Below are 56,931 nucleotides of genomic sequence, written 5' to 3' on the forward strand. Positions count from 1 at the left end.
TTAAATAAAAACTTATAAACTTTCTATAATCGTGCGTTCTTGGTAAATGGTCTAAGCTTACTTTTGTATTTTCATAATCAGATAATCTTAAAGCTAAATCCAGTAATTTTGAATACCAGTTTGAGTTTTGAAGATTGTACCTTTCTATGTCATTTGGTTCAATTTTTTTCAACTCTTCATCTGATTTGTTTTCTAATATTTTAATAAATACCAGCCATTCAAATGTTGTATATTTTTTTATATGATTTATGAGTGTTTTATTCATAAATTATTCTCGATCACACATAACACGATAAGGACAATGTTTACAGTTTTTTATATCTTCACACTCTGCCACCTCTATATCTTCAACCATCAGTAAGTCTTTTATGTGTGAATGTAGCTGTACCATTTTTTCTTCTAAAAATGTCTCGCTTACAATTTTTCCCTCTTTAAGATCATAAAAACTACACTCATTTACATTGCCTAGTTGCGTAGCTAAAAGTGTGTAAAATTCTAGTTGAAAATCAGTTGCATCGTGTAGGCTATTTTTTGTATAAAGTGGCAATTTTCCTGTTTTATAATCAACCACACTTAACTTTCCATCTTGAGTATCTATACGATCGAGTGTACCGCTAAGAATTAATCCCTCATACTCTAACTCTAGTTGTTTTTCAGTCGCTATTACCTCATACCCTTGTGCAAAACGTTTGATCTCATTTTCGCAAAACTGCTCCAGCACTTTTTTTTGTAAAGCGATTTGGTAACGGACAAACTCATTTTTATCACTCACTTGATCTAACTCTTTATCTAGGTCACGTTTGAGCTCTTGTATGTCGTTATAGTGAGTATTTTTTCTATATAAATTACAAAGTGCATTGTGTACTAAGTTTCCTATTTCGTACTCTTGTGGTATATCTTTTGGGATGATATGTTCTTGGAGTTTGAGTATATATGAGAGGTAAAACTTTTTTTTGCATGTGAGGTATGTTTTGAGTTTTGTATTTGAGAGTTTTTGTCCTATAAAACTATATGGCACTCGTATAGTTTCCCTCTCTTGGTTTAGCTGTGTATTTTTCTCAAAAAGAAGCTGTGCATAACTTTGTTCATCACAACATTGTTGCTCTTTGATATGGAGCTGTTTTAAAAATCTACTCGGATTTGTATCTACACTTTTTACATACGAGATTGCCACCTCTTTTGCATTTAACATCAGCATATTGTAGTAGTGTTTTTGAAGGTTTTCTCTGTCATTTGTTGTTGGTAGGTTTGCCATCTCTCTGATCTGAGTGTTTAAAAACATATCTTTATCGCTTCGTTTTGGCACTATACCTTCGTTAAAGTCAATTATGATAACCCCATCAAACTCAACACCACGACTCTCTAAAACTCCCATCACGGTTATTTGCCCACCACGGACATCATCCATATTCGCTTTTGCTAGTCTTTGCATAAACAGATTGAGTATAGATTTGGAAGAGTTGATATTTTTCATAAAAGGAAGCACTTTTAAAAAGCTAAAGAGTTCTTGATCGTAAAGTTTGAGCTCTTGTTTATCACTTATAAACTCCCTTATCTTATAAAAACACTCCTCAACTTTTACAAGATCATCCCGAACTCCATAAAGCTCAAAAATTACATCAGCAATCTCACTCCCTACTCTTTTTGCTCGATGGATATTTTCTTGACTCTCCTGCTCTAATGTTTTTATATTTGCATCCAAAAGTTTATAGATACTGCTTTGTTTAAAAGATATCCCCATTGCAAAGTTGAGATTTGATCGCTCATCAAAACTTTTTAAAAGCTCTACTTTTACTTCATTTGGTAAGATCACCGCTATCTTTTGTGCCTCATACCCTTTTTGTCTAAAATCATAAATCTTCTTTTTTATAAATGCGATTTGTAAAATATCCTCACTAAAACTCTCACAAGTTACATTGTTTATCTTTTGGATTTTATTTTCTTCTACAATCTCTTTGTTTGAGAAGTTTAAGCGATACTTGTAGCCACTTTGTAGTACAAATCCTAACTCTGCAAACTTCTCCTGCATTTTAAGGTTATAAGCAGTTGTGCTAAATACTATGTCTAACTCCACATCTTGTGCCACTTGTTTTAAAAGTTCTAATTCAAAGTTAGTTAAATATCCATCAAGCCAGAGAGTTATTTTTTCTTTATCATTTAGAAATGATCTATGAAAATTATACAACTTTGGTAAAAATATCTTATCCAATACTTTTTTTTCGTTACATAACTTTTCATAACGTTTATATAACTCTTCTAAGATTGTTATATGCTCATCAAATTCGGCATAAAGGTCAGCTTGATGTAACTTTGAAATATCATACAACTCAGCACTTAATTCTTCAAAAAATTTAAATATATACGAACTGTTTTTTGTAAAAGTGAAGAAGTTTCGCTCTATTTGTAATTGTGAAAACTCTTTAAAGTCAGCTGCTTCAAGTAAAAGAAGTATTCGACTATCTTCATCGATGTGTTTGTAACTTGAGACCACACACAGTTTGGAGATAAACTCACTCATACTCATGTAATCAGGTAAAAAAGTTGTTTGATTTTTGTTTTTTAGTTGCTCGTGCCGAATTGCACGAGATGAGGAGAGAACTATCGTTTCATTGTTCATAGCTTTGCCTTTTTATAACTAGCTAGAACTCAAAAGCCTCTTTTATACGAGTATCTGCTTTGATATTTAAAAATCTATAATCATCACCCACTTGCACACGAGCTATGATATTCCATACACCAACTTTTGGAAATTTTGCTCCACTAAATGTATATACACCATCTTCACAAGTAGCTTCGTTAAGCTCTTGATTAAACTCCGCAGTCTCAGGTCTACTGATATGCAAAATTATTTTTGCATCATTTACTGAACTATTATTTTTATCAGTAACTTTGTATTTTAAAAGTGGAATTTCCCCACCTATTCCCTCTGTGACATAAGTAAAATTATATTTCTTATCAAATGCTATTTGAGCATTTATAAACTCATTTGCTTTTGCATCCGCATCTTGATATTTACTCATATACGCATTACTTTCTTGGATATTTGCCTTACTGGTCACCATAATAGTAGCAACACAAAATCCAAAAACGAGGGTAATTGAACCACCTACTATATATGGCCAAATTTTACCACTACTCTGCTTGCTCATTTTTCAGCCTTCTTAATTCTATCTTTTTTCTAATGTATAGAACTATACCATATAAAACAAAACCATAGAAAAACAACTTCACCCAAAAAAGAGCTTCTTGATTTGCATCTCCTGGATCATTATCAAGTTTTACCCCTTTAGCAGTTGCAACTTGATGAGCAATATCGAGGTAACCATTGTACATTGAAGCAGCATATTTTCCAACAATTTGTTCATTTTTAGCTTTACCAGCTAGAAGTGGTAAAATTGTTCCACCATATTCAGTTCTGAGTTGATTAAAATGCTCCCAACTATCGGCATAAAAAATTGCCACAAAAAAAGCTTGTGCAGCCGATGTTGTCGGACTTAATACTTGCCCTCTATTAAAATATTTATATAAAACTGGATCATTTACTTGTATATCTACTTGTGTATCCATCTCTGAAAAAACTAAAAGTATAGTAGGTTTTTGAAAAGTTTTAAGTAACTCTTGCTCATATGTATACATATCTTGACTATCTGGCAACTCTTTTAACATTAAAAGTTTTAGTGATACACCAGTTTTTGTATAAAGCTCACTTCCTAAAAGCTCAATATCTTTTGTAAATGGCTCTCTATGAACAACTTCATCTTTATATAAATATTCTGCAAATAATTGTGATTGAAAAAAAATAATGAAGATGAGGGCAAAAAGCCCTCGTGTGTAAATTCTCAATGAATTACCCTACCCTAAATATAAATGATTAGGAGTTACTACCGCATAAAGTGTATACAGAGCCATAGCTAAAAGACCCCATGAAATAATTTTTTCCATTTTATGCTCCTTATTTTACGTCAACAACATAGTCAGATCTTGATGGAGCATTTTTCCCCATAATCCCTGAACCTATCTCTGTTTCATTTTGAATTTTGTAAAAGTTACTTGCATTTGCATTTTGTACACCTACTGCTAAGAAAACTAAAGTTCCTAAAATTCCAAGTAGTAGTACAGTTGCAATTAACATACCTGTTACACCATCAAGAGCGAAAACACCTCTATTTTCATTCATGTTATTCTCCTTCTAAGTCATCAGTATCAGGTAATCCTGCACTAATGTAAGCAGCAGCAGCTTCTCTTTGTTTGTCATTTAATCTAGCAAAAGATGGCATTTTACCAATTACACCTTTTTTACCATGACTAAGAACATTAACAACAAGTGCAGGAGTAAACTCAGCGATATCTGGAGCAACATACTCCATACCTTTACCATCAGCACCATGACAAGAAGAACATACAGCTGCAAATACATCTGCACCTTCACCTTGCATTCCATTTGCTACATATGAAGCAACTACATCAATCTCAGCATCTGTAATTGGTGCACCTGTATCCATGTTAAATAAGCCATTTCTATCTGGCATTGGCATTTCAGTACCAAGAAGTTGATTGTTTGAACCATTAGTTACAACATTTTTAACATTCTCTGCAGAGATTCTTGTGTGAAGGTTTGCAGCTTTGCCATCTAAACCTTTACCATCTGCACCGTGACAAACTTTACACTCTGCAATAAATACAGACTCACCCATTTTGATAAGTTCATTACCTTGAATATCTGCATATTTTTTAGCAAACTTAGCATCATGCGCTTTTACATCTTCATTATATTCACCAATTTGTGAGTATGCATTTACTGGATAACCCATTGTCCAGTACCATACACCCCAAATCATAGTTCCAAGGAACATAATAGCCCAACCCATTGGAACAGGGTTTTTATACTCACCAATATCATCCCACGACGCTTCTTCTAAATCACCTGTAGCAGTGTCGTTTTGCATTTGGCGAACGTACTTGATAACAACAAATACTGTAATGATTACAAGTGCAACCGCACCAGCAACCGCAAGCATGTTGACGATATCACCATTTAATCCACCCTTAGAACCACCTATCGACAACCATGTCAAAAGTACCATAAGAGCAGTAAAGATAATTCCCCCAAGCGTTAGCTTATTCATATATCTCTCCTATTTATGTTTTTTCTCAGATACAGCTTTCACCGGAGTGTCTACTATATCATCATTAAGTGCCATATTGCCATACTCTTCATAATCAACACCTGCTTCATCTTTTTTATTTTTATACAAATGGTATATATATGCATATAAACCTATCGTTAAAAACATTGTAAAGAAGAAGTAACCATACGCTTGAATAGTTGCAATATCCACACTAAACCCTTTTATTTTAAACTATTTAAATATGCAATTAATGCAACAATTTCTGGAATTTGACCAGCTTCAACTGCTGCTTTAACTTTAGGATCTTTCATATCTGCAGCGATTACTTTAGCTTCTTCTAAAGCCATTGCTTTTGCATCTGCTAATGAAGTACCAAGTTTAACTGTTACTGTTCCACCATCTCTAGTTGGGACAGCTTTGTTATAAGGAACAGCAAATACTTTATTTACAGTTACTTGTTCAGCATAAGCAGTATCAATATCTGCTTTGTTATCGAACATCCAAGCATATCCTGGCATAATTGAACCTGGAACAACCTCTTCAGGGTTTTTCATATGGTGTTCATGCCAATCAGTAGTTCTATAGTTACCAACACGCATTAAATCTGGACCAGTTCTTTTAGAACCCCAAAGGAATGGACGATCATATGCATATTCACCACTTAAAGAGTAGTGACCATAACGGTCAGTTTCAGCTTTAAAAGGACGAATTAACTGTGAATGACAAGCATTACAGCTATTTTTGATATAAACATGGCGACCTGCTAACTCTAAAGTTGAGTATGGAGCAGCACCAACAACAGGACGAGACGCTTGAACGAAGTTTGGTAAAATCTCAATCAAACCAGCAAAAGCGATTACAACAAATACACCTACCGAGAATAAGAACGGGTGTTTTTCTAACCAATGAAACATAATATAATCCTCCCTTCTTAAGCGCCCATAGGCGATGCAGATTTAAGCTCAGACTCTTCAACAGGACGAGCAGACATAGTTTTATAGATGTTATAAGCAAACATAACAAAACCAATTAGGTATAAAGCACCACCAACAGCACGAATTGTGTAGTATGGGTGAAGAATCGTTACAGTATCAATGAAAGAGTAAGCCAAGTTACCAAACTCATCGTGAGCACGCCACATCATACCTTGAGTGATACCTGCAATCCACATTGAAGTGAAGTATAAAACGATACCTAAAGTTTGAATCCAGAATTGTGCAGCCATTAAACTTTTTGAATATAACTCACGTTTAAATACACGTGGAGCCATATGGAAAAGCGCAGCCATAATCATAAATCCAACCCATCCAAGAACACCATCGTGAACGTGACCAACAATCCAGTCAGTAAAGTGTGCAATTGCATTAACTGATTTGATTGATTGGATAGGTCCTTCGATAGTTGAGAACATATAGAAAGTTGAACCTAAAATCATGAACTTAATTAATGGAGACGCTGCAACTTGTTGCCACTCACCCTTCATAGTAAGAAGCATATTGATTGCTGAACCCCAAGATGGCAAGATAAGGATAACTGAGAAAATAGATCCCATTGTTTGCATCCAATCTGGTACAGTAGAATAGATTAAGTGGTGACCACCAGCCCATAAATAAACGAACATTAATCCCCAGAAAGATAGTAAAGAAAGTTTATAAGAATAAACTGCTTGACCAGACTCTTTTGGTAAGAAATAGTAGATCATTGCAACAATAGGCACTGTAAAACCAAATGCAACCGCATTGTGACCGAACCACCATTGAACTAACGCATCATTTGTACCAGCATACATAGATACTGAGTGATACCATGCACCAACACCACCAGAAAGGAAATAAGTTGGAACTTCCATATTGTTAAATAGATAAAGCATAGCAATACCTAAGAACATTGCAATGTAATACCATACAGAAATGTATAAACTCTTCTCACGACGCATACCAATAAGACCGAAAATACTAATACCAGAAAGTACCCATACCACAACAACTGCGATATCGATTGGCCATTCAAATTCAGCATACTCTTTTGAAGTAGTTATACCTAAAAATAGTGATACAACAACTGCTACTACAACTAAAAGATATATCCAAAAGTGAAGTTTTCCAATAAACATTAAAAATTTTGATTCAGCCATTGATACTTTAAGTACACGTTGACCAACATAATACCAAGTAGCCCAAATACCACTTAATGTAAACCCGTAAATAACTGCATCTGTGTGCAGTGGACGAAGACGACTAAAGTTTGTAAATTCATTAAGACCTAAACTTCCAAGTATTGTGTTAACACCAGGGAAAGCAAGTTCAAATGCTAAAATTACACCGATGAGCATACCTACAAATCCTAAAAGAACTGTAGTAAGCATAAACATCTTTGCAACCGTATAGTCGTACTCTAATGGACGATTCTCCATATATAGCCTCCTTAAGATTCAAAGCAATTAAGTTTAACTTTACTTTAAAAAGCAAAATTAAGCTAATTAACACATGTATATTAACAATACAAATGTTTAATTAATCTTAAATTTAACACTTTTGTAACAATTTATTAACTTTTTGTTTACTTTGGAAATTTTATATATACTTAAGCTATAATTAATAGTAGAAGATGTGATAAGTTTTTATTATTTTAAAAACTTATCTTTTAATGAGAGAAAGGAACTCAGAGAAAATATATCTACTTTCCTTTGGACCAGGGCTTGACTCGGGGTGATGTTGCACAGAAAAAATTGGTTCATCTTTATATTTTAAACCCTCAATTGTTCCATCAAAAAGATTTGTATGTGTTATATCTGCAATCTCTACAATGTTATCTGGAACATTATAATTATGGTTTTGCGCAGTGATCTCTACAAAACCTGTTTTTTCATTTTTTACTGGGTGATTTCCACCATGGTGGCCAAATTTTAATTTAAATGTATCATACCCATGTGAGATAGAGAGTAATTGATGCCCTAAACAGATACCAAACATAGGAACTTTCGCAGCTATAAGCTTTTTAATCTGCTCTTGCTCTTTTTTTAGAACTAACGGATCACCAGGACCATTTGATAAAAATACACCATCAATAAGTTTGTTATTGTATTTTTCGATTAAATCCTCTGCAATAAAATCATTAGGGATCACTTCAACACCAATTCCTGCTGATACAATCTCATTTAAAATATTTCTTTTAACTCCAAAATCTATAACTGCAATTTTTGCTTGTTGTGTTGGAGCTTCATCGTACTTAAACTCTGTTGCAGCGTATGTACTTTGCGAATGCACATAAGCCTCTTTTGTACTTACTTGTTCTATATAGTTAACATCTTCAATACGAGGAGAGCTTTCAAGAACTTTTTTTAACTCATCTTTATCGCTAATCTCAGTTGATGCGATCATCATCATCGCACCCTCTTTTCGTAACATCTTTGTTAAAAATCTTGTATCAATGTCACAGATTCCCATCACATTATATTTTTCTAAAAATGCTGCTAGTGAATCCTCAGCACGGAAGTTTGAGTATCTATCTTGATATTTACGAACTAACATCCCTTTTGCATGTGCTTTTAGGCTCTCCATATCCTGATCGTTTACACCAACATTTCCAATCTCTGGCATTGTAAATGTCACGAATTGACCAGCATATGATGGATCAGACATAATCTCTTGGTATCCTGTGAGTGAAGTATTGAAAACTATCTCTCCAACTTCTGTTTTTGATGCACCAAAACTTTTTGCCTCAAGGTATGTCCCATTCTCAAGGTAAATATAAACGTTTTTTAATTCTGCCATTTTACTCCATACCTCTTTTTAATAGCTCTTCTTTGTATAGTTTTTCATAAAGGATTTCAAACTCATCAGTTCCAGGGATAAATTTACGTTTGTATGAGCGAATTTTATCCATTACCGCATCTTGAATTTCTGATGTATCTGCAATAAATGATGTAATTGAGTTATAGATAACATTTTTTACACGGTTTTCTGAAACATCAAAGTGGATAAGATCTTCTTCGTAGAGTTCATCTAAAATCTTGTGTGAAATATCTGAAAATCGCTCATCATAGTCAAGTATAACATCAAATTCAGGTGCTAGTTTCTTTTTAATCATGAAGAAAAGTTGACGCTCATCAGCTAACATAAACTCAATCTCTTCTTCATTAGCCTCAATCATCTCATTTACTTTTTCTTCAAGCGCCATCTCTTGTTTTACACTATGCTCAAATATTTTTTTAGCTTCTACTGCTACAGCTTCAAGCCCTTTAGTCATAGTTACAACACCACTTCTATTTAAATCAATCGCTATTTTATCTGATATATGGGGGATAGTTTTTAGTGATATTTTCATGATCTATGACCTACTTATTTAAGAAATTTAGCAATTTTACAATAAGTTAGGTAAAATTTTGATTATTTGGATAAAAGTTGTGTTAATTCAGACGCTTTTGTTGCATCCATTTTACTTAATATTTTTCCAATTATTTGCGGTTTTAATGTTTGTAGTATATTTGCAGCTTCTTCAAGTGGCATGTCTGCCAAAACAGAAGCTGCAGATGCAGGTTTCATTTTTGCAAATGTTTGAGAAACTTTATCTAATTTTGTAGATTTTAACTCTGCTAATGCTTTTTCATTTTTCTCTAACATCGCTTTTGTATTTTCTTCTCTTTGCTTAATCTCATCAAGTTTTTTATTAACCGCTTCTTCTTGTTGATTGAGACGTGTTTCTTTCTCTTTCAGTAATGCTTCTGTTGCAGTTTTTAGTGATTGAAGCGCTTGTTTTTGCTCATCTATACGCTCAAGTTCAACTAAAAGTTCACTCTTTCTTTGTTTGAAAATCTCTGTACACTCAAAAAGTTTATCACTTGTCTCCAAAGCAAATATAGAGGTAAAAAATAAAGATAGAATAACTAAAAATTTCACTATGCAGACCTTTGTTTGTTGTTATTGTGAGTTATTAGAGCTACTTCATCTAACTCTTTTGCCTCTTTTATTTTCTCTTTTCTTTTAATAGCTTCAACCTCTTGCACTTCCAAATATTGAAACTTTTCATATTCTATCATATCACGTTTAAGTTGCTCTTGTGCCTCTTGAACCTCTTTAGTTGCAAAAGCTAACCACTCTTCATTATGACGTATTAATGAGCGTTGTAGGTCAAGAAGTGCACGGCTTGAAAGAAAGTCAGAAACAAGTCCACTTTTTGGACTTTGGAGTTGTTCTAATTGGGAGAGTGACTCAGTGAGTGCTTCTTTTGCATTATTTCGTGCAAAGTTTTTTGTCTGTAAAACACGCTCACTCTTTTGCATAATGTTTTTTTTAACACTGACTAAAGAGCTATAGCGTGTCTTCATTATGGGTTTTCCTTATAGGATTATTGTGTCATCTCTCTCTGGCGATGTTGATATTATACCAACTTTTGTTTGAGCTACCTCTTGGATAACTTTTACATACTCTTGCGCTGATGCTGGAAGGTCTTCAAATCTTCTTACACCTACAGTTCCACTCCAGCCTTTGAATGTTTTATATATCGGTGTAACATTTTCAAGATCACTTGGAACATAATCGATCTCTTCACCGTTATATTCATACGCTACACACACTTTTACTTCATCAAACCCATCTAATACATCAAGCTTCATAAGTGCCAACTCATCACATCCATTTAAACGTGAAGCGTATCTCGTAGCTACTGCATCAAACCAACCACAACGACGAGCACGTCCTGTTGTTGTTCCAAACTCATGCCCTTGCTCACCTAGTCTTGCACCATCTTCGCCTAAATCTTCAGATGGGAATGGTCCATTTCCAACACGTGTACAATACGCTTTTACGATTCCTGTTACTTTACCAATATCTTTAGGATTGATACCAAGACCTGTACATGAACCTGCACTTACAGTTGAGCTTGAAGTTACATACGGATATGTACCATGATCAATATCAAGCATTGTCCCTTGAGCACCTTCTAAAAGTACTTTTTTATTCTCTTGGTCAAGTGCTTTCCATAACATCTGTGTAGTATCTGTAATGTGTGCTGAGAGTTTCTCTTTAAAGCCGTTTAACTCAGCTAAAAGTTCCTCTTTATTTGGAGCTTCTATATCTAAAACATCAAAAATAGCTTTGTTTTGTGCAAAGTAGTCTAAAATTTTGCTACATAACGCTTCTGGATTAAGTAATTCACCCACACGATGACCGATACGGTTAATCTTATCTGAATACGATGGTCCGATCCCTTTTCCAGTAGTTCCTATCGCTTTATCACCTTTAAGACGCTCTTTTGCTTGATCGATAAGTGCGTGATATGAAAGGTTTAAATGTGCTTTATCCGAGATAAAAAGACGACCCTCTAAAGCTTCAAACTGCTCCATCTCTTTGATAATTGACTCAGGTGATACAACTACACCATTTCCAACTACATTGATAGCTTTAGGGTTTAATACACCTGATGGGATAAGGTGGAGTGCATATTTTACACCATCAACCCAGATAGTATGCCCAGCATTGTGACCACCTTGACTTCTACATACCATATCATATTCAAGAGCAAGTTTATCTACAATCTTGCCTTTTCCTTCATCACCCCATTGTATTCCAACAATTACGTCCGCTTTCATTATTTCCCTTTACTTAATTCTTCACATAGAACATCTGTATAGATTGCAAAACCTACAGATGTTAGGTCATCACTTTTGTATTTTCCACCACGAGCATATACTTCATTATCTACTATCGCTCTAAAAAACAGCTCATCATAATAAAGCATTTTTGCGTAATACATTGGTGCTAAAACAACTTTATCGTAACTTATTTCATTACAAAGAGCTTTCATTTTTTCTAGCTCACTCTTAATCTCTTGCGGTACTACACTTAAAAGTTCATCTATTTGATGTGGGTATTGCAGATATACAAGTTTACTCAACCACTCAACTTTTAAAGATAAAAATTTGTCTATATTTATATGTCTAAAATCATCGATGATAAGCTCTTCAAACATCGAAGCGATAATTTTTGCAATCTTAATATTTGAGATTTGTACAAGTGGTTTCACTTCAAGTTTTTCAAAAATCTCTGTTGCGATATTAAGCACCGATGCTAGATTTGTCTCACCCATATACTCAACACCAACTTGGTTTTGCTCAGTTGTAGGGTACTTAAATACAGGCTGAATATAAAACCATTTTTTCTCATCTGTATTTGCACCTAATCTCTTTTCAATAATGCGCACAACGTCGATAGTTGAGTCAGCACGAAGAGAGAGTGCATTGTTTTTCTCATCATTTAAACGGATAAGCTCTTTCTCATCAGCAATAGATTGATGTTGATGGTATGAAAACACAGGTGTAACTATCTCTTCATATCCATTTGCATCTAAAATATCACTTGCAACTTTTTCAATATGACGTTTTACTTTAGCAGATTTACCAAAATAAAGTTTTGAACCGTTAGGTATTTCGTGCTCTAAAATCATTACTTCCCTAAATTAAATGTTACTTCGTTAAAAATTTTGTTTGCCGTTCCATCATACTTACGACGACCTAATTTGTCAAGTGCAAGTTCAACTGCATTTACAACCCAACTCATCTCATAATCATTGATCAGACCCATTTGATTGATTCTGAAAATTTTTCCTTTAAGATGATCTTGTCCACCTGCAACATTTACTTGCATCTCTTTTTTCAGAATACTTCTGATCTCATTAGCATTTTCATCATCAATTGTAGTCATAGACATTGCTGGAGTTTTCGGATATACGTGAAGTCCAAGAGCTTCCATTGCAGCCTGTACAGCTTTTGCACGTATAACAGTTTTAGCATATAGTGTTTCAACTCCACCCTCAGCCTCGATCGTCTCTAAGATTTCTAAAAGACCGATGATTAAAGTAGTCGCTGCAGTATAAGCAGTTGTATTTTCACGTTGTTTTTTGATCTCACTTGCAAGGTTTAGGTAATAACCTCTCCCTTTTCCAATTTTGTCAATTGCAGCATTTGAAAGCCCAACAATTGCAAGTCCAGGAGGAAGCATTAACGCTTTTTGACTCCCTGCTAAAATAGCATCGATATTTGTTACATCAATCGGTTCAACACCCACAGCCGTAATACCGTCAGCAATAATCATGATGTTCGGATTTACAGCTTTTACCGCTTTCGCCAACTCTTCAACAGGATGACGTAGACCACCTGCAGATTCACTAATTTGCACTGCAACAGCATCAATCTCAGGATTTGCCTTAATCGCTTCAACAACTGCATCAACACTTACAGGTGTATCCCACTCATTTGTGATCTCAACTTGTTTTAGACCATGAGCAACAGCTATCTTTCCAAAACGCTCACCGAATTTTCCAGAGTTCACGTTAAGTAAAGTGTTGTGACAAAGGTTGATAACTGCAGCTTCCATAACCCCTGTTCCACTTGAAGAAAGCATAACTACCTCATCAGTTTTAAAGAGTTTAAACAGATGGGAGCGAGTTTTTTCAAAAATAGCTTCAAATTCAGGTGTACGGTGGTGGATAGTCTCCTTACCCATCGCATCTCTAACATTTTGTGGTACTGGAGTTGGTCCAGGTGTAAAAAGTAACATTTCTTTTTCCTATGTAATATAGATGTTTAAAAACAAAACCTCGAATTATATCGAAATTAGTTTAAATTCTATGTTAAAATTCTTTTTATGGATATATTACAATCAATCATTATGGGAATTATTGAAGGCTTTACAGAGTTTCTTCCAATATCTTCAACGGGGCATTTAATCGTTGCAAGTGATTTACTTGGAATTGATCAAAATAGTGTCACAAAAGCATACGAAGTTATCATCCAGTTTGCAGCAATTTTAGCAGTTGTTTTTAACTACAAAGAGAAATTTACAATTAAAAAAATCAACTTATGGAGTAAAGTATTTCTTGCTTTTATCCCGATCGGAGCTGTAGGGTTTTTATTTTCCCATCAGATCAAAGAGCTTTTTAGCGTAAACGTGGTTGCCACTATGTTTATAGTTGGTGGCGTTATCTTTTTAATTGTAGAAAAATTCTACATCCCACAAGAGACACATTTAATTGATGATGTGGAAAAAGTACCTCTAAAAAAAGCAATGTGGATCGGTTTTGCACAAATTTTTGCCCTTATTCCAGGAACTAGCCGTGCGGGTTCAACTATTATAGGTGCATTACTTGTAGGACTTAGTCGCAAAGCTTCTGCGGAGTTTAGTTTTTTACTTGCATTTCCAGTTATGAGTGCAGTAACAGGGTATGATCTATTTAAACATTATCACGAGTTTTCTTCGGCAAATTTAGAGGTTTTAGCAGTTGGTTTTATTGTTGCTTTTATCGTAGCCTACTTAACAATCAAACTCTTTTTGAAGTTTTTAGAACGTTTTACATTTGTGGCTTTTGGAATCTATAGAATTTTATTTGGAGTAATCTTGCTTCTTTGGAACTAATTTTGCTTGTTATCTTGCAATGTTAACAGAGTAAATTTTTTTCTTTTACACTGTGAAGGAGCAATATCATGCAAAATATTCGCAGATATAACACTGACCTACATTTAATTCTTATTAAGTTCGAAAACTTTTTTTATAAAGTAAGTTGCAAACTTTTATAGAGTTTGCAGTACGCAACGAGCGAGTTTTAATGCTTTCGAGCGATGAGACAGCTCTTTTTTTATATCTTCATCCAATTCACCCAGAGTTTTATCAAATCCCTGTGGTATAAACATCGGATCATATCCAAAACCACCATCACCGATTGCCTCTGTAATTGCAGTTCCATACATCCAACCATGTACCGTTTTTTCTTTGTTTTTTGTCACGATCGCAATTGCAGCCGTATAGTGTGCAGGGGATGATTCCACCCCTTTTGCTTTTATGTCATCGATCAGTTTATACAAGTTATCTTTATCGTTTGCATTTTCACCAGCATAACGAGCACTATAAATTCCAGGAGCACCACCGAGTAGATCAACACTAATTCCACTATCATCAGCGATAACCACAACATCTTCATCATCCAATGCTTTATACACAGCTCTTGCTTTTATAAGAGCATTTTCTTTAAAAGTATCTGCATCTTCTATAATCTCAAAAGGCTCAATTAGATCAGTATATGGGATAACCTCGTAAGCTTTACATAACTCTTTGATCTCCCTAACTTTACCTTTGTTCGATGTTGCGAGTACTAATTTCAAATTTTTTCCTTACATTTATAATTAATAACTATAATTGCGGAATTATACTATAAAGAGGGTTCATAATGTTTAAAAAAGTTTTACCGCTTTCTTCTATTTTATTTCTTAGATTTTTAGGGTTATTTTTAGTTCTTCCAGTGTTATCTGTTTATGCACTTGACTTAGAGGGTGCTACACCTTTTTTAGTTGGTGTAATCGTTGGGGGTTATGCACTTACACAGGCAATTTTTCAAGTACCTTTTGGTTCTATGAGCGATAAGATTGGTAGAAAACCAACTATCCTTTTTGGTCTACTTATCTTTTTAATTGGTTCGCTTATCTGTGCATATTCAACAGATATCTACACACTTATGTTTGGTCGTTTTTTACAAGGTGCTGGAGCAATCGGTGCAGTTGTTACTGCAATGATAGCCGATCTTGTTGAGGAAAAAACGCGTGGACATGCTATGGCGATTATGGGTGGGTTTATCGCTATGAGTTTTGCAGCTGCTATGGCTCTTGGACCAGTTTTAGCTTCCAGTTTTGGAATTAGTGCGATCTTTTTTATCACTGCTGTACTTGCTATTATCTCTATAATCATTCTTTTTACAAAAGTACCAACACCTCCAAAAATTAAACATATATACAATGAAAATGCTTCAACATCAGATATTTTAAAAGACCCAAACCTTTTAGGGATGATCATCATTAACGCTATGCAAAAAGGGTTGATGACTGCTGCATTTGTTGTCATCCCTGTATTTTTAACAAAACCAGAGTATGGATTTGGTTGGGAGAAAAGTGAGCTTTGGATGGTGTATGTTCCAGCTATGATTGCAGGGATACTTGCTATGGGTCCTGCTGCTGTATTTGGCGAGAAAAGAAATATCCCTAAACAGATTTTTATGCTAAGCATCGTACTCTTTGCTGCATCATTTTTAATGATGGGTCTAACATCTTCAAGCGGTGTTTTTGTTACTGCCGTAATTTTATTTTTTATCGCATTTAATATGATGGAACCACTTGTTCAGTCTATGATCTCAAAATTTGCAAAAGTACACCAAAAAGGTGCAGCACTTGGTATCTCAAATTCAGCTGCATATTTTATGACATTTATTGGTGGTACATTTGCAGGACTTTATTTAGATATCAGCTCACGTGAAACTTTAGGGCTGACTATCGGTATTATCAGCATTTTTTGGTTACTTTTTACTGCAATTAAAATGAAAAACCCTATTAAATATTCTCACTTTATCCAAGCAGAACACGAGATAGATTTTGATAAATTAAAAACTTTGGAGAGTGAACATATCGCTGAATGGTTTATAAATGAAACAGAAAAAGTTGTAGTTGTGAAGTATCACCAAGAACAACTCAGTGAAGATGAACTTAAAGCGAAAATATCGCTTTAAATTCTTACTTTTGTTGCAGTGTATCTAAGAGTTCAAATAACTCTATAGATGCACTTTCAACCTCTTCGAATAATTTTGTCACTTTCTTTCTATCAATCTTAGCACTTCTTAAAATATCCATCGCCTCTTTCACATTAGCATGGATTTGATGGTGTGGTTTATCTATATGTGAGAATGTATCTGCACGAGAGAACTCTGTTTTACCTTCACCTACATACCATTTACCTAAATTACAAGAATGATGATCGCTTACAGACTCAAGAGCTTTATTTGCAAACATTGCATCATATGCACTATTTTTAAAGATAATATGATCTATTTTCATAGAACTTAATTGTAACTCTTGTTCGATTAAATGATTTTCCTCTTTTATCACTCGTGCATTTTCGATAAGTTTACTTAGAATTGATCTAAACTCATCAAGTTGTTCTTGAGAAGAGTTTGCATATTCTTGAATTTTTTCACTATTTTCTTCCATAGTCACAGAGTTTTGTTTAAGGATATTGATATTTACTTCAACCTCTTGTGTCGCTTTTTGAGTACGTTCAGCTAGTTTTCTAACCTCATCAGCAACAACAGCAAAACCACGTCCATGTTCACCTGCACGTGCAGCCTCGATAGCAGCATTAAGTGCAAGTAAGTTTGTTTGATCTGAGATATCTTTAATAAGTGAAGTTACAGTAGAAATTTCATTTACATTTGTACTTAATTGTTCTGAAGAATCTCTTGTTTGCATTATCATTTCTGAAATATTTGCAATCGTTTCCATAACCTCATTCGTCGTTATAGTCACCTCTGAAATAACTCCTGAAGTATCATCATTAAGTACATTTACTTCCTTAATAGTTGTAATATTATTTTCCATACTCACTTTGAGATTATTTGAACCTTTTACACTTCCATTAATCATCTCATGTGCTAAAGAGATATTTAACTGACTTTTATCCATTAACTCTGAAACTTCTTTTGCTTTATTATTTGCTTCTACAGCTCTTGTCTCCGCCTCATGTGCAAGTTTTTCAACTTTCTCTATAAAAGCATTAAAACTTTTACTTGCATGCCCTAATTCATCACAAGACGCTACAGGAAGACGTTTTGTTAAATCCGCATCACCTTGAGCTAATTCACTTGCAACATTATCAAGGTTTTTGATCGGATCAGTAACTGATTTTTTAATAATAAACATTAAAAATATTAGGATAAAGAGATCAAGAAAAGTCATAATATAAAACTGTCTAAGAAGTGCATCTTCTGAATGTGATATCACTTCATTGACATGTTCTATCTTATCTCCAATGAGTGTATATGCGATAACCTTTCCTGAAAAGTCTTTAATAGGCTCAGAGATAATAAAATAGTTATCTGTTATTTGAAACTGCCCTTTAGCGATATCTACACTATTTAGTTCAGCTAAAAAGTTAGGATCAATATTGTTTTCTTTTACAGCCAAGGTATAGTTTGAAATTTTCTTTGCATCTTTTAATGCTGTTGCAATAGGAAGATACTCATTTTTCATCACAATCGCTACATCATAATCGTAGTTTTGTTTTGCTACACGAACGATAGAATTAAGTCCTTGCATAAACTCAACTGAACCTATATATTTCCCATTGTCAAAAATAGGTGCTAAACCACGAAGTACTAAACCAGCACGCCCTAATTCAATCGCAATAATTGGTTCTTTTTTCGCTTTTACACTATTGATCGTTTCACGAAAACTACTTAAATCATCCCCATATTTTTCAGGTTTCCATGCACGTAAAAAACTGTGTACATTTGCATCGTGAATATGCACTTTTATATTTTTGTAGTCTGTATTTTTCTTAAAAAGGTCTGAGAATGTTTTTAACCCATTGATCGCTATAGTTCTGTTATTTTCTACTAAAGCTTTTACAACACTATAGTTTTGAGAGATGTTAATCGCATTTGTAATCCCTATGTTTTCCTTCGATTCTATTGAATCTGTAAAAAAACTTTTTAGACTTTTCACTTCTTTGTTATATACATTCTTTTCCAATTCTGCACTTGATGAGAAAAAGTTAATAATTATAATAACTGTTCCTATTAACATTGACATAATAAGAGGAATGTGAATTTTCTTGCTTATTGAGAGAGATTTTAAATCCATAGTGCCATCCTAGATTTTGTTTTATTCTATAAAATAATCTTATATGGATTTATATTTAAAAGTGCTTAAAATAAAAAGTTTTGTGGGATTGTGGGAAAAATTTCCCACAAATATATTGTGATGTTATTTTTTTGGAATTACATACATGTTATAGTATCGACCCTCAAAACGTGCTTCTTTTTCAAGAGTAGCAATATCTTCGATCATAGGCCAAACATGTTCTAGAACTTCTTTTGCAGCTTCAGGATGAGCCATTTCACGCCCTTTTAGAAATACTCTAAATTTCACGTGGTACCCTTTTTCTAAAAATTCACGTGCATGTTTTACTTTATATGCAACATCATTTTCAGCAATTTTAACAGAAAGCTTAATCTCTTTGACAACAATTTTTACTTGATTTTTACGTTGTTCTTTGAGTTTTTTCTCTTCTTGGTATTTATATTTACCATAGTCCATAATTTTTGCAACTGGTGGTTTTGCTTGTGGAGCGATTAGAACTAAGTCTAATCCCATTTCATTTGCTTTTTCCATAGCCTCATCTGTTGAGATAATCCCTAAAGATTCTCCACCATCTAAATTACATCTTACCTCGCTAACGCGAATATCGTCGTTCATTATGACACGATCTGTCTTTTTACTCAAAAATTTACCTCATTAATTTTAGTTTGAATCTGTCTCAGGAATTCCTCCTCACTTAAGCTATACTGCTCACGACTTCGTCTATCACGAATAGAAACAGTTTTGTTCTCGATCTCTTCATCACCGATAACTACGATCATTGGAACACGTGTTTTTTCTGCAGTTCTAATTCTTTTATTTAAAGAATCATTCTTAGCATATATCTCACTATCGGCATTTATATCGATAAGTTTATCCGATAAAACCTTAGCGTAATCTTTATGAGATTCTGCCACAGGAACGATAGCAACCTGTGTTGGAGCAATAAACATAGGAAATTCTCCAGCATAATGCTCTGTTAAAATCCCGATAAATCTCTCAAAAGATCCCAAAATTGCACGGTGAATCATAACAGGCTGGATTTTTTCATTTCCTTCACCGTTATACTCTAACTCAAAACGCGCTGGAAGGTTATTATCTAACTGTACAGTTCCACATTGCCACTCACGACCAATAGCATCTAAAATTTTAATGTCTATCTTTGGACCATAAAAAGCACCACCACCTTCATCTATTGTATATGGTAAGTTGTGCGCTTCCATTGCATTTTTAAGGGCTTGTTCAGATTTTTCCCAAACTTCTGCATCTCCAACAGCTTTTTCAGGTTTTGTCGAGATCATCATCTTGTACTCAAAACCAAATGTTGTCATGATCTTATCTACAAAATCAACAACTTCAATGATCTGCTCTTCAATCTGATCAACTGTACAGAAGATATGCGCATCATCTTGTGTGAACTCACGAACACGGAAAAGTCCATGTAGCGCACCTGTCATTTCGTGACGATGCACTACACCATACTCAAAAAATTTCAGTGGAAGATCACGATACGAGCGTAAATCCTCTTCATATACTTTAATATGACCAACACAGTTCATAGGTTTTACACCAAACTCGATCTCATCAATATTTGTAAAGTACATGTTCTCGCCGTAGTTTTGGTAATGCCCTGAAACTTTCCATAAGTCACTTCTTAGCATCTCTGGACCACGCACTGGCTCATACCCACGTTTACGGTGTGCTTTAAATAGAAGTTGCTCTAATCTTGCACGAAGACGCCCCCCTGCCGGAAGCCAGATCGGAAAACCAGCCCCAACTTCTTCACGGAACGTAAAAAGTTTCATCTCGTGCCCAACTTTACGGTGATCACGTTTTTCTGCTTCAGCCATCATATCAAGATATGCTTTGAGCTCTTCTTTCGTTGCAAAAGCTATACCATAGATACGAGTCAGCATCTCATTTTTAGAATCACCCCCAAGATATGCACCAGAGATTTTTGTAAGTTTGAAGTTTCTGATAAGCCCTATATTTGGTAAGTGAGGACCACGGCAAAGGTCTTCAAACTCCCCTTGTTTATAGATAGAAACTTCATCACTTGGGATCATATCAAGTACTGCTTGTTTAAGATGATCTGCTTCAAATTTTTTACGCGCTTCCTCTTTTGTAATTGAGTATTTTTCGATCTCATACTTTTTCTTTGCAAAAGAAAGCATCTGCTTTTCTATCTTTTTAAGATCAGCTTCTCCGATCTCAGCTTCTGTTTTAAAGTCATAGTAAAACCCTTCATTTACAGTTGGTCCTACATAAAATTCAGCATCTGGGTAAAGTGACTTGATTGCTTGTGCCATCAAGTGTGCTGTAGAGTGGCGAAGAACTTCTAGTGATTCTACAGAGTTGTCTAACTCTATCTCTTCTCCACTTACACCACGCTCCTGTGCAGTTACTAAATCTAATATTTCATCGTTGTGTTTTATTGCTATTGCACTCAAAATTTATTTCCTATAATTCTGTTTTTAATACTGCACCATTTGATGCGTTTGATACTAATATCTGGTATCTTTTTAACCATTTCGATTTTACTTCGTTTTTGTACGGCTTCCATGTAGCACGTCTTTTTTCAAGCTCTGCTTCATCTACATTAAGTTGTAGTAGGTGTGTATCTACATCAATCTCGATCTCATCGCCATCTTCGATAAGTGCAATAAGTCCACCCTCAGCAGCTTCTGGAGAAACGTGTCCTATGGAAGCCCCACGGGTCGCTCCTGAAAATCTTCCATCGGTTATAAGTGCTACACTCTCACCAAGTCCCATACCTTGGATAAGTGCAGTCGGTGCTAACATCTCTTGCATACCTGGACCACCTTTTGGACCCTCGTAACGGATAACTACAACATCCCCAGCTTTTACTTTTTTACTCATAATCCCAGTAATCGCCTCTGGTTGTGAATTAAAACAGATAGCTTTCCCTTTAAACTGTCTCATTGAAGGCATAATTCCAGCTGTTTTAACAACTGCACCCTCTAGTGCTAAGTTACCAAAAAGGATAGATAAACCACCAACTTGTGAGTAAGCATTTTCATTTGTATGGATAACTTCTGTATCTTTGATCGAAGCATCCGCGATACGCTCACCTATAGTCTCGCCAGTTACTGTTGGATTATCTAAGAAAAGTAATTCACCACGACGACTTACCTCTTTCATAACTGCATTTACACCACCAGCACGATTGATATCATCCATATGTACAGTTGAGAGTGATGGGGAAATCTTAGCAATATGTGCAACTTTATCCGCAATCGTGTTGATCTTTGCAATATCAAAATCAACTTCCGCTTCTCTTGCAATCGCTAACATATGCAGTACTGTATTTGAGCTACCACCCATCGCCATATCTACAACAAATGCGTTGTGAACAGCTTTTTCATTCAATACATTTCTGATGTTATACTTGCTGTCATTTGCTTTTGCCATCTCAACTACACGCTTAGCAGCTTGTTTTACAAGTTCAATTCTTTCAGGAGTCATCGCTAAAATAGTTCCATTACCCGGAAGTGCGATCCCCATAGCTTCACATAACGTGTTCATAGAGTTTGCAGTAAACATACCAGAACAGCTTCCACCCGATGGACACGCTTCACACTCGATCTCGTAAAGCTCCTCTTCACTCATTTTTCCATCGTTAAATTTTCCAACTGCTTCAAAAGCCGTAGCTAAGTCGATTGGCGTTCCATCTTTTTTATGTCCAGCTGGCATTGGTCCACCAGAAACAAATACAGTCGGAACATTAACACGAAGAGCACCCATGATCATACCTGGAACAATTTTGTCACAGTTAGGTATACAAATCATTGCATCTAACTTGTGAGCGTTCATAACAGTCTCAATCGAATCTGCAATCAACTCACGAGATGGTAGAGAATAAAGCATACCGTCATGCCCCATTGCTATACCATCATCAACACCAATGGTGTTAAACTCAAAAGGAACACCACCAGCCTCACGTATAGCCTCTTTTACAATACGACCATACTCTTGTAAGAAGAAGTGTCCTGGAATAATATCTATAAAACTGTTTGCTACACCGATGAATGGTTTGTCGAAATCTTCATCTTTTAAACCTGTTGCACGAAGCAAAGAGCGGTGAGGGGCTTTATCAAACCCTTTTTTGATAGTATCACTTCTCATAAAAATCCCATTTATATAGTTTATATAAACGGGATTATACCATCTTTTAATCTCATTTTTAAATTTTTTGAAAAAAACTCTTTACAAAGCGAAAAAAAAAAGATATAATTTCGCCTCACTAACAAAGAGTGAACCTAAAATGCGGGAATAGCTCAGTGGTAGAGCACAACCTTGCCAAGGTTGGGGTCGCGAGTTCGAACCTCGTTTCCCGCTCCATCATTTTAGAATGTTAAACTGTGATACACTCACGATGCCCGGGTGGCGAAATTGGTAGACGCAGGGGACTTAAAATCCCCCGGTAGCAATACTGTGCCGGTTCGAGTCCGGCCCCGGGCACCACTGATAATTGACTGAAACTGGTGCCATCGCCAAGTGGTAAGGCCGCAGCCTGCAAAGCTGCTATCCCCAGTTCAAATCTGGGTGGCACCTCCAGTTTATCATCAAACTTACAAACAACGTGGATCTTTGGCTGAGTTGGTCGAAAGCACCGGTCTTGAAAACCGGCGAGGGTCATACCTCCCTGGGTTCGAATCCCAGAGGGTCCACCATATACATTAAAAATACATACAAACATTCCGGATTAGCTCAGCGGTAGAGTAGGTGACTGTTAATCACTTGGCCACTGGTTCGAATCCAGTATCCGGAGCCACTTCAAATACACCTAATTCACGAGCTTTGTAGCTGTTTCAAATAAAACATTTAAGTTTACTAAAAAAATCATTAGTCCTTACTTAGTCCTTGTTCTACCATCTTTTAGGAACAACACATCCAAAAAGTAGAGTAAAAAATCCTAGTCCTAGTAGAGTATAGTTTAAAAAACTGCCTTGTTCTTGTTGCATACCTACGGCTGATAAAAGTGTAGATATTAGTATGAGCCAATAGCCACTTTTTTTTCTTAAAACTAGAGTGATTATAATGATAGAACCAATTATGGGTATCACGAAGGGATAGATTGAAGAGGCACCTGTTTCATGTGTAATTGCTCCAAAAAATAAAGGCATAAACAATATTAAACTTGTTGCTAAAAATAATCCTCTAATTAGTAGTTCAAACATTACTATTTTCCTTTTATTCTACAAATCTCTTCATAGGCTTTATTTATCTTTTGTGAAATTACGGTTGCTTCTTCGATATTATCAGGGTTCACATCAGGATGGTATTTTTTCATAAGCTTATTTTTTGCTTTTTTGATAGTTTTTAAGTCATCATCTCGTGAAACTCCTAGGATACTAAAAGGGTCGCTAGAGTCAAACTGAGAGTTTGAACTGCTTGAAGATTTTCTTTGCTGATTTGAGTTGTTTTGTGAAGAATGACTTTGTTTATTTGATTGAGAATACTCTTGTTTCTTTTGATATTTTTGCTGTTGTTCTTGCCTTTTTTGATGTTGTGTTTCATCATAAAACTTATTCTCTTCAAATGAAGAATATTCTCTTTGTTTTTGCTCGTATTTTTCGTAATTAAATTCATGTTTTTCTTTTTTAAATGACTGCTTAAATTCTTGAAAATTGAAGTTTTTAACTGCTATAAAAAGCCCTATAATCCACTTGAAAAAATTGATTGTTTTGTAATACACAGACAGATAAAGGTAATATCCATCCACTCCAATTTGTTTAAGTATGAAAAGTTGTACTTGAACATAGTTGTAAGTGAATTTAAGATGTGGTAGTATCATACCTACACCTATGAAATTCCATCCACTTGTTGGAGTAGATAGAGTCAAGAATAAACCAATTAGAAATGTTATTATTCTTGCAAAGCCACTTTTAGCATGGTTAGAAAAATATGAAGCTACAAAGATAACAAGTAAAATACCGACTATGAGTTGCGGATTGACTCCAAAGAGATTGTAAAAAAAACTATTAAATGCTTCCACTTGCTAAACCTCGTAATCTAAATCTATATATTCAACATGATTTTCATGAGTCTTAGTATGTACTTTAGCCTTTGGCATTTTAGAATAATTTTTAAGTAAAAAATCTTTGTAATAAGCTTTGAGTTTTATTTTTACAGGTAGCTTATTTGCCATAATAAAAAGAGCTTCATCATCTGCCATTGTTCTAATCTCTGTTGGGTTCATAACTTTTCCATCTTTAAAAAAGCTATTGCCATCTATTCCAGTTTTAATACTGGTTATATCGCCAAGTATTTGTGAGAGTGTTTCAGTTGTCGTATGATCTGCACCTGAGTAAAATAATTTAGAAGCTATACCACCATTTAAAATAGTGTTTGCATTAGCTTTACCATATCTGTTTTGTAATTGTTCTATAGATTGCAAGATTATTGAAATTGAGATGTTATATTTTCTGATAGTAGTGATTGTAGTATCAAAGTTTGGCAAGTTTAAATTCCCAAACTCATCAAGTAGACAATAAATTGGTAAATCACTTTTTGATGGTAGCTTTTCCATCATATAATTAAAAAATTGAGAGTAAAAAATGTTTTGTAAAAAGCTATATTGTTTTTGTTTATTGGCAGGAATTTTGATGTATAAAACAGATTTTTCTTTTCTAAAATTATCAAAATTGATAGTGTGAGATGAAGTTAATTTCTCCAAATTTTCATTTATACCAATAGGGGAAAGTGCTATATTTGCAGTTGATACCATACTTAAAATTGTAGATGGATTTCCTTTTACAAATGCTCTAAATTCATGGTAAGTTTTATCATCAGCTAGGGTATTAACTAAATCGTCTAAGTCTCTACCATCACTTCCATAGTTATTGACTAAATATCTTACATTTGCAAGGTTGATATATTGATGGTTTTTTGTTGCAAGTAGAAGTTTTATAATGATTGATATAAGAGATTTTGCTCCATTATCCCAAAATTCATTTTCACTGCTAGAACTATTATTACTTGTTTTACTTGATGCTATAAGTGTGTGTACTAACTCATCTATTTTTGAAGTATCACTTGCATAATAAAGTGGATTATATGAGATAGAGTCTTCCAAATTTTCAGGGTCTAAAACATAGATTTTGTAGCCTTGTTTTTCTAAATAACCGCTTGTGAGTTCATAAAGTTCGCCACTAATATCAGTAATAAGCATAGAACATTGTTCAGATGATAATTTTAGGATATTTGGTATAACATAGTTTGTTGTTTTTCCTCCACCAGTTCTACTGATAAGAGCTAGATGATTGAAGCTCTCTTTTTGAGATAATCTAAGCTTATTGCCATCTATATATAAACCTTTGTTAAAAGTGGAAAAGAGTTTATTTTTTTCTCTTTCGTTCATAAAACCAGTTTTTGAAAAACCTTTAAAAAGTATTTTAAAAATATGAGTGATAGGATTCAAAATATTGAGTGTAAATTTGGAAGTCTTATCCCGTGTCTCTAAAGCACTAAAGCCTAGTGTTTTAAAAGAGTTTTTCATAACTGAGTAGATTATAAAAATAAAAATGACTAATCCTAAAAGTTCCATTCACACCTAAAAGCAAATTTTTGCTTTTTACCTTTCTGTAAAAAATAATGATTTATTATAACGAGAAATGTGTGATTTATCTCTTGGCTTTAATTCTTCTTTTTCATCTTGAGTGGTTTCTATCTTGATATTTATGATTGTTTGTTTCTCTTAGATTGGCTCTTGATTTTTTTGTTTGTGTCCGTTTTTCTTCTCTTTTTTCTACTCTTTGGATATTCATAAGAGTTTGTCTGTAGCTTCTATCAAGTCCTAAAGTTTTGAGTCTATATTTTTTATTTTCAAAGATTACACCTATAGTTGAAGCTCTTGAATATATGCTAAATCCTTTGTTTCTTAGAGCATTTTCTAAGTATTTTTGAGAAGTGCTATTTAAAAAGATTTTCTCTAGCTTATCTCTTAGATACTCTTTTTTGGGAGTTTGATTTCTTTTGTGTTTCATCTCTTGTTCAGCTCTTGATGTTTTGAGAATATCTTGCTTATTTTCATAGATATAAGTTTTTGATAAGTGTAGATATTTTTGATTTTTGTACTCTTCAAGCTCTTTTTGTACTTCTTTAAAATGAGTTTTAGTAAGTCTTTTTCTTTTGTCCTTTTGTATTTCATTTGCACTAATAATTAGATGGATATGTGGGTGTCTTGTGTCATTATGCACAACTGCATAAACAAGATGGTTTTCAGCTCTTAGCTGAATATATTTTTTAGCTAAATCAAATAACATCTCTCTTGAATTTTCTAACTCTTTTTCAAGTGATATTATTTCATGATAAAGATAGACTTTGCCACGAGAATTTTTAAGATATTTTGCATTTTCTAAAAACTCACGAAGCAGTTCTTGTTTTGTTCTTCCATACATATTAAAGCTTCTTGCTTCAAAACTTTCTTCTCTATGTAGATAGGAAAAAAGTTGTGAGAAACTATTTGATTTTCTACTTGTTGATTTTATAATCATGATTTTTTTGTAACGAATTTTTTAAATTCATCCTCATAATGCTTTAGGGAAGATATTAAAATATCAATATCAACTACCTTGCCTATATGTGTTTTATGAGTAAGCTGATTGAGATTATTTGCTATCCCTCTGCTGATAAGAATATATTGTTCAATATACTCTTTTTCTTCTATAGTTAGGAGCGGTTTATCATTTTTGTTTAAAAAGTTAGTGATGATATGTTTTGCATAAGAGTTTACAGACAAATCATAACTAAGGCTTTTTTTTCTAAGCTCTTCATAGAAGATATTAGTTAGAGGGAAAGTGATGATTTTATTTTTTTCGTGATAGAGTTTTTTATACTCCTGTTGATATTTTGACATAGTTTTTGCCTTAAAAATTATAGAGTTTTTATAACCTGAGAACAATAATATTTTGCAAGTTCAATGAGCGGATAAAATATATCCCCATTACCTTGTTTGATATATGAACATCCAAGACCATTTTTTCTTAATCTATCAAGAGTTGAAATAGATTGACCTGTTTCACGAGACATCTCTTTTTTTGAAAGAGCTATTTTTTTGTATTTTGAGTAGAGAGTTTCAAATACTACTTTTTCATCTAAGTTCATAATATGACTCCTTATATTTTCTTATTCTAATTTTTACATATAAAAAGTTAATTAATACTTAGTAATAATATGAAAATATAACTAAAAAATGATTTGAAGAGATTTGATTAAATATTATTAAATAAATATTTATACTAAGTATAATATAATAGCTCTAAAGGATAATTATGTCAGAGAAAACAAAAAAAGCTGGAAGACCACCGCTTCGTGATGAAAGCGAGAGAAGAGATAAGAAAGTAATGCTTACTTTTACAGAGAGTGAATATGAGCATTTAAAGAATATGCAGACCTTACTCAATCGCCAAACTCTAACATCTACTATTCACTTTTTTTTAGATAGAGGGATGAAGAGTTTAGAAGATGAATTTAGTAGAGGAAGATAGATTTATAAAAATTTGCATTTTTATAAATTAAGATTATATTAACATAAAAATATTAGAATTACATATATTTTAACCCTTAAGGATTTTATATTTATGTTTATGTCTGTAGAAGAATTTCTTGAAAAAAATGGTGAACCTTTAAGTCAAGAAGGTAGACGATTAAGAGCTAAACATAATAGATATTATAAAAGACCACAACTAAAACCTCAACAAAAAAGTGATTTTTTAAAAATAAGAAAACTTGACTCATTACCTCATGAAAGTCTTATAGATAGAACAAAAGAAAGAGTTTGTCGTATTTTTGCAAGGATAGCATGACAAAAAACAAAAGAGTAGGCTATACCGAAAATATTAAGTCTTTACTAGATGAAAATAATAATATTCAAGAGTTGTATGCTCATTTAAAAAAAATAAAAAAAGAGTATCTTGAAAATCCTAGAGATTATGTTAAAGTAAAACATTATTTGAATATTTTTGAAAAAGAAAAAATCAAGTTACATAATTTATATCATAAATCTTCTTTTAAATTTTTTTTAGTTTTCAAAACTTATCATAGTTTAAAACAAATAAAACACGATTATAATAGTATTCGTAATCAGTTAAATAACGAAATTGAAAGTTTAAGAGCTGATTTTTTTTATATAGCAATTAAACAATTGTTGATATTAATAGATGTCTATAAAACAAATTTAGAATATAATAAAAACAAATTTTATTATGAGATTGTAGAATTATCAGAAAAAAAGAATATTGTTTCAACAGAAACTTTTTTACATAAGTTATCTCAAATAGAAAAAAACTTTGAAACTTTTTCTAAAAATCAAATAGAAAAATATTCTACATCTTTTTCAAATATTATAGATAATTTGAAAGAAAAAGAAAAAGTTGATGAACTAAAAGAAATTTATGAAATACTAGATGAAATATTTTATGAACTTCTTGCTCTACAACAGAGTTTTCAAGAGAATAAAACAAGTTATTATATTCCTTTTCGCAAAAAATCTAGGTGGTCAATTTTTAATATCACATATACACATGTTATAGCTTCATTAGCTTTGATTGTTGCAGCTGTTGTAGGGTACCTCTCTTTATCAAATAACACTACTACAATAACAAATAAAGATAATAGCAGTATTGAAACTAAAGAGTATTTTCTAGTTTTAAATAGTGATGTAAAGCCTTATGAAGAAAATAAAAAAGATATATTTAATAGTTCATGTTCTATAAAAATACATAAAAATTTCCCTAGAGCAGAACATAAATTTTCTAAAAATAGCTATATCTTAAATCCAAAAACTAATGAAAAAAGATATTGTTTTGGATATATATTTCATGATTTAAATATCTCTAATAAAGCTTTTAACTTTGCATATAATTTACACAAACATCGTTTTGTATTAATTGTAAATTCAAACAAGGATAATTATAAAATCCAATATAAACCAAATTGATTAAATTGTTTAATGATATAGTTTTCTAACAATTTGCCAAATTTCTGAAATAAAATTACTTTTTTAAATACAATGTTTCCTTAAACTTTAACATAAGGAAACTCAATGTCTGCTATTTTAAATTTCTTAGAATCTACTTTCAAAGAAAAATCGTTACCGCTTATATATTTAGTTGCTGTTCTATACCTATTTTCTATAGATATAGTAGTTTTAATCCTTTTAGGTTATCAAACAAAAGATATATTTTATCTTCTTGATATGCAAAAAATTATTTTACTTAATACTATTATCTTAACTTCCTTTACAATGCTTATGGTAATGATAAAAAAGCATTTCATTGCAACGAGTACCATTGTTATTTTATTAGCTGTATTTTATGCAATGTCATATGATTTAGATATTAATGATTTTTTGAATCCAATTATATTTCTTTATGCTTTTTTTGTTGCTCTAGCTCATAAAGCATATGATAACTGGGTTTTACCTTGGATTGATGATAATTTATTAAAACTTAGTTTTGTGAATGCAATGATAGGTTTAATAATTGCTACATTAACAGCTTTATATATTGATAAAAATTTAGACCAATGGAATAATGCAAAATTGGAAGATGGTAAAATTGTTTTGAATCGAACATCAACTCCGTGGTTCATTGTTCAACCAAAATCTTTTAATCCCATATATTTGCAGTCTTTAAATCAAGATTTAAAACTTTTTGTAAACTCAAATTTTGCAGAGTCTTTTTCACAACAAATATATAAACAAGATGAAATAATTGATAGTGATTTTATTTATATTCCCCATGATGGTAGTTATATAAATAATAATATCATTACAATATATTATTACAATATAGATGATATTAAAAATATCTTTTTTATTAGTGATAAAAATGGAAAAACTATTTTACATACTTTAATCACTAAGGCTATCAATAAAAATGATATGAGTAAAGGTTATCAATTAATTTCAGAATACTCACATGAAATTAAATTGCACAACACCATAACTCAACAAGCGGAAGCAAGTGAGGTTAAGGGTCTTTAGGGATAGGATTTATCCTAGTCTCCCTAAACAAGTTTCGCATTTGTGATTTGAATTCTATAGAATTCAAGAGCATATGCAAACTTGCTCTATTGCTTTGCAATAGACTATTTGCTCTCTGTGGAATTCTTGAGATTTACTTCATCTAAAGTTTTCTTGAGAACATTTTCCCATGATGGTTGGAAAAATCATACTATCTCACTTTGTCTATTTCTTTTTACTTGAAGTTTGATTTTATCAATAATAACGAAATGTTTTTTTTGACGATAGATACAAAATACTTTTGGCTTTTTAGTTAAAAGTATTTTTTTCATTATTGGATTTAAAACTCCCAGTTCTTGAAAAAAAGCATTGTTTATAATTGTCTCTATGATATTGATAGCACTTGTTCTTTTGTTATCACAGGTATTTGTTATATCATCTATATAAAAACTATGATGCACTAGATCATAGTAGTATGTAAAATATGTTCACTCTGAATTTTCAGGCAAAGCATTTTTAACATACACCGATTTTAAAACAATATCTTTATCTGCGATTTTGATTTTTAATAAATTGCGGAATAAGCTCATTTTGAAAAATGATTAATAATAAAGTGTGTCGCGACATAATAATCCTAACACACTTTTAAAAATTCTGTCAAATAATTAACTATGTTTTTTGGCTTAAATTAGCGAAATATACAAGAGTGTAGATGTCAATTTTTTGGAACAAAAAATTGTAAAGACTAAGTCAAGCTTTACAATTTTTTATTATATTGATGGGACATTAACTAAACCTTAAATTTTAGGGATGATTTTTATATTACTACTTTTGAAGTTTATTTATTTATCATCTTCATCGTACTCTGCTTCTATAATGTTAAATGTTTCTATAGGTTCTATATTTGTAGGGATTTTTGTCAATTCTGTACTTGATGTAGTTCCATGTACCGATATGTAATAGGTTGTTTCATATTCAATTATCCCTTCATCTGTTTCTAATGTATATGTTTGAATAAATACTTCATTATCTTCTCTAGAAGCAGGTTCGGATATTTTTATTATTTCTCCACTTGTTATATCAGTAGAATCATATGTTTTGATTTCATTATTGATTTCATAAGAAAATTCACCTGTAAATTTCATATTACACCTTTATATTGAATTTCTCAATTATACATTCTCTAATATTTATTTTCTATCAAATTTTTTTTAATATCACTTCAATAACTCACAAACATCAACTTCTAAAACCTCTGCTATTTTGTATAAATGTTCTATGTTAAAGTGCTTGTTGTTTAAGCAAATTTCAGCCATTGAAATAGTTCCAACTGCTTTATGTCCTATTGCAATCGCTAGAGCTAATTGAGATACACCTTTTTCAGTTCTCACATCTTTCACATTTCGCCCAATTTTCTTGTAAATTTTGAGCATTTTTTTATCTGTAATAGTAGTTTCTTTCATTCTTTACCTACCTATAGTTAAGCTAACCATAAGTATATGAGCTATAGAATATCTCAGCAACTAACTATAGTTAGTTGCTGAGGGGGGTAAAATTGAATGATGAGTTATGAATGTTGGGCTTACATAAATGGAAAGCCTGAAAAAATGGTAAAGGTAACGGCAAGTAGTAAAGATGAAGCAGAGTCATTAGCATGGCAAAATTTAGTAGTTTAGGTATTAAACCAGACTATGTAAATTGTAAATAAAAAGGTTGATAGATGTCTATAGATGATATGTTTGATGATGTTCAAGAGAAAATAAAAAGTTTGAATGTTGGAATTTTAAACCCCTCAAATGTACCATCCCACTTTACAGCTAGTCAATGTAATGATATGGGATTTTTGAGTATGGAATTAAGTTCTGTGATAGATGATTTTAATAAATCAAATAAATATGAGTCTGACTTAAGAAAACTTTCCGATGAAGTTGATGATATTGAATACAGAGCAAAGAGAATATAGGAGTACAAAATGGCAGAAAAAAAACATCAAAAAGGCGATAAGCCAAAAACAAAAAGCGGTGAGCATAAAAAACAAAAACAAGGTGGCAATGGCTCAAAAAAATGGTAATTAGGAGTAAATCATGAAAACAATATTTTTATTTTTTACAACACTTTTTTTAGTTTCCCAAGTATATGCTAAAGAGTACACTAAAGCGGAAGAAGAAGCAATGCTTCAAAATCTTTTGAAAATGTGTGAAGAAACTGAAAGTGCTAAAAAGGTAAATAAAAAATTAGATGAAATAGTAAATGTTCTAGAAAAAGACAAAAACAATACAAAGGCTATAAGAGAATAGTTTTTTAGTATTTTAAAAATAAGATACAATATATTTATGTAAATATATTTAAAAGGACTCTCAATGAAAAACTTACTACTCTCAGTACTATTACTCTTTTCAACGATAGCCTTTGCTAAAGAGTACACTAAAGCGGAAGAAGAAGCAATGCTTCAAAATCTTTTGAAAATGTGTAAAAAAACTGATGAAATGAAAAAAGAAACTGAAAGCATTAAAAAAGTAGGTAAAAAATTAGATGAAATAGTAAATGTCATAGAAAAAGACAAAAAATAAAAAAGGCTATAAAATACTAGCCTTTTTTTTGCACCACATCAAAAAATATGATAACATCTATATAACTCCTAAAATCTTACAAATTTAACAATCCTTTTATGTGAATAGAATGAATGTCATCCCATATAAATGAATGACCTAGTTTAAAAGACACACCCGAATATCAAAAGAAGCTCGATGAAAGAGTTAAAAAAATAGAGCAAAATGAAAAAAACTATAATCATTTAGTGAAAGTAAATGATGTTTTAAATGTGCTTGATGTATCGAATGAGCAAGAAGATATATTAAGACCAAGACTTGAAACCTTAGATAATGAAGTTCTTAAAAGTTTGACTACAAAAACAAGATGAGAGATTTTTGCTATTTTAAAAAATCAAGAATCAGAAGCCCAAAACAAAGAGTATCAAAAAACTAGCGAAAAATATCAAAAGATCAAAAACATACTTCCAAAGTGAATTTATGATTGAGACCCAAAATTTGATAATCTAGTAAAATGATTCTATAGTTTTGAAAAATTACAAACTCTCGAAAACTCAAATGAAAACAATCAGAAAAAAGTTGAAGTTTTAGAAGTTGTGCTAAACGAGTTGAAAAATTGAGATGTTTTAAAATCTATCATCAACGAATTAGGTTGAGCTAATCCAAACAATCCACAATACCAAGAATTCAAAAATACCTTAATAGATTTAGACCCAAGTTTTAAAGATATTTTAGAACCTTTAGAAAGAATAGACAACAAAACAGCATTTGATACAGATGAAATTATAAAAGATGTTGAAAAATCTAGTGGATGAGTAATAGATATAGACCTAAAATCATCTACTTCAAAAATGAGACTTATAGGAAGTGATTATGCTTTTGAAGAAAAACTAGATAAACAAGCATTAAATGAAATAAATAGTGAGTGTGCAAGAGAGATGGATGATTTTAAGAACGGCTTCGCCGTTCTTCAGGGAGCATATGCTCCCTTTGGTGGCTTATTAAAAAATCTAGCACAAAATTGGGATGAAACAAAAATCGCTGAGAGTATCTCCAAATCTTTTTCAAATCTTGATATGAGTGTTTTTAGTAAACTTGAATGAGTTTATGAAGATTTACCAATTGACTCAAATATACAAATATCTCAAGCAGATATTTACTCACTAAAAGATGTCAAAAGTGAAGCAGAGCTTAGATTGAAAATTGAAAACATACAAGACAAGTTTAAAAAAATAGAACTTGAAATGACAAAGATAGAAAAAACTATAGTTCAAAAATACAATGCTGAATTTAAAGAACTACTACAACAAAAAAACGAAGAGAAAAAGAGACAACTAAAACTTTTAAAATTCTTCAAAGCTATAGGGTTTGACATAATCTCTAAATGAAAAACAGATACGATAATTTCCTTTATAAACAGAGGAGCTTGAAAGTTTGGACTTGATTCTCCAATTGATTTAAAAACTGGGAATATAGGTTTTAATAAGGACTTCTGAGATAAAGATATTAGCTCACTAGAAAAAAAGCATTTTATCAAGTTGTTTAACAAAATGCTTGGAAGTGATGTTGTAAATGAAAGTATAGCAAATGGTACAACTGCTTTGAGTAGTGAAGCTATTAGTAAAATTCAAAAATTGAGTAATAAAAATGTTGGGTTTTTTGAGGGAAATTTGGAAGGGGGATAAAATTGATTAAGCATTTATTTTATGATAAAAATATGATATATTTTTGTTAATATTAGTGTCATAGTATTTTATAAGTAGAAGAGGAAAAAATGATGTTTAATGATATGACTTTAGAAAAGCAACTATTTAAACAGCTTGAGTTGATAAAAGATGAAATATCATTAATGCGTAGCATATCATTTGTTCCTTGCAAAACTGATTTTGATGATTATAATGGTGTATATAACTTAACAGGGGTAGTATTATTCGCAGATTTTGGAGGTACCACTAATCTGATTGATTATCATGATACAAAATTTTCATCATGGTTATTAAAGTCATATTTAACAATAGTTGCTAATATAATTAAGCATTCTGGTGGAGTTATTACAGCATTTGAGGGAGATGGAATTATGTCTATTTTTACTGGAGATACTAAAGAAAATAATGCTGTAAAATGTGCATTTCAAATCCATTGGGTAGTATCTAATATTATTCAGCCTCAAATTGATACTTTATTTCCTGAACTTAAATACAAGATGGGGCATGTTATTGGAATTGATTCCTCAGGCCTTTCAGCTGTTAAAACAGATATATGGGAACATTATGATCTTCTTTGGATAGGGAGAGCTGCAAATTATGCCGCGAACTTTACACGAATTAATGAAAAAGAATTTTCAACATATATTACTTCATCTGTGTATCTAAATTTATCTGATGAATTTTGTCAAGATTTCGTTTACAGAGATAATAATGAAATAGATAGTTTTGAGTCAAGTTTGATTGAGATATATAGTTCAGGAAAAACAATCCCTCTTATTAATTAAATTAGAAAAAAGGAATTTTATGAAAATTGCAATAATTTCGGATATACATGCTAATAACTCTGCTTTATCTGCTGTATTAAAAGATATAAACATAAATAAAGTGGATTTAATAATTTGCTTAGGTGATGTTGCAACTTTAGGTCCTTCTCCAAGAGAAGTTATAGCAACATTAAAAAAATTAAATTGTCCTTGTATTATTGGAAATCATGAGGAAGCATTATTTTATCCTGATAATGCAGAAGAATATGATATCAAAGGAAAACTACTAAATGACACTATATATTGGTGTTTGGATAATATTGACTCTAGTGATTTAAATTTTTTAAAAAAATTTGAATCGACAAAAATAATTGATTTAGATAATAACAAAACTATGTATTGTTATCATGGTACACCAAGTTCAACTACAGGTTCTATTTATTCAGAATCTGAAGAAGAACAATTAGATAAAATTTTTCAAGAAGTTGGGGAGACTATTCGTATTGCTGTAGGAGGACATACTCATGTTCAAATGGTTAGGCAATATCGTAATATGTTTGTAGTTAATCCAGGCAGTGTCGGTTGTGCATTTAAATTTCCCTTTAATACACCACCTTCTGTTCCATCTTTATCACCTTTTGCAGAATATGCGATTGTAGAGAGTAGGGATGATAACTTATCAGTACAATTAAAAAAAGTTTCATACGATATAAAAGAATATATTACAACACTTAAAAATTCTACTCTTCCATTAAAGGATTGGTGGTTAGATGAATATTATCAGCTAGGGCATAAAATAGGTTAACTGAAATTATGGTTAAAAAGAATAATCAAGATAAGATATCAGTAGAGCAAAAATATACATATTTAGAACAAATAAGAGATTACACATATAAAGATGTTGTACTAGCAGATACAAAAGCAAGTTTTGCCCTTACGATAGTTGCTTTTTCTTTAGCGGCTTTAGGTGTTTTATTTGATGAAATTATGAATGTAGATGAAACATGGAAAAACTGTGTTGATTTTTTTTGGATTTCAGGCTTATTTTTTTCAGGAATTTCTGTATTTTCTGCAATGCTAACAATACTACCTCGTTCCTATATTTCTCATGAAATTGCTAATGATTCTAATAATTGGGTACATTTACACCCTAATCGTTGGAAAAGTATTAAAAGAAGATTTTTGGATGCATATTATGTGATTACAGAAAATTTTTGGCAAAAACAAACAAAAGGTACATCACAATCATTAAACATGTTAATAAATAGTAAAAGTAATGATGTAATGGTGAAAAGTCTTTACGAGTCTATGTTGAGAGCTTTACTAGTTCAAAACTTAAAGTTTTTATGGGTTGGGAAAGCACTATTATTTGCTTTTATATCTTTTTCTTTTATTGTCTCTTCTCTTTTTATTACATTAATAGTTTCTTCGAATAATAAGAAGATTATAGACCATAATACTACTAATTCACAAATTATATCAAACATTGATACTACTAAGACGAATATTAAAAAAAATGAAATTAAATTAGATAGAATGGTTCAAATAGTTGATACATCTTTTATTAATAAGAAAGATAAAGTATATTTTTTACAAATTGCTTCAAGCAAAAGCTTGTTTACTCAACAAGAAAAAAATAGCATATTTAAAAAATACGAACATATATTTAAACACTACCCAATATATAAAATAATAGAAAAAAGAATAAAAATTAAATCTAATTATTATTTTTGTATTGGTGTAGAATTAAAAGAAAAAGATGGAAAAAGATTACAAAAAGACTTGCTTGTTTTTTATCATAAAAAAAGTATACTATATAATTAGTGTTGTGTTACATTATGAGATTACTCATAATTTTTTTAAAAATTTATAAGTAGCAATTACAATTTTTTACGAGTAAAAGTACTATAAAAAGAGGTAAAAAAGGCTTAAATACCCTCTTTCTCAAACTTACTTTGAACCTCTTCTGAACTAAACCAAATATGACTATCTAAATAATTTGTAAAAATTGTATACTCTTTATCATCCTCAGTTTTAAAAAGATTCTCATTAGTCTTAATAAACTTTTGTGCTAGTTGTTCAAGAGCTTCATAGATATAAACATTTATATCCGCTTTGGGATGTCAATATGTAGCTTCTACCATCTCACAAGTATCATTAAAATCAAGATTATGTTTTTCAACTACATTAATTAAGAATTCTAAATCTAGGGGCTTTGCATCTAGTAAGTTTCAAAGCATTGTAAAAAGTGTTGATGTTTTCATAATATAAAAATTATAAATTTAAAATACTAGGACGATTAATCCCACCGATTAACTACAATGCGATAATAAGTGTCAAATGTAATATTTTGCCACCTTTGAAGTTCTATATGCAAAATATGGTTTTTGAAAAAATTGGATATTTCTTGTTGTTGATGTACTGACTTTTGATGATTTTTCAGGAGTTAAATATTTTCAAAAAACATTTTATACTTATTAGTTTTAAGAGGTGCTTTTTGGATTGAGTCATTAAAAATTTAGACAAGAAAAAAACACCCTTAAAATCGCATATTGTATGATTTTAAAGGTGGTTGATTGACCCCTCGTTGATATTCCTATCGGGGAAGTTGGATGAAGTGCTTGAGGATGAAAATTATTCTACTAGCTCGTTTAATACCAATACATAAAAAGGTATTCTTGGTTTCATTTCTATATCTAAATTTATAAAAATTTCTCCAACTTTATCAACAGCTTCTATAACTTTCTTTTTCTCTGTCAAAATCCAATCTACCTCTTCAATCTCCAAAATTTCTTTCATTGCATTAACTACTGTTCTATCCTCTGAAGCTTGAGTCACATAAGCAACCCATTTTTTATCATCATCATTCACTCTTTTCTCAGGATTAGAAATCATATTATATAAAGGTTCAATTTTGTCATATTCAAAGAATCCTTTTATATTTTCTTCTATATACTGCTTTACTTCATCTAGTTTGTACATTTATACTCCTTGTTTATTTTTTATCTATTGTCTGCATCAATTAGATACGACCAGTTATTATTTACTGCTCCATGAAGCCATTGACCTTTTGATACAATTAACTTATCGCCTTTTTTCATAGTTAAATCTACATAGGGAACATATCCTGAAGAGGTATGATGTCTAATCGTTCTTACACTAGGATTACTAGTAAAAGAAAATTCTAAATCTGAACCTACATGTTTTACAATATATGTCCAGTTTGCTTTCGCTTTATCATTACTTTTTATTCCATCTTGTGTATACTTATCTCTATCAACACACTTTCCAACTGCATCACAATTTCCAGTACTAGATGATGAAGAACACTCACAAACTTGAGAACTAGGACACTCCGAATCATTCCAGCATCCAGCATTTAAATTCAATACTACAAGAGATAGAATTACCACAGATTTAAAATACTTCATTGTACATCCTTTAAATAAAATTCATTCCCATTATATCATACAAGGAAAAATTTTATATAACAGAAAGAAGTATAAAGACATTCACTACTTTTTAAACGAATAGTTTTATAGTTAATAAAAATATAACAATTTGACATATATTTTAATCACTATAAAATAATGATGTATAATGTATAAAATTTTTAAAAGGGAAAACATGGCTTTATCAAAACAAGAACATTTAGATTCATCATTACAAACACATAGAATGTCTCACATTGATGATTTAGTAGAGAAATATAAAGATAAAAGAAAAAATGTAAAAGAAGCTATAGAAAATAAATATGGAGTAAATATATATTCTCCTATGAATTCAGGCTCTTTTGCAAAATATACAGCAATAAACATAAAGTTTGACTTGGATTTATTAGTACCATTCAAAAAAGATTCTTTTGCTACTTTAGAAGAGATGTTTAATGATATTTATGATTTTTTGTATGAAGAATATAAAAATGAAGCAACTATTAGAAAACAAAAAGTTTCAATTGGTTTAGAATTTTATAGTGATTCGGATGGAGATATAATCAATTTAGATATTGTTCCAGGAAGAGAGTTAAATAAAGACCAATACTCTAATGACAATAAATTAAATTTATATGTAAACTCTATGTATGGGCTATTGGAAGAAAAGACCTATTTACAAACAAACATTAAAGCACAAATAGACCATATTACATCTAAAGAAAATGAAAGAAAAATTATACGACTATTAAAAATTTGGAAAAATCATAATAGTGAGCCATATAAATCTTTTTTACTTGAACTATTAGTAATAAAAGCTTTTGAAAAAGAAAGTATTAGTGGAAACCTGTGGGAAAAATTAAAAAAAGTGATGGAGTATATCCAAGATAATGTCACTAAAGATAATTTTACACTTAAAGACCCAGGGAATAGTGGTAATGATGTAATTAATACTTTGACTTCATATGATCGAAGTAATTTATCTAATAAAATGCAAAGAATCATTGACAATATCGAAAATAATGAAGATTATATTAAAAGTTATTTTCCTATTAACAAAGAATTTGAAGAAAAAGAAGATGATGGTTCTCAAAGAGGATATGGATTAAAAACAGCATCATTGTCTGCTTCAGTACCACCAAACAACACAAGATTTGGATAATTAATACTATATGTTAAATACTGAAAATATTGAACAACTAATATCAGCTATTCCTTTTGTTGATAAGGTTTATTCCATCGAAAAAAACGATTCAATTATCATGGGGAAAGTTGGAGTTTTTTTTAATGGTTTAGATAAAATATTGGACTTTAATTTTGAAATATATCCACAATATCCATTAAAACATCATGACTCAGAATCAATAAGATTCTCAAATCAAGAATTCATAGAAATAAATCATGTTATGGAAGATGGCTCAATTTGCATACACAATTCCCATAACCTTAATTTAAAAGAAAAACTTTTGATAGATTTTGACTCCTTAAAACAATGGATTGAAAAATATTACATTAATAAAGAAAGTGATATAAAATATGAGCATATCATCGTTAATGAAAGTTTAATTAACGATGAATATTATTCTTATATTTTTACAGATGTAGATTATAAATTTCAAAAAGGTAATTTTGGGATAGTACAGCTTTCCAGTATTTCTCATACAATTTATAAAAATAAAACTATTCATAACTTTTTAGTAAAACATTTTGAACTCAATAAAGCTCATATCAATTGCAAATGGAGTGACTTTTATCAAAGCATTCAATCAGAAGAAAGAGGTTTATTTTATTTCATTGATGAACATCCTGCAAAATACAATAAATTTATTTTTGAAGATTGGAAAGATTTTGATGGATTAATCTCAAAAGAGTTTTTAAATTTTTTACATAATTTTGAAAATAAAAGATTAAAAAAACATACAGGGACTAAATTACCATTATTTTTTGGCTATAAAACTATAAATGATGAAATTCATTGGCAAGTTGCTTTAATTACAATTGGAGACTTTCCAATTAAAGGAGAAGCTGAAGTTTTACTAGGGGTTAAAACTGGTAGATGGGATACTAAACTTATTAATCAAAATATTCAATGGACTTTAACAAGAGATTCTTCATATAAATATTTTTTTGGTCGAGGAGTTTTGGATAAGTCTATTACACATAAAAAAATACTTATCATAGGTGTTGGAGCTATTGGAAGTATGATAGCCAAAACATTAACTAAAAGTGGTTGTAAATATATAGATATTGTGGATTATGATATCAAAGAGCCTGAAAATGTTTGTCGTTCTGAATATACTTTTCAGTATGGTCTATCTGATAAAGTACTTGAATTACAACAAATTTTAGCTTCTATATCTCCTTTTTTAGAAATTGGTTTGTTAGCAGATGAGTTTTTTGAATCTATTACAAAAATTATTTATCAAAATAGAAATGATAAAACATTTTTAACATCAATTTTAAATGATTATGATATAGTTTTTGATTGCTCAACAGATAATGATTTAATGTCTATTTTAAGTAGTTTAGATTTAACATGTGACTTACTTAATATGTCAATAACAAATCATGCACAAGAATTAGTTTGTGCCTTTTTCCCAAATATTTATCATTTTGTAAGTACCCAATTTGAAAATATTCTTGATAATGATTTAGATGATTTGTATGAACCTACAGGTTGCTGGAATCCGACTTTTAAAGCTTCATATAATGATATTAATATGCTTCTACAATTCTCAATAAAACATATTAATAATCTTTATCGTGATAAGAAACAAAAAAATAATTTTGTTGTTCAAATGAGTAATGACAATTTAAAATTAGAAATAAAAGAGTATTAATGAAGTTTATAAATTCTCATAAAAATGTTAGTTTAATTCTTGAAGATACATTACTAAAAAAACTGACAACAATCGCTTTAAAAAACTATCCGAATGAATGTGGTGGTTTTTTGATTGGTTATTATTCAGAAGATTTTATGACAGCATATATTACTGATTTTGTATTACCAAAACAACAAAAGAGTTCATCTGTCTTATTTGAAAGGAGTATAATGGGAGTTCAAGAAATTTTTCAAAAATTTTTTTCTGAAAAAAAACATTTTTATCTTGGAGAATGGCATACTCATCCAAATGGCTCATCAATATATAGTCACACAGATTTGAAAGCGATGATAGAAATTGCTGATTGTGAAAGTGTGAATATTACAAACCCTATTTTACTGATTTTAGGAGTTGATACTAATAATATAAGTAGTTTGTCTTTTTATCTTTATAACAACAAAGGATTATATAAATATGAATAATATAGATTTGAAACAATTATTTGAGGGTTTACAAAATCAAATGACTTCTCAATTAAACACGAATAGAGAATTCATAACTCACCCTGGTTCAAAAGGAGACTCTTTAGAAAATGCTTGGATAGAATGGTTGCAAAAATATCTACCAAATAGATATAGTGTTGATAAAGCAATTATTATTGACCATGAAGGGAATACAAGTCATCAGATTGATATAGTTATATATGACAATTGGTTTACTCCTTTCATATTTTCTCAAAATGGTTTTCATTATATACCTGCGGAAGGTGTGTATGCAGTATTTGAAGTAAAACCTGATATTCAAGGTTTTGTAGGAGACAAAAGTTATATTGAATATGCAGCAGAAAAAATTGAAAGTGTAAGAGTATTAAAAAGAACTTCTACTCTTATGATAAACTCAGGTAGAACTACACCTGCAAGACCATTGACAAAAATAATAGGTGGTATATTAACAAGCACAAATTCATTTACTCATAAAAATAATGATACGATAATACAACATATAACTGAGCAAGAAGGGCTAAAAAGTATAGATATAGGATGTATTGCTGATTATAGTTTTTTTTATATTGATTATGATGGGAGTGAAGATAATGAAGAGAAAGATTTTGATAAAAGAATAAAAGACTATTATCAAAATAGAACTATCAGCAATATTACATTTAGTGACTCTAGCAATTCTTTAGTTTCTTTCTTTCTCCAATTAACAAATTATTTACAACAAGCTATAGGAACTATTCCTGCGATTGATCTAAATGCATACTCACAAGCAATTGGTTTTAAAATTGACAAGGAGCTATAAGAGAATTTGAATATAAATTATATTCACTCCAAAACTATGAAATATGGAAAAACAAAATCTTAGACCAAATAAAAAAGAAAAAATTGCCTTAACTCTATTTTATAATAGGTTTTATGATTTATACGATGAGCTATCACATCAAGATTTTTTTAAAAATGAACCATCATATAGATTTTATAAAATACGAGAAATTTTTTCAGTATATAAAGAACTCTTAGGGTATGAGCCTATTAAATATCATATTCAACTTATAAAAAATACTAGACCACCACTTGAAGGTGTAATTGTTTCAGAATTATTTGGTTTTGTAAGAAACTTACTTTTACATTTTCCAGTTTTTGATAATTGGGAGGATGTATATATTAGTAAAGATTTAGCTACATGGAATAAAGCTGGAACTATTCATAAATTTTTACTCAAAAGTAGTCAAATTAAAATTGATGACAAGGGAACAATACATTATAGGATTTGGGAAAAAAGTAAAAAACTTATGACAGACATATCTATTAACTTTCCTGAAAAATATGATGATAGTCAAATATTTTTAAAAGATATAATTTCTGAAAAAGAGGGTATTAAACTTTGTATATCTTTTATGAAACAAATTTTAGATACTCAAGTTGTTTCTGATGAAGATGAAGATATTCAAATAATGTCTCAAGTTTATATTCCAAAGATGTAGTAAAAACAAGGATAAATAACAGCTTTAAAGACTATTGACTAATTGAATTTTAATGTTCTTAAGATATTTAGCACTTCTCTTAAGCGGTAGGTCTCGGGTTCGAACCCCGATGAGTCCACCATATAACGGGATAAACTAGCGGAAAATACACTATAAAAAATTAGTGTATTTTCCGTTTTTTAATTTCAAAAAAATTAGCCTCAAGGCGATGGGTCTTAAATATGCGATATTAAGAGAACAAAGCGATATTATCTATCTGACTCTTTAGTTTTCCAATATCAACACTTAAATAAATTTTTGTTGTTTCTGTACTCGCATGACCTAGTATTTTTGAAATGTTGAAAATATCAAAATTGTTTCTTACTAGTTCAGTTGCAAAGGTATGTCTTAGTTGATGCCAAGTGAAATAAAAACTAATAGAAGCTCTTATTTTTCCCATCATTTTTTTCATATCTCTATATTGTAAATATTTTCAATATGCAGTAGGGAATAATGGGCTATCAGGATTATCATTAAACGACCTATTTCTAATCATAATAAATTTACTTATTCTTTTCAACAATTGATGACTCAAAGGTACAATCCTATCTTTGTTTCATTTTCATTTTATGACTTTCAAGTATCAGTTATGAACCTCTAAATCTCTAAGTTTCAAGTTTGTTAATTCGCTTAATCTTAATCCTGTATACAGATATGTATATACGATAGTTTCATTTCTTAGTCAAACATAGGTTTTTAAATTAAAAATAAGGGGTAATTTTTTTATCAATTCTTGAACTTCACTTTTTGTCAAAGTCTTGGGTAGTTGTACATCAACTTTTCTTTTTTGGATTTTATCAAAAGGGTTTTGCTCTAGGTGTCATTCAGTTTTTAGAAATTCACAATAACATCTAAGATATTTTCTATAATTATTATAGTTTGCAGAAGTCCAGTTTCTCTCTAGGAGATAGTGTCCTAAAAACTTTTTAAAGTTTTGTGGTGTATATGTTGATAAATCGTTAGGGTCTACATCTTTTGAAGTAGTTAAAAGCTTGAATGTTGTTATATATATTCTAAGCATATTATCTCAGATTCATTGATTGACTCTTTTTTCAAGTAAAAAGTCATCTATATAGAAGTTTCAAAATTTTTTCATTATTGTTCAATAAAGGGATAAATTAAAATATTTATCCTTGTTTGTAATATAAATGTTAATGAACAATTAAAAGTGTTAGCCACTTTAAAGCTGTCAATAACATTATCTAAAAAGGATTTTAAAAAGCAAATCTTTTTATCTTTTCATCTCAAATTCATCATAAATTTCTCTAGCTCTCTCTTCAAAAGAGAGCCAAGCCAAAAAGTTTTTTAAATCATTACTAGAAGCTAAATTAAGCTCTATACCTTGCTCCAGTAAATCTATTCTCATCTCTTCAATCTCTTCATAATGTTTATCAAAAAAATCATGAGTATCTTTGTACCGAACTAGACTTCAAATCATTCAAGATTGACAACCATATTGTAATAAATCTTCAAAAAATGATTTTGGATTATCATAAGCCAAAGCTTCTTCTATGACAGCTTGACTTATGTTTCATTGATTTTCATTTAGGAGCTTTTTTAGTTTTTGTTTCATAAAGTCATGATTTAAGTAAATAATTTGTAAAATTTAATAACAAGGAGTGTTAAATGCCAGTTTTAGATTTTAAAGAAATTCCTGAAGCCCATATAGCGAGTGGTAAACAAGATACTTTTGAATTATTTGCAAGAGATTTTTTAGAATATGTAGGTTATAAAATTATATCTGAACCTGATAGAGGTGCTGATGGTGGCAAAGATATAATTGTAGAAGAAATACGAATAGGAGTAGGTGGAGAAACGAAAATAAGATGGTTAGTGAGTTGCAAACATCAAGCTCATAGTGGGAAATCGGTTTCTCCTAATATAGAATTGAACATCAGGGATAGAATAGAAACTCATAGCTGTAAAGGCTTTATTGGATTTTATTCAACATTAGCAAGTACAGGTTTATCAACAATTTTAGAGTCAATAGAAGAAGTTCAAGTTTTCGATTGTGAAAAAATAGAAAAAAAACTTTTGAACTCACCAGAGGGGAAAGAATTAGCTAGAAGATATTTTCCAATGTCACTTAAAGAATTTGAACGAGAAAATCCAGAACCTGTAAAACTTTTTATAGACGAGGCTAGTTTAAAATGTATGGTTTGTGGTAAAGAATTATTAACAGCTGATGAGACTAGTAGCATTATAACAAGTTGGCAAAAAACTGATGAAGAAGGAAAATTAGTTGTAAAAGAATTCTTTTGGTCTTGCAAAGGTCATTGTGATGATGTAATTAGTTATAGTTTTAGACAAAAAGACCCTAATTTTGAATACATAGACCAATGGGAAGATATATCAGATGTAATGATACCAACCGTATATTTAAAATGGATTATGAGTACATTAAATCAACAAAAATCGGGTGCAATTTATTCTGATAAAGCCTTTGAAAATATAAAAGAATTTTTGTTGCAGACTTTTCACTATGTAGCGAGACACCTTACTACAAAAGAAGAAAAAAGATTAAATTCATTGTATATGATTCCAACTTATCTTGGAGGTATGGGAGATTAAACTCTCTCAAAAACCTCAATAGTTTTATCATGCCTATCATGGGGAATTAGGTGGCTATATCTCAGGGTCATATCAAGTTTTTTATGTCCTAGTTGCTCTTTTATCTCTAAAATATTCATCCCTGAGATAGCCAACCAAGAAGCATGAGTATGTCTGAGACTATGTATCGTGATTCTATGCTTACCAGCATTTTTATTGTTTGCTATTAGTTTATCCACAATATCTTGCCATTGAGATGGCATTTGTATAATCTGCTTATTGTTTCTTGATGGGATGATAAGCTCGGAAGTTTTGTTTTTTGCAAGTTCATTTAAAACCTCTATCACTTTAGGGGTCATTTTTATTGTTCTAGCATTACCATTTTTAGTGGCTTTAAAGTATATGAGTTTTTCATCAAAATTTATATCGTTCCAAGTTAAACTAGCAACTTCACTAAATCTAGCACCTGTAAATAAAAGAAGAATTGTTAGCCTATGCACTAGCGGTTCTTTTCTTTTTGAAAGTATTTCAAGTAATTGTTTTGCTTGTTGCTTTGAGAGATAGCCAACTTTTTCATTATCAATTTTTGGCATTTTTACTCTACCATTTGCAATAGGGTTCACATACTCTTTTACAAGTTCATTATTTATAGCATAATTGATGGTATGTCTAGCTATTCCCAGTATCAAAACAACCGTTCTTTCTTTGTAGCCCTCTCTTAGTTTTTTTTGTTTCAGCTCTTCAAAATCTTGAGGCTTTAAACTTTTCACACTTCGATGACCTAAAGCATCTTTGAGATGTTTATTATACATAGCTTCATCATTATTTTTCCAAGAGCTTTTATTATTTTTAGCCCACTTAATATATTGCTCGTAAATATCTTGTAGTGTAATCTCTTTTTTGCCTTTTTTATGTCTTATAGGTACTTCTTCTCCGAGTCTAATAGAGTTGAGGATTTCATATCTTTTTTGTTTACAAAAAGCTATTCTGATACCTGCACTATACTTGCCAATTGTAAGCAATTTATCTTTATTATCTTCTCTAAATCGGATGAGAAATATTTTATCTACAACTTTGCTATTTTCGTCTATAATTTCTTTATAGAAAACTCCATTTTCACTTGTGGGAATCTTTTTACTGAGGGTTTTAAGCTTCATTTTTAGTCCTTATTTAGTCCGTGCTATATTCATAAATTTAGTTTTATTTGCTCTTGTTTGATAAGAGTAGTATAGCTAGTAAAACACATAAACAAGGTGCTTGTGGGAGATTTGATGAGAACTTAAGAAATATGCTTAAATAAGCAAATTTAGCCTGTTAATCACTTGGCCACTGGTTCGAATCCAGTATCCGGAGCCACTTTTTTAGACACCCCACAAACTCCCATAAATACGACGTTAGAAAACATTTTGGATTCACGAAACCAAAACTATGATACTAATTCGAGAAACTGTGATACTCCCCTAAGACTTTACAAAGTCGGACATACTTTTTACTATCGTCGCAGAATTAAACAAAAACTATGTAGAATTTCACTTAGAACTAAAAATATCAAAACTGCATTAAAGCGTAGAAAGGTATTAGATTTAATTGGAGAAGAGATGTTTCAGTTAGAGACTAAAGACATTAAACTTGTTTTTGAATACGACACGGAAGAGGAATTACGAACCGCATTAGAACAAGTCAAACAGCTACAAATCGAAACTACTATAGCAAAATACAAAGCAACTAAAGAGCATATTGAAACTGCTGAAAACAGAGAGTTAAAAACTTTTGAAAATTTACGTGATTTATACATTTTAAAATTAGAGCGTGACGGCAACTGTGAACCAAGTGAATATCTACCGACTTTTAAAAAGCTAATAGCATTTTTTCAAGAGAAAGATATCTATACACTAACTGTTAAAGATATGGAAGATTTTAAACTTCATCTGAAAAATGGACTCACAAAAGCAACGGTCAATAAACACTTAATCTATTTAAAAAGAGCCTTGAATTATGTTGATATCAATGTAGTTGATAAAGTAGCCCTATTTAGTAAAAGACAAGTAGAAGCTGAACGTGAGAAATTTGATAACTATACGGATGCTGAAATAAGAACAATCCTTGATTATGACTATAAAGAAGAAAACGCCAAAAAAGCTATCAAAATAGCCCTTTATACTGGTATGCGACAAGGGGAGATACGAAAAATTGAGCCACAGGATATCAAACAAGACCCAACAACAAACATTTACTATATTGACATTCCAAAAGCAAAAAGTGAAGCGGGAGAGCGTCAAGTTCCTATACACCCTGATATACTAGATTTAGTGTTAAATACAGAGTTCCCACTTTCGGATGACATTGAGAATAAAAATCAGTTTAGCAAATTTATTAGAAGTAGACTTTATCAAGCTGTAAATGTTCGAGGAAAAACCTTTCACACGTTAAGAGCAAATACCATGAGTAAACTAATTGATTGTACACAGGATAGTGCTAACCCTTATGCTTTAAATATCATTCAAGAGATTGTAGGACATGCTCACGGAGATAAAGTAAAATTAACGGTTACAACCTATAAGGGTGGCTTTAGTATAGAGCAAAAATATAATATACTTTGCAATTTGAGGTTTGAGTAGTACAGTTTCTTAGCTTAGCTGGTAGGCACTTTTTTATTAGTATTAAAAAAGTGTTGCTTAGCGTCTTGGAGTGTTGTTGCTTCTAAAAGAAACTTATTTGTGTCGGATTTCATTTTGTAAAGAGGGATTTTTTTTCTTTCACATATCTGTACGAGTTTTTCTTGATTGGATTCGCTTATTCTTGTACCTAAAAATACTGCTTTAGGTTTTCCCATATAATAAGATTGTTCTTGTGCTAAAGTTCCACTAGAAAATATTAACCTCCACTCTTTTTCATAAGTCCAATCTTTTGCTTTGACTAAACCAGCTTTTATGAGATGTAAACTATTAAAATTCTCACTTTTAGCGTCTTGCATAAAATGTTCTGTAGCGTCAAACATAGAATCAGAATAAATAACAGGATATAAAAAACGTCTTCTGTAATCAGAATATGGGATATTTTCTATATCATATTCAATGCAAAATCCCTTATGATAATCTGCATAATGTGCCCACATTAATAAAGAATCATTTATCTCTGAAAATGAACAAAGTTTAAAACTACTTGAAAATGAGATAGAACTTGTCTTTATAAAATCTTCACTCATTTTCTTTTGAATTTCTAAAAAAACTAATTCTATCCCTTCTTTTTTTTCAGCCTCTTCATCTTTGAGTAAATAATCAAATAATGCTTTTAAGGGTTCATGACTTTGCAATATTTCATTTTGCTTGATTTTACTTAATGATAAGTTGTTGTGTTCACTATCTAAAAAGTTTTTTATATATTCATGGTCTCTTGATTTTGCTATAAATTCATAATCAAATGTATGTGCACAATCATATGGATCATTAAAACTTTTTGGGTCTGCTAACCATATTGTATCTTCTTCTAAATTTTGAAGAGAATATTGATTAACTGCACGATATTTAAATATAGACTTGGGCAGGTGTCCATGCTTGAGCATATAAGCACCCTCAATATTTAACTCCTTAACATTTACAGGAAACAGCATATTTGTAAATTCTTCAATCCAAGTCATTTTAAATCTTCTATTATTGCTTGATTTATTTCTCTACAATTTAGCTTTTGTTGTTCTTGTCTTGCGTAGTATTTTTTGTTATTTAGGTCAATGACAAGTCTGATTTTTTCTAAGACTTCGTGCAACCTATTCTCTTCTTTTAGCGTTTGTCCATTTTTTAAACTAGCTATATTATTTGTCAAATCTTTTTTAATACAATCCCTAAAAATTCCTAAAATGTAGTCGGGGATTGATAATAAAATTTCCTGCTTTGTTGCCGAAGAAAGTTTAAATTTTGGTATACTCTGAATATTTTCAAGGTTATTACGTAACTTTTCTTGTGAGATTTTTGAATTTTCTTCAAAAAAGATAATATTTTGATAGTTTCTATATCGTCTTAATACGTTATACATAAGAAGATTAAACACTTTATAATAAGCTTCTTGATATTCCTGTTTGTTAAGATTTACTTTCCCGATATCCATGTAGATGATAAACGCCTCAAAAGGTAATTCACGTAATTTTGCTATATATTTTTCTTTAGCATATATGTTATCTTCTGCATAATGAAAAAGCTTAGACTTTTGTAAATCACTTAGACCATTTCTGAAATCTTTTATCATTTCATCTTTTAACTGATTTAGTTCTTTAGTATTGTTACGTTTTAATTCGTCGTGTAAAATCGATACAACAGAAAGGGCTAGGTATCGTTTTTTATTTTCAACAATAATATCAGTCTCATCTATATAATGAGAAACATTAGCCGAAAATTTTAAAGGTGCTTCCTTAAAGAGATTGCTAAGCTTATAATTGTTTTGTTCTAATATTGTCAAAAACTGATTCTTATATTTTTGCCCTAATTCTTTTTCAATTCCCAGAATATAAACAATATTTCCATAGAGTTTTCGTAGTTTTTTATCAACATCTATACCTATAAAATGGTCTTTTGGAAATTTATTCAAATAATATAATTTTTGTCTAACTCTCTTTTTTAAATGTCGAGGTACTCTAGGAGCTTGACTATTAGAAATACTAAGTCCAGTAACATATTGAGACTGCCCAAACTTAGTTAATAATGTTTTTTTATGATTGAGTTCAAAACCGTATCTATTTAGAATTTCTTCAAGTTCTTGTATGCTTGGAAATGAGTTTATATCAGAAGAAAAAGTAATATCGTCACTATATCTTGTACAAATAACTGAATACTTTTGAGATAAAGTAATCAATTCTTTATCAAGGTCATAACAGTACAAATTAGCTAACATAGGGCTTGTGTTAAAGCCTTCTTTTAAAATGTCGTTATATGTACATAGGTTTGAAAAAAGTTCTGCCCCCTCGTCTTCAAAACCTAACTTTTTAAAAATTGGTATTAGGTCATTTTTGTTAATAGAATGAAAAAAGTTTTTAATATCAATTTTAAAAATGTATTTTTTATTTAAATGCTCTTTGGCATTTGATAAAATATTTTTTCCTTTTACAAATCCGTGAACATTATCATGTATAAAAGCTTGTCTGTCTTCTTGAACTTTATTTTCAAAAATTTCTAGTAGCTCTTTATAAAAATTGTTATATGGTGGACGAATATCGACAACTTCTCTATATTCATTAACTCTTTTTTTGTTTTTTTTTGCAATTTTATTTCTTACTATATAGTGTTGAGGCATTAACAACATTTGTGTGGCTAGTACACTTAATTCATTTAATTGTGCATCTTCTGGTAATGATTTTGCATATTGCCGTGTATACATACATAATAAAAATTCTATTGGTATATTAAAATTTAAAGATATAACTTCTAATGAATTGAAATGATTAAGATGGTTATGCATATAGTAAAGTAAGGCAATATGAGTAAATAGGTAAAATATAATTACTTAGTATCGAATACGACTCGTACTCCAAGATATTCCCCATATTGCTATCCTCATTATAGTTGAAAGTCACTTAATTATAACATTTTAAAATATAAATCAAAGACAATTAATCAAATTTACAAGAGCTATCGAGTTAAGTAAATCCAAAAGCACTTTTCAAGAGTACAAAGAACAAATGGAAGTCTGCAGTCTTTATCTCTTTATTACTATATAGGATTTTTTTTCGCATTTTATGAATTTGGAGTGCAATTTTTAGGAAATAGGCTACTTCAAGGACGGGCTTATTGTGCCAAGTGATTGAGATTTTTTTGTTCTTACTTTTTATAACGCTCATGTATTGAGCATTATAAAAAAAGTCAGCCTTAGAAAAGCCTATCTTATATTTAAAGTACAAATGTTTGTAAACATCGCGTGTAAGTGTGTTGTGTGAATGAGAGATGAATTGCATATTTCGATTGTTTCCTACACGTAGCTTCTTTCTTGCATTATCAAGTTCTAAAAGTTCCTTATCTGAAAGTTTTTTGCTGTACTCTTTGAGAATGTAAGCGAAGTATTTAATATGAGTTTTGCTTTTGTCTGTCAATGTAAACGCACAGTGCTCTTCATATAGGTTAAAGTGTTGTAGAGTTTTTGTGTACGCTCTTTTGATTTTTACTACATCTTCAAGGTCATAAAAAAGTTGTACGTGTAAGTGAGGATTGTTCTTAGTCTCTCCAAGCTCAACTACTGCAAATTTATCTATATCTATTCTCAAATTAGTGAGCAATTTTGCGAAATATTTCTTAATAAGTTGTATCTCTGAAAGTTTATCGTAAGCGGTTGCTTGTGGACTTGTAAAAGTGATAAGTGCTTTTTCTCTGTTCTTGTTTTTATCGCATAAAAATAGGTAATTCGCCCATATCTTTTTGTTTTTGTTTCTAATGCTTTTAGCTTCAAACTTTTCCCAATTTGCTAGTTGTTGCAATCCATAAACCTTAACTTAAATTAAATTTAAGCTGATTGTAGTTTTTTTAGGGAGAAAAATCCTGGAGACTAATTTAGACGACCGATAAAGTTCGTACTAGACGTGTTAATAAGGGGTTATTGTAAATCAGGATTTAATGTTTCAATTTAGCTAAAATCAATACATAAAATTAAAACAGGGAGAAAATCATGCAAAATATCAAACATTTTGGCTACTGTAGAGTAAGCACTCAATCGCAAGAAGTATCTAAACAAAAACATGCACTATTAGAGTATGCACATGCAAATAAATTCCAATTTGAGGAAATTTATGAAGTTGTCTCTTCAACAAGAAAAAGTAAAAAAGAAAGAGAGATTGACGCTTTAATTGATAAACTCAATTTTGGGGATTATCTTTATATCTCAAAGCTTGATAGGCTAGGAAGAAATACAAAAGAGGTTTTGGAAATCATTGAGAGTTTAAAACAAAAATCTATTACGCTCAACATCTTACGAGATAAGATTATTATAGACCCGAAGGGAACTGACCCTATCACAACAATGTATCTAACACTTTTAAGTGCATTCGCTCAAATGGAACGAGATTTTATCAGCGATAGGACAAAGGCAGGGTTAGAGAGAGCAAGAGCGGAGGGGAAACTTACGGGCAAGAAAAAGGGTTCTATTAGCAATAACACAATATTTGAACCACACAAGCAAAAAATTTATGAACTTTTAGAGCTTGGACTAAGTTATCAAAAAATTATCGAGCATATCGGCGTTGGCTCTAAATCTGCGCTCTACAGTTATGTACAACTTCGTAAAAATCTCTAAGCCCTGCTTAGGTAGTAGTTTGTCATTTCGGAGCGTGAATGATTGAGTTCTTGTGAAACTTCTTTTAAAACTTGTGCATAAGGTGTATGTGCTTCAATCTTTTCATGAAAGATTTTTTGAGCGTATGAATACCTAAAATCGTGAGGGGTATGACTATTCTCTGTAGCAGTTGATAAATCATGTCTATAAGTATTTTCGTGGGGGATATTTTGAGCAAGACTGATTTTTGCTATAAGTTCGTGAGATATACTTTTAGGCTCATAAATATGATTTCCTTTCCCTACAATTCCAATGGCACTATTACCATGAATGTAGTTTTCAGGGTTTTTAACAAGCTCTATAGCTTCGGATACTCTAAGACCTAAGTTATATTGGACTTCTGCAATAACTCCACTTTCATAACGATTACTATATAATTTGTTAATTACATGACCCACATTTGCTATAGCTCTGTTCATCTGAATTTCACTTTTTGGCTCTGTGGTTTTCGCTTCTAAAACTTTGTTATCAAAGTAGTTTTTATCTATCCCTATAGATATGTTATTTTCTTTAAGTCCTTGTATCATTGACGACCAACCGCGTAGGTAATCAACTTTACTTTTTAGAGCTAAATGTGCAACTCTTTCACTCAAAAATTTATCCATGTTGTGAGAGGTCATAGTTTGATTGAGCTTGTCTGTAAAATTGTTTTTTTCTGCAAAATTTTTATAGTCATTCAAGTACATTTCCCGTTTTTCAGCAAGAGCATTGCTGTGTGTACTATGGTCACGAGATCCTAGACGTGAAACGCCGAACGCTTCTAATCTATGAAAAGCATTTCTAACTTGTTTAGCGTAAGAGCCACCTTTTAAGTTTGCCATGACTCAATCCCTTTGAATTTTATTTGTAGCGATAAAACGGTCAAGTACAGATTTAGAGATATTGACCTTGTGGTTTAACTTGAGATGATTTGATATTTTTGTAGTGCCTAAGCCGTTTTTGTAAAGTTCTACAATTTCATTCATGTATTTTATGAGTACAAGATTTTTAGTTCTATATTTGACTTTATTAGCTTCTATAGCCCACTTTTCGCTTCGTATCTCTTCCAGTATGAATAAGCCATTTATGAGCGAATTTTTCGTAACTTTTTCTTTACTTAAGATATAACTTTTATATCGTTTCATAAAGCTATCTAGCTCATGAACTTCAAGCCCCAGTAATTCTGCATATGTTTTTAATTTATTATCTGCGAACATTTTTTACACTCCTATTTTTTTAATGTAACAAGCTACCTAAATAGATAGAAGCACTTAAAAAACAGTGTGCAAAGATTTACTTATTTTCGCCCCACTAGCTTAAGTTTGTACTTGGCTCAACGGGATGCTTAGACTTGCGATTTTTTAAAGATAATCGTCGAAAACTTGTAAGGCTGTGAAAACAGATTTTTGGGATAGCCAACCAGTGCATACACTACAAAAAAGGATAGTAAATATTTAGAGGTGTAGTTTATATGGAAGTTGTCAATTTCGGGCGGAAAAGTTGCTAAGTAAGAGGAAAAATTATTTAAAATTTATTGACATAATGGCAACCAAAAAAAAGTTTAACATGCTGTTATATCAATGAATGAAAAAAAATAGTGCATCTTCAATATTTTTTTATGAAGCTGTAAAAATATGAGAATGCTACATTTAGGAGCATTTCAACACTCTTGTTAAAAGTTCATATTTTTGGGAAAGAGAGAATGTATTTGATTGATCTTTACGTGAATATTGCAGTTTTACATCTTCGTCGGTCTCTCTACAATTTCATTGAAATAGAGAGACCGACTTCGGACAAAGTTAATGTGAGTAATACACTTTTTTCTTTTGAAAAAATGTTTTATCAACTCCATCCATAGTGTATGAGATGGCAACGCCAACCTTTAGGAAGTCATCTTTACTATATACACCTTTAAAGAGACTTGCTATTTGGCTCATATCTTCTATCATATAGCTATATTTTTTTCTTGCTTGTGGTGGTATTATATCTCCATTCATTGCTTTAGTCATGATATCACTTCCATAGTAAAGACTATAAGATTTTAGTGCTATAGAGCTATTTGTTTTATTATCTATATTGACTTGAGTTTGAGGAAAAACAGTTACTGCGAGAGTGTCATCTTCAATTTGAAATGCTTTTTGATAACCCGTATTTGTATCTTCTAAATAGTTTTTTGTAATAGCATCCACGTTAATAGTATTTGTTTTTGCACTCCAGTTAATTATACCTGTTGTAGCAATGTTAGATGGGCTTTTTGGTCGATACATTCTTGAACTCATCTGATATTTAATACTGCTAAGATTTACACAGTCATATTGTCCATATGTTAGTTTATTGTCTTTAATAAGCTGTTGTTTCATCTTGTCTGTTAGGATGTCAACTCTATCTCCTGCAACAATCGTTTTAAACTCTTTTATAGCGTTTTTATACTCCGTACATAGTGCAGCTTTTTCTTTATTTGTGGCTTCTATTCTTGCTTTTTCTTCAGCGTCTTTTTTTGCTTGAATACCAAAACATCCATTTAACCCTATAGCAATTGTTGAAATCATTGCTATTTGTATTAACATTTTTTTCATTTTTTCTCCTATATTTACCAAGTATAACCGACACCAAAAAGTGCTTTGCTATAATCAAAGCTATTGCCTTTGTCGGGTGTCATATCTATTTTTGAATATGTAGCTGTAATTATCCAGCTACTATCAAAAACATACTCAACACCACCGCCAAAACCTATACCACTTGCAAAGTTATTTTCTTGTTCCAGTGTGTCTTGATTACGTGAATTATAAAGTAAATATGACATATCACACAAACCATATAATCCAAATCCTTTAGCAAGTTCTCCAAACGAATAGCCTATACGAAATTGTCCGTTTAGTTCTCCCATTGTTTTATTGGAAATAGTCTTATCGGGATTTTCTGTGTAACCTAATCCAAATTGTGCACCCCACATAATCTCATTGTTATAGTAGTAGTTTCCACCAAACTCTAACGTGTATAAATGAGAGCTTTCAT

At 31.2% G+C, this 56,931-nt stretch carries 65 protein-coding genes, 5 tRNA genes and 1 pseudogene (2 of these 71 running past the window's edge); 29 read left to right on the forward strand and 42 right to left on the reverse strand.

Features of this window, described 5'->3' with window-relative positions; all coding sequences use genetic code 11:
• The 16 genes from ACQY56_RS00455 to ACQY56_RS00530 form a co-directional block, all read right to left on the reverse strand.
• Window positions 1-265, reverse strand: the beginning of a protein-coding gene (locus ACQY56_RS00455; RefSeq protein ID WP_428737384.1) for a hypothetical protein. 1,124 nt of this gene lie to the left of the window's left edge; only the first 265 of its 1,389 coding nucleotides appear in the window; the start codon lies at window positions 263-265; the stop codon falls past the left edge of the window.
• Window positions 266-268: 3 nt separating this feature from the next.
• Window positions 269-2,617, reverse strand: coding sequence for a PD-(D/E)XK nuclease family protein (locus tag ACQY56_RS00460; RefSeq protein ID WP_428737385.1), 2,349 nt, complete (start codon window positions 2,615-2,617; stop codon window positions 269-271).
• Window positions 2,618-2,639: 22 nt separating this feature from the next.
• A complete protein-coding gene (locus ACQY56_RS00465; protein WP_428737386.1) occupies window positions 2,640-3,149 on the reverse strand; it encodes a FixH family protein in 510 nt (169 codons plus the stop codon).
• The gene (locus tag ACQY56_RS00470) at window positions 3,133-3,843 is read right to left on the reverse strand and encodes a 3-dehydroquinate dehydratase (RefSeq protein WP_428737387.1); all 711 of its coding nucleotides are present in this window, start codon (window positions 3,841-3,843) and stop codon (window positions 3,133-3,135) included. The genes ACQY56_RS00465 and ACQY56_RS00470 overlap by 17 nt, the downstream gene beginning before the upstream one ends.
• Before the next feature lie 109 nt (window positions 3,844-3,952).
• Window positions 3,953-4,177: a DUF4006 family protein gene (locus tag ACQY56_RS00475; protein ID WP_428737388.1), complete on the reverse strand. Its 225-nt coding sequence runs from the start codon at window positions 4,175-4,177 to the stop codon at window positions 3,953-3,955.
• Between the two features lies 1 nt (window position 4,178).
• Window positions 4,179-5,126 carry a c-type cytochrome gene (locus tag ACQY56_RS00480; protein WP_428737389.1) on the reverse strand — a complete coding sequence of 316 codons (948 nt, stop codon included), beginning with the start codon at window positions 5,124-5,126 and terminating at the stop codon, window positions 4,179-4,181.
• Between the two features lie 9 nt (window positions 5,127-5,135).
• Window positions 5,136-5,339 carry a cytochrome c oxidase, cbb3-type, CcoQ subunit gene (locus ACQY56_RS00485; protein ID WP_428737390.1) on the reverse strand — a complete coding sequence of 68 codons (204 nt, stop codon included), beginning with the start codon at window positions 5,337-5,339 and terminating at the stop codon, window positions 5,136-5,138.
• An 11-nt stretch (window positions 5,340-5,350) separates the two neighbouring features.
• Window positions 5,351-6,043: a cytochrome-c oxidase, cbb3-type subunit II gene (gene ccoO / locus ACQY56_RS00490; protein ID WP_428737391.1), complete on the reverse strand. Its 693-nt coding sequence runs from the start codon at window positions 6,041-6,043 to the stop codon at window positions 5,351-5,353.
• 17 nt (window positions 6,044-6,060) lie between these two features.
• The gene (ccoN, locus tag ACQY56_RS00495) at window positions 6,061-7,542 is read right to left on the reverse strand and encodes a cytochrome-c oxidase, cbb3-type subunit I (protein WP_428737392.1); all 1,482 of its coding nucleotides are present in this window, start codon (window positions 7,540-7,542) and stop codon (window positions 6,061-6,063) included.
• A gap of 223 nt (window positions 7,543-7,765) precedes the next feature.
• Complete coding sequence (carA, locus tag ACQY56_RS00500; protein WP_428737393.1) at window positions 7,766-8,902, reverse strand: glutamine-hydrolyzing carbamoyl-phosphate synthase small subunit; 1,137 nt, start codon at window positions 8,900-8,902, stop codon at window positions 7,766-7,768.
• A gap of 1 nt (window position 8,903) precedes the next feature.
• Entirely contained in the window at window positions 8,904-9,455 is a 552-nt protein-coding gene (locus ACQY56_RS00505) for a DUF507 family protein (RefSeq protein ID WP_428737394.1), read from the reverse strand.
• 62 nt (window positions 9,456-9,517) lie between these two features.
• Window positions 9,518-10,027, reverse strand: coding sequence for a MotE family protein (locus ACQY56_RS00510; protein ID WP_428737395.1), 510 nt, complete (start codon window positions 10,025-10,027; stop codon window positions 9,518-9,520).
• Complete coding sequence (locus tag ACQY56_RS00515) at window positions 10,027-10,455, reverse strand: flagellar export protein FliJ (RefSeq protein WP_428737396.1); 429 nt, start codon at window positions 10,453-10,455, stop codon at window positions 10,027-10,029. The genes ACQY56_RS00510 and ACQY56_RS00515 overlap by 1 nt, the downstream gene beginning before the upstream one ends.
• A 12-nt stretch (window positions 10,456-10,467) precedes the next feature.
• Entirely contained in the window at window positions 10,468-11,721 is a 1,254-nt protein-coding gene (locus ACQY56_RS00520; protein WP_428737599.1) for an adenylosuccinate synthase, read from the reverse strand.
• Window positions 11,718-12,572 carry an ATP phosphoribosyltransferase regulatory subunit gene (locus ACQY56_RS00525; protein ID WP_428737397.1) on the reverse strand — a complete coding sequence of 285 codons (855 nt, stop codon included), beginning with the start codon at window positions 12,570-12,572 and terminating at the stop codon, window positions 11,718-11,720. The genes ACQY56_RS00520 and ACQY56_RS00525 overlap by 4 nt, the downstream gene beginning before the upstream one ends.
• A complete protein-coding gene (locus ACQY56_RS00530) occupies window positions 12,572-13,684 on the reverse strand; it encodes a pyridoxal-phosphate-dependent aminotransferase family protein (protein ID WP_428737398.1) in 1,113 nt (370 codons plus the stop codon). Before ACQY56_RS00530 ends, ACQY56_RS00525 begins: the two co-directional genes overlap by 1 nt.
• Before the next feature lie 87 nt (window positions 13,685-13,771).
• Here ACQY56_RS00530 and ACQY56_RS00535 point away from each other — a divergent pair, with 87 nt between their 5' ends.
• Window positions 13,772-14,539, forward strand: a complete 768-nt coding sequence (locus tag ACQY56_RS00535) for an undecaprenyl-diphosphate phosphatase (RefSeq protein ID WP_428737399.1) — start codon at window positions 13,772-13,774, stop codon at window positions 14,537-14,539.
• 155 nt (window positions 14,540-14,694) lie between these two features.
• On the opposite strand, the gene rdgB is transcribed toward ACQY56_RS00535, so the two are convergent.
• Window positions 14,695-15,282 carry an RdgB/HAM1 family non-canonical purine NTP pyrophosphatase gene (rdgB, locus tag ACQY56_RS00540; protein ID WP_428737400.1) on the reverse strand — a complete coding sequence of 196 codons (588 nt, stop codon included), beginning with the start codon at window positions 15,280-15,282 and terminating at the stop codon, window positions 14,695-14,697.
• Window positions 15,283-15,347: 65 nt separating this feature from the next.
• On the opposite strand from rdgB, the gene ACQY56_RS00545 reads away from it, so the two are divergent.
• Window positions 15,348-16,673 (forward strand): MFS transporter, encoded by a 1,326-nt coding sequence (locus tag ACQY56_RS00545; protein WP_428739729.1) that lies wholly within the window; start codon window positions 15,348-15,350, stop codon window positions 16,671-16,673.
• A gap of 4 nt (window positions 16,674-16,677) precedes the next feature.
• Here the strand turns inward: ACQY56_RS00545 and ACQY56_RS00550 are convergent, their stop codons facing one another.
• The 4 genes from ACQY56_RS00550 to ilvD all read right to left on the reverse strand — a co-directional run bounded on the left by ACQY56_RS00550 (window position 16,678) and on the right by ilvD (window position 22,944).
• Window positions 16,678-18,801 (reverse strand): methyl-accepting chemotaxis protein, encoded by a 2,124-nt coding sequence (locus ACQY56_RS00550; RefSeq protein ID WP_428737402.1) that lies wholly within the window; start codon window positions 18,799-18,801, stop codon window positions 16,678-16,680.
• A gap of 123 nt (window positions 18,802-18,924) precedes the next feature.
• Window positions 18,925-19,416: a translation initiation factor IF-3 gene (gene infC / locus ACQY56_RS00555; RefSeq protein ID WP_428737600.1), complete on the reverse strand. Its 492-nt coding sequence runs from the start codon at window positions 19,414-19,416 to the stop codon at window positions 18,925-18,927.
• 23 nt (window positions 19,417-19,439) lie between these two features.
• Entirely contained in the window at window positions 19,440-21,248 is a 1,809-nt protein-coding gene (gene thrS / locus ACQY56_RS00560) for a threonine--tRNA ligase (RefSeq protein WP_428737403.1), read from the reverse strand.
• Between the two features lie 10 nt (window positions 21,249-21,258).
• Window positions 21,259-22,944: a dihydroxy-acid dehydratase gene (ilvD, locus tag ACQY56_RS00565; protein WP_428737404.1), complete on the reverse strand. Its 1,686-nt coding sequence runs from the start codon at window positions 22,942-22,944 to the stop codon at window positions 21,259-21,261.
• 141 nt (window positions 22,945-23,085) lie between these two features.
• Here ilvD and ACQY56_RS00570 point away from each other — a divergent pair.
• The 5 genes from ACQY56_RS00570 (at window position 23,086) to ACQY56_RS00590 (ending at window position 23,593) form a co-directional block, all read left to right on the forward strand.
• Window positions 23,086-23,160: transfer RNA gene (locus ACQY56_RS00570), tRNA-Gly, on the forward strand.
• A gap of 36 nt (window positions 23,161-23,196) precedes the next feature.
• Window positions 23,197-23,283, forward strand: a tRNA-Leu gene (locus ACQY56_RS00575).
• A 19-nt stretch (window positions 23,284-23,302) separates the two neighbouring features.
• A tRNA-Cys gene (locus ACQY56_RS00580) sits at window positions 23,303-23,376 on the forward strand.
• Between the two features lie 27 nt (window positions 23,377-23,403).
• Window positions 23,404-23,492 (forward strand) — tRNA-Ser (locus ACQY56_RS00585).
• A 26-nt stretch (window positions 23,493-23,518) separates the two neighbouring features.
• Window positions 23,519-23,593, forward strand: a tRNA-Asn gene (locus ACQY56_RS00590).
• 94 nt (window positions 23,594-23,687) lie between these two features.
• Here the strand turns inward: ACQY56_RS00590 and ACQY56_RS00595 are convergent.
• From ACQY56_RS00595 to ACQY56_RS00620, 6 genes are all read right to left on the reverse strand, one after another.
• On the reverse strand, window positions 23,688-23,999 hold the full coding sequence (locus tag ACQY56_RS00595; protein WP_428737405.1) for a hypothetical protein: 312 nt from the start codon (window positions 23,997-23,999) through the stop codon (window positions 23,688-23,690).
• Between the two features lie 2 nt (window positions 24,000-24,001).
• Window positions 24,002-24,817, reverse strand: coding sequence for a J domain-containing protein (locus ACQY56_RS00600; protein WP_428737406.1), 816 nt, complete (start codon window positions 24,815-24,817; stop codon window positions 24,002-24,004).
• Between the two features lie 3 nt (window positions 24,818-24,820).
• Window positions 24,821-26,320: a type IV secretory system conjugative DNA transfer family protein gene (locus ACQY56_RS00605; RefSeq protein WP_428737407.1), complete on the reverse strand. Its 1,500-nt coding sequence runs from the start codon at window positions 26,318-26,320 to the stop codon at window positions 24,821-24,823.
• Window positions 26,321-26,471: 151 nt separating this feature from the next.
• Window positions 26,472-27,317 carry a relaxase/mobilization nuclease domain-containing protein gene (locus ACQY56_RS00610; protein WP_428737408.1) on the reverse strand — a complete coding sequence of 282 codons (846 nt, stop codon included), beginning with the start codon at window positions 27,315-27,317 and terminating at the stop codon, window positions 26,472-26,474.
• Window positions 27,314-27,679, reverse strand: coding sequence for a plasmid mobilization relaxosome protein MobC (gene mobC, locus ACQY56_RS00615; RefSeq protein ID WP_428737409.1), 366 nt, complete (start codon window positions 27,677-27,679; stop codon window positions 27,314-27,316). Before mobC ends, ACQY56_RS00610 begins: the two co-directional genes overlap by 4 nt.
• A gap of 17 nt (window positions 27,680-27,696) precedes the next feature.
• Complete coding sequence (locus tag ACQY56_RS00620) at window positions 27,697-27,927, reverse strand: hypothetical protein (RefSeq protein ID WP_428737410.1); 231 nt, start codon at window positions 27,925-27,927, stop codon at window positions 27,697-27,699.
• A gap of 167 nt (window positions 27,928-28,094) precedes the next feature.
• On the opposite strand from ACQY56_RS00620, the gene ACQY56_RS00625 reads away from it, so the two are divergent.
• The 4 genes from ACQY56_RS00625 (at window position 28,095) to ACQY56_RS00640 (ending at window position 30,808) form a co-directional block, all read left to right on the forward strand.
• Window positions 28,095-28,310, forward strand: a complete 216-nt coding sequence (locus ACQY56_RS00625; protein WP_428737411.1) for a hypothetical protein — start codon at window positions 28,095-28,097, stop codon at window positions 28,308-28,310.
• A gap of 99 nt (window positions 28,311-28,409) precedes the next feature.
• A complete protein-coding gene (locus ACQY56_RS00630; RefSeq protein ID WP_428743697.1) occupies window positions 28,410-28,628 on the forward strand; it encodes a hypothetical protein in 219 nt (72 codons plus the stop codon).
• Complete coding sequence (locus tag ACQY56_RS00635; RefSeq protein WP_428737413.1) at window positions 28,625-29,761, forward strand: hypothetical protein; 1,137 nt, start codon at window positions 28,625-28,627, stop codon at window positions 29,759-29,761. The genes ACQY56_RS00630 and ACQY56_RS00635 overlap by 4 nt, the downstream gene beginning before the upstream one ends.
• A gap of 105 nt (window positions 29,762-29,866) precedes the next feature.
• A complete protein-coding gene (locus tag ACQY56_RS00640; RefSeq protein WP_428737414.1) occupies window positions 29,867-30,808 on the forward strand; it encodes a hypothetical protein in 942 nt (313 codons plus the stop codon).
• 185 nt (window positions 30,809-30,993) lie between these two features.
• Here ACQY56_RS00640 and ACQY56_RS00645 read toward each other — a convergent pair whose 3' ends face one another.
• The 3 genes from ACQY56_RS00645 to ACQY56_RS00655 form a co-directional block, all read right to left on the reverse strand.
• Window positions 30,994-31,248 carry a hypothetical protein gene (locus ACQY56_RS00645; RefSeq protein WP_428737415.1) on the reverse strand — a complete coding sequence of 85 codons (255 nt, stop codon included), beginning with the start codon at window positions 31,246-31,248 and terminating at the stop codon, window positions 30,994-30,996.
• Window positions 31,249-31,629: 381 nt separating this feature from the next.
• Window positions 31,630-31,932, reverse strand: a complete 303-nt coding sequence (locus ACQY56_RS00650) for a hypothetical protein (protein WP_428737416.1) — start codon at window positions 31,930-31,932, stop codon at window positions 31,630-31,632.
• A gap of 72 nt (window positions 31,933-32,004) precedes the next feature.
• Window positions 32,005-32,250, reverse strand: a complete 246-nt coding sequence (locus ACQY56_RS00655; protein ID WP_428737417.1) for a helix-turn-helix domain-containing protein — start codon at window positions 32,248-32,250, stop codon at window positions 32,005-32,007.
• Window positions 32,251-32,507: 257 nt separating this feature from the next.
• Between ACQY56_RS00655 and ACQY56_RS00660 the strand changes: the two genes are divergently transcribed.
• The 10 genes from ACQY56_RS00660 to ACQY56_RS00705 all read left to right on the forward strand — a co-directional run bounded on the left by ACQY56_RS00660 (window position 32,508) and on the right by ACQY56_RS00705 (window position 37,630).
• Window positions 32,508-32,750 carry a hypothetical protein gene (locus tag ACQY56_RS00660; protein ID WP_428737418.1) on the forward strand — a complete coding sequence of 81 codons (243 nt, stop codon included), beginning with the start codon at window positions 32,508-32,510 and terminating at the stop codon, window positions 32,748-32,750.
• Between the two features lie 121 nt (window positions 32,751-32,871).
• Window positions 32,872-33,084, forward strand: coding sequence for a hypothetical protein (locus tag ACQY56_RS00665; protein ID WP_428737419.1), 213 nt, complete (start codon window positions 32,872-32,874; stop codon window positions 33,082-33,084).
• Window positions 33,085-33,147: 63 nt separating this feature from the next.
• Window positions 33,148-33,357, forward strand: a complete 210-nt coding sequence (locus ACQY56_RS00670; RefSeq protein ID WP_428737420.1) for a hypothetical protein — start codon at window positions 33,148-33,150, stop codon at window positions 33,355-33,357.
• A gap of 227 nt (window positions 33,358-33,584) precedes the next feature.
• On the forward strand, window positions 33,585-33,707 hold the full coding sequence (locus tag ACQY56_RS00675; protein ID WP_428737421.1) for a hypothetical protein: 123 nt from the start codon (window positions 33,585-33,587) through the stop codon (window positions 33,705-33,707).
• A 480-nt stretch (window positions 33,708-34,187) separates the two neighbouring features.
• Complete coding sequence (locus ACQY56_RS00680; RefSeq protein WP_428737422.1) at window positions 34,188-34,439, forward strand: hypothetical protein; 252 nt, start codon at window positions 34,188-34,190, stop codon at window positions 34,437-34,439.
• A gap of 93 nt (window positions 34,440-34,532) precedes the next feature.
• Entirely contained in the window at window positions 34,533-34,724 is a 192-nt protein-coding gene (locus tag ACQY56_RS00685) for a hypothetical protein (RefSeq protein ID WP_428737423.1), read from the forward strand.
• Between the two features lie 150 nt (window positions 34,725-34,874).
• The gene (locus ACQY56_RS00690) at window positions 34,875-35,021 is read left to right on the forward strand and encodes a hypothetical protein (RefSeq protein WP_428737424.1); all 147 of its coding nucleotides are present in this window, start codon (window positions 34,875-34,877) and stop codon (window positions 35,019-35,021) included.
• A 92-nt stretch (window positions 35,022-35,113) separates the two neighbouring features.
• Entirely contained in the window at window positions 35,114-35,827 is a 714-nt protein-coding gene (locus ACQY56_RS00695) for a hypothetical protein (protein WP_428737425.1), read from the forward strand.
• Between the two features lie 19 nt (window positions 35,828-35,846).
• Entirely contained in the window at window positions 35,847-36,611 is a 765-nt protein-coding gene (locus ACQY56_RS00700) for a metallophosphoesterase family protein (protein ID WP_428737426.1), read from the forward strand.
• Between the two features lie 8 nt (window positions 36,612-36,619).
• Window positions 36,620-37,630 carry a hypothetical protein gene (locus ACQY56_RS00705; RefSeq protein ID WP_428737427.1) on the forward strand — a complete coding sequence of 337 codons (1,011 nt, stop codon included), beginning with the start codon at window positions 36,620-36,622 and terminating at the stop codon, window positions 37,628-37,630.
• 810 nt (window positions 37,631-38,440) lie between these two features.
• Here the strand turns inward: ACQY56_RS00705 and ACQY56_RS00710 are convergent.
• Window positions 38,441-38,788 (reverse strand): hypothetical protein, encoded by a 348-nt coding sequence (locus ACQY56_RS00710; protein ID WP_428737428.1) that lies wholly within the window; start codon window positions 38,786-38,788, stop codon window positions 38,441-38,443.
• Between the two features lie 20 nt (window positions 38,789-38,808).
• Window positions 38,809-39,237: a hypothetical protein gene (locus tag ACQY56_RS00715; RefSeq protein ID WP_428737429.1), complete on the reverse strand. Its 429-nt coding sequence runs from the start codon at window positions 39,235-39,237 to the stop codon at window positions 38,809-38,811.
• 169 nt (window positions 39,238-39,406) lie between these two features.
• Between ACQY56_RS00715 and ACQY56_RS00720 the strand changes: the two genes are divergently transcribed.
• The 5 genes from ACQY56_RS00720 to ACQY56_RS00740 are packed head-to-tail and all read left to right on the forward strand — an operon-like array spanning window position 39,407 to window position 44,043.
• A complete protein-coding gene (locus tag ACQY56_RS00720; protein WP_428737430.1) occupies window positions 39,407-40,399 on the forward strand; it encodes a hypothetical protein in 993 nt (330 codons plus the stop codon).
• A gap of 10 nt (window positions 40,400-40,409) precedes the next feature.
• A complete protein-coding gene (locus ACQY56_RS00725) occupies window positions 40,410-42,077 on the forward strand; it encodes a ThiF family adenylyltransferase (RefSeq protein WP_428737431.1) in 1,668 nt (555 codons plus the stop codon).
• Window positions 42,077-42,541 (forward strand): Mov34/MPN/PAD-1 family protein, encoded by a 465-nt coding sequence (locus tag ACQY56_RS00730; RefSeq protein ID WP_428737432.1) that lies wholly within the window; start codon window positions 42,077-42,079, stop codon window positions 42,539-42,541. The genes ACQY56_RS00725 and ACQY56_RS00730 overlap by 1 nt, the downstream gene beginning before the upstream one ends.
• Complete coding sequence (locus ACQY56_RS00735) at window positions 42,534-43,361, forward strand: DUF6602 domain-containing protein (RefSeq protein ID WP_428737433.1); 828 nt, start codon at window positions 42,534-42,536, stop codon at window positions 43,359-43,361. The genes ACQY56_RS00730 and ACQY56_RS00735 overlap by 8 nt, the downstream gene beginning before the upstream one ends.
• Window positions 43,362-43,404: 43 nt before the next feature.
• Window positions 43,405-44,043, forward strand: coding sequence for a hypothetical protein (locus ACQY56_RS00740; RefSeq protein WP_428737434.1), 639 nt, complete (start codon window positions 43,405-43,407; stop codon window positions 44,041-44,043).
• A gap of 229 nt (window positions 44,044-44,272) precedes the next feature.
• Here ACQY56_RS00740 and ACQY56_RS00745 read toward each other — a convergent pair whose 3' ends face one another.
• Both ACQY56_RS00745 and ACQY56_RS00750 read right to left on the reverse strand, forming a co-directional pair.
• Entirely contained in the window at window positions 44,273-44,494 is a 222-nt protein-coding gene (locus ACQY56_RS00745; RefSeq protein ID WP_428737435.1) for a tyrosine-type recombinase/integrase, read from the reverse strand.
• An 819-nt stretch (window positions 44,495-45,313) separates the two neighbouring features.
• Window positions 45,314-45,496, reverse strand: a pseudogene (locus ACQY56_RS00750) (hypothetical protein); the annotation flags it as partial.
• Between the two features lie 212 nt (window positions 45,497-45,708).
• On the opposite strand from ACQY56_RS00750, the gene ACQY56_RS00755 reads away from it, so the two are divergent.
• Window positions 45,709-46,653, forward strand: coding sequence for a restriction endonuclease (locus ACQY56_RS00755; protein WP_428737437.1), 945 nt, complete (start codon window positions 45,709-45,711; stop codon window positions 46,651-46,653).
• On the opposite strand, the gene ACQY56_RS00760 is transcribed toward ACQY56_RS00755, so the two are convergent.
• On the reverse strand, window positions 46,650-47,789 hold the full coding sequence (locus ACQY56_RS00760; protein WP_428737438.1) for a tyrosine-type recombinase/integrase: 1,140 nt from the start codon (window positions 47,787-47,789) through the stop codon (window positions 46,650-46,652). The genes ACQY56_RS00755 and ACQY56_RS00760 overlap by 4 nt on opposite strands.
• 249 nt (window positions 47,790-48,038) lie before the next feature.
• Here ACQY56_RS00760 and ACQY56_RS00765 point away from each other — a divergent pair, with 249 nt between their 5' ends.
• Entirely contained in the window at window positions 48,039-49,250 is a 1,212-nt protein-coding gene (locus tag ACQY56_RS00765) for a hypothetical protein (protein WP_428737439.1), read from the forward strand.
• Between the two features lie 14 nt (window positions 49,251-49,264).
• Here the strand turns inward: ACQY56_RS00765 and ACQY56_RS00770 are convergent, their stop codons facing one another.
• From ACQY56_RS00770 to ACQY56_RS00780, 3 genes are all read right to left on the reverse strand, one after another.
• Window positions 49,265-50,269 (reverse strand): DUF2971 domain-containing protein, encoded by a 1,005-nt coding sequence (locus tag ACQY56_RS00770; protein ID WP_428737440.1) that lies wholly within the window; start codon window positions 50,267-50,269, stop codon window positions 49,265-49,267.
• Window positions 50,266-51,996, reverse strand: a complete 1,731-nt coding sequence (locus ACQY56_RS00775) for a reverse transcriptase family protein (RefSeq protein ID WP_428737441.1) — start codon at window positions 51,994-51,996, stop codon at window positions 50,266-50,268. Before ACQY56_RS00775 ends, ACQY56_RS00770 begins: the two co-directional genes overlap by 4 nt.
• Before the next feature lie 259 nt (window positions 51,997-52,255).
• Window positions 52,256-53,086, reverse strand: a complete 831-nt coding sequence (locus ACQY56_RS00780; RefSeq protein WP_428737442.1) for a hypothetical protein — start codon at window positions 53,084-53,086, stop codon at window positions 52,256-52,258.
• Between the two features lie 188 nt (window positions 53,087-53,274).
• Between ACQY56_RS00780 and ACQY56_RS00785 the strand changes: the two genes are divergently transcribed.
• On the forward strand, window positions 53,275-53,898 hold the full coding sequence (locus ACQY56_RS00785; protein ID WP_428737443.1) for a recombinase family protein: 624 nt from the start codon (window positions 53,275-53,277) through the stop codon (window positions 53,896-53,898).
• Here the strand turns inward: ACQY56_RS00785 and ACQY56_RS00790 are convergent.
• From ACQY56_RS00790 to ACQY56_RS00805, 4 genes are all read right to left on the reverse strand, one after another.
• Window positions 53,895-54,758: a hypothetical protein gene (locus tag ACQY56_RS00790; protein ID WP_428737444.1), complete on the reverse strand. Its 864-nt coding sequence runs from the start codon at window positions 54,756-54,758 to the stop codon at window positions 53,895-53,897. The two genes, ACQY56_RS00785 and ACQY56_RS00790, sit on opposite strands and share 4 nt — an antisense overlap.
• 3 nt (window positions 54,759-54,761) lie before the next feature.
• Window positions 54,762-55,133 (reverse strand): hypothetical protein, encoded by a 372-nt coding sequence (locus tag ACQY56_RS00795; protein ID WP_428737445.1) that lies wholly within the window; start codon window positions 55,131-55,133, stop codon window positions 54,762-54,764.
• Window positions 55,134-55,715: 582 nt separating this feature from the next.
• Window positions 55,716-56,492: a hypothetical protein gene (locus ACQY56_RS00800; RefSeq protein WP_428737446.1), complete on the reverse strand. Its 777-nt coding sequence runs from the start codon at window positions 56,490-56,492 to the stop codon at window positions 55,716-55,718.
• A gap of 14 nt (window positions 56,493-56,506) precedes the next feature.
• On the reverse strand, window positions 56,507-56,931 hold the 3' portion of the coding sequence (locus tag ACQY56_RS00805; RefSeq protein ID WP_428737447.1) for an outer membrane beta-barrel protein. The gene runs 127 nt beyond the window's last position; the window shows 425 of its 552 coding nt (coding positions 128-552); the start codon falls outside the window, past its right edge; its stop codon occupies window positions 56,507-56,509.

Source organism: Sulfurimonas sp. (assembly GCF_050296975.1).
Classification (GTDB): domain Bacteria; phylum Campylobacterota; class Campylobacteria; order Campylobacterales; family Sulfurimonadaceae; genus Sulfurimonas.

What these genes read in the sequence shown, in the direction of transcription:
- ACQY56_RS00460 (WP_428737385.1), bottom strand. Translation starts at nt 2,617, where the DNA reads ATGAACAATGAAACGATAGTTCTCTCCTCATCTCGTGCAATTCGGCAC.
- ACQY56_RS00465 (WP_428737386.1), bottom strand. Translation starts at nt 3,149, where the DNA reads ATGAGCAAGCAGAGTAGTGGTAAAATTTGGCCATATATAGTAGGTGGT.
- ACQY56_RS00475 (WP_428737388.1), bottom strand. Translation starts at nt 4,177, where the DNA reads ATGAATGAAAATAGAGGTGTTTTCGCTCTTGATGGTGTAACAGGTATG.
- ACQY56_RS00480 (WP_428737389.1), bottom strand. Translation starts at nt 5,126, where the DNA reads ATGAATAAGCTAACGCTTGGGGGAATTATCTTTACTGCTCTTATGGTA.
- ccoO (WP_428737391.1), bottom strand. Translation starts at nt 6,043, where the DNA reads ATGTTTCATTGGTTAGAAAAACACCCGTTCTTATTCTCGGTAGGTGTA.
- ccoN (WP_428737392.1), bottom strand. Translation starts at nt 7,542, where the DNA reads ATGGAGAATCGTCCATTAGAGTACGACTATACGGTTGCAAAGATGTTT.
- carA (WP_428737393.1), bottom strand. Translation starts at nt 8,902, where the DNA reads ATGGCAGAATTAAAAAACGTTTATATTTACCTTGAGAATGGGACATAC.
- ACQY56_RS00505 (WP_428737394.1), bottom strand. Translation starts at nt 9,455, where the DNA reads ATGAAAATATCACTAAAAACTATCCCCCATATATCAGATAAAATAGCG.
- ACQY56_RS00515 (WP_428737396.1), bottom strand. Translation starts at nt 10,455, where the DNA reads ATGAAGACACGCTATAGCTCTTTAGTCAGTGTTAAAAAAAACATTATG.
- ACQY56_RS00525 (WP_428737397.1), bottom strand. Translation starts at nt 12,572, where the DNA reads ATGATTTTAGAGCACGAAATACCTAACGGTTCAAAACTTTATTTTGGT.
- ACQY56_RS00530 (WP_428737398.1), bottom strand. Translation starts at nt 13,684, where the DNA reads ATGTTACTTTTTACACCTGGACCAACTCCAGTACCACAAAATGTTAGA.
- ACQY56_RS00535 (WP_428737399.1), top strand. Translation starts at nt 13,772, where the DNA reads ATGGATATATTACAATCAATCATTATGGGAATTATTGAAGGCTTTACA.
- ACQY56_RS00545 (WP_428739729.1), top strand. Translation starts at nt 15,348, where the DNA reads ATGTTTAAAAAAGTTTTACCGCTTTCTTCTATTTTATTTCTTAGATTT.
- ACQY56_RS00550 (WP_428737402.1), bottom strand. Translation starts at nt 18,801, where the DNA reads ATGGATTTAAAATCTCTCTCAATAAGCAAGAAAATTCACATTCCTCTT.
- infC (WP_428737600.1), bottom strand. Translation starts at nt 19,416, where the DNA reads ATGAACGACGATATTCGCGTTAGCGAGGTAAGATGTAATTTAGATGGT.
- ilvD (WP_428737404.1), bottom strand. Translation starts at nt 22,944, where the DNA reads ATGAGAAGTGATACTATCAAAAAAGGGTTTGATAAAGCCCCTCACCGC.
- ACQY56_RS00595 (WP_428737405.1), bottom strand. Translation starts at nt 23,999, where the DNA reads ATGTTTGAACTACTAATTAGAGGATTATTTTTAGCAACAAGTTTAATA.
- ACQY56_RS00605 (WP_428737407.1), bottom strand. Translation starts at nt 26,320, where the DNA reads ATGAAAAACTCTTTTAAAACACTAGGCTTTAGTGCTTTAGAGACACGG.
- ACQY56_RS00610 (WP_428737408.1), bottom strand. Translation starts at nt 27,317, where the DNA reads ATGATTATAAAATCAACAAGTAGAAAATCAAATAGTTTCTCACAACTT.
- mobC (WP_428737409.1), bottom strand. Translation starts at nt 27,679, where the DNA reads ATGTCAAAATATCAACAGGAGTATAAAAAACTCTATCACGAAAAAAAT.
- ACQY56_RS00620 (WP_428737410.1), bottom strand. Translation starts at nt 27,927, where the DNA reads ATGAACTTAGATGAAAAAGTAGTATTTGAAACTCTCTACTCAAAATAC.
- ACQY56_RS00625 (WP_428737411.1), top strand. Translation starts at nt 28,095, where the DNA reads ATGTCAGAGAAAACAAAAAAAGCTGGAAGACCACCGCTTCGTGATGAA.
- ACQY56_RS00630 (WP_428743697.1), top strand. Translation starts at nt 28,410, where the DNA reads ATGTCTGTAGAAGAATTTCTTGAAAAAAATGGTGAACCTTTAAGTCAA.
- ACQY56_RS00635 (WP_428737413.1), top strand. Translation starts at nt 28,625, where the DNA reads ATGACAAAAAACAAAAGAGTAGGCTATACCGAAAATATTAAGTCTTTA.
- ACQY56_RS00640 (WP_428737414.1), top strand. Translation starts at nt 29,867, where the DNA reads ATGTCTGCTATTTTAAATTTCTTAGAATCTACTTTCAAAGAAAAATCG.
- ACQY56_RS00650 (WP_428737416.1), bottom strand. Translation starts at nt 31,932, where the DNA reads ATGAAATTTACAGGTGAATTTTCTTATGAAATCAATAATGAAATCAAA.
- ACQY56_RS00655 (WP_428737417.1), bottom strand. Translation starts at nt 32,250, where the DNA reads ATGAAAGAAACTACTATTACAGATAAAAAAATGCTCAAAATTTACAAG.
- ACQY56_RS00660 (WP_428737418.1), top strand. Translation starts at nt 32,508, where the DNA reads ATGTCTATAGATGATATGTTTGATGATGTTCAAGAGAAAATAAAAAGT.
- ACQY56_RS00665 (WP_428737419.1), top strand. Translation starts at nt 32,872, where the DNA reads ATGAAAACAATATTTTTATTTTTTACAACACTTTTTTTAGTTTCCCAA.
- ACQY56_RS00670 (WP_428737420.1), top strand. Translation starts at nt 33,148, where the DNA reads ATGAAAAACTTACTACTCTCAGTACTATTACTCTTTTCAACGATAGCC.
- ACQY56_RS00680 (WP_428737422.1), top strand. Translation starts at nt 34,188, where the DNA reads ATGAGACTTATAGGAAGTGATTATGCTTTTGAAGAAAAACTAGATAAA.
- ACQY56_RS00695 (WP_428737425.1), top strand. Translation starts at nt 35,114, where the DNA reads ATGTTTAATGATATGACTTTAGAAAAGCAACTATTTAAACAGCTTGAG.
- ACQY56_RS00700 (WP_428737426.1), top strand. Translation starts at nt 35,847, where the DNA reads ATGAAAATTGCAATAATTTCGGATATACATGCTAATAACTCTGCTTTA.
- ACQY56_RS00705 (WP_428737427.1), top strand. Translation starts at nt 36,620, where the DNA reads ATGGTTAAAAAGAATAATCAAGATAAGATATCAGTAGAGCAAAAATAT.
- ACQY56_RS00710 (WP_428737428.1), bottom strand. Translation starts at nt 38,788, where the DNA reads ATGTACAAACTAGATGAAGTAAAGCAGTATATAGAAGAAAATATAAAA.
- ACQY56_RS00715 (WP_428737429.1), bottom strand. Translation starts at nt 39,237, where the DNA reads ATGAAGTATTTTAAATCTGTGGTAATTCTATCTCTTGTAGTATTGAAT.
- ACQY56_RS00720 (WP_428737430.1), top strand. Translation starts at nt 39,407, where the DNA reads ATGTATAAAATTTTTAAAAGGGAAAACATGGCTTTATCAAAACAAGAA.
- ACQY56_RS00725 (WP_428737431.1), top strand. Translation starts at nt 40,410, where the DNA reads ATGTTAAATACTGAAAATATTGAACAACTAATATCAGCTATTCCTTTT.
- ACQY56_RS00730 (WP_428737432.1), top strand. Translation starts at nt 42,077, where the DNA reads ATGAAGTTTATAAATTCTCATAAAAATGTTAGTTTAATTCTTGAAGAT.
- ACQY56_RS00735 (WP_428737433.1), top strand. Translation starts at nt 42,534, where the DNA reads ATGAATAATATAGATTTGAAACAATTATTTGAGGGTTTACAAAATCAA.
- ACQY56_RS00740 (WP_428737434.1), top strand. Translation starts at nt 43,405, where the DNA reads ATGGAAAAACAAAATCTTAGACCAAATAAAAAAGAAAAAATTGCCTTA.
- ACQY56_RS00745 (WP_428737435.1), bottom strand. Translation starts at nt 44,494, where the DNA reads ATGAAAAAAATGATGGGAAAAATAAGAGCTTCTATTAGTTTTTATTTC.
- ACQY56_RS00755 (WP_428737437.1), top strand. Translation starts at nt 45,709, where the DNA reads ATGCCAGTTTTAGATTTTAAAGAAATTCCTGAAGCCCATATAGCGAGT.
- ACQY56_RS00760 (WP_428737438.1), bottom strand. Translation starts at nt 47,789, where the DNA reads ATGAAGCTTAAAACCCTCAGTAAAAAGATTCCCACAAGTGAAAATGGA.
- ACQY56_RS00770 (WP_428737440.1), bottom strand. Translation starts at nt 50,269, where the DNA reads ATGACTTGGATTGAAGAATTTACAAATATGCTGTTTCCTGTAAATGTT.
- ACQY56_RS00775 (WP_428737441.1), bottom strand. Translation starts at nt 51,996, where the DNA reads ATGTATACACGGCAATATGCAAAATCATTACCAGAAGATGCACAATTA.
- ACQY56_RS00785 (WP_428737443.1), top strand. Translation starts at nt 53,275, where the DNA reads ATGCAAAATATCAAACATTTTGGCTACTGTAGAGTAAGCACTCAATCG.
- ACQY56_RS00790 (WP_428737444.1), bottom strand. Translation starts at nt 54,758, where the DNA reads ATGGCAAACTTAAAAGGTGGCTCTTACGCTAAACAAGTTAGAAATGCT.
- ACQY56_RS00795 (WP_428737445.1), bottom strand. Translation starts at nt 55,133, where the DNA reads ATGTTCGCAGATAATAAATTAAAAACATATGCAGAATTACTGGGGCTT.
- ACQY56_RS00800 (WP_428737446.1), bottom strand. Translation starts at nt 56,492, where the DNA reads ATGAAAAAAATGTTAATACAAATAGCAATGATTTCAACAATTGCTATA.